The following is a 49203-nucleotide window of genomic DNA, read 5'->3' on the forward strand; positions in this document are numbered from 1 at the left end:
GCCTGTCGGCAGCGCACCGTTTGCCGACAGGCTGGCGCGGGCAGCGGCCGGGGGCTTCGGCGGCCGAGGCGGCGGCAGGACTGTCACGTCCAGGGCACCCTCGTCCCGCAGCGTCTGCAGCCTTGTCAGTTCGCGGGCGACCCAGCTACGCCGCGCGCTGCCGGCGGGCACGAATTTCCAGCCGCCGTGGGCGCGGTATTTGCGCGCCAGGTCGCCGGACAGCTCGTCCAGCCGGTCCAGTTCGATACCGACCGCGTACTCGCCGAAGCTGGCCAGCACGTTCTGGCGCAGCAGGAACAGCGCGCCCGCCGCCACTGCCAGGAGCGCCAGCAGGACGGCTGCAAACAGACGAAGGCCGATCGATATTCTCAAGGTCGCATGTGTGCGTTAAAAACATGCCATTGTAGTTTAGTTAATGACCTGGGACTTCGCCTCGACCAGGCTGGCGCGGTTCAAGCCAGAACAGTGATGCTGAAAAGCAACATCAGCCCATTTGCCAGGCCAGCCGCCTGCTGTTCATTATGTTGATCGGATAAATTCCGAACTTGACATCGGCGGTCCGTGCCATGTTGCGTTACAATACCAAGCGCTTTTTCGGCAGAACTCTGCAAGCTCCGCCCGCAACAGTCCTTCCCCCACAACTTGATGTAGTAAGTGCGATCCGCTAACCGGTCAGGCCGTGTCGCGGAAGGTTAGATTAACCCGCCCCATACTCGCGAAGCGCGAAGAAAGGTGAGCAAAAATGATGCAACAGTATGAAGGCAACTCGTACCTGTTCGGCGGAAATGCGCCGTACGTGGAAGAGTTGTATGAAGCCTACCTGAACAATCCGGGCTCGGTGCCCGACAACTGGCGTGCCTACTTCGACGCCATGCAACACGTGCCGGCCGTGGACGGTTCGTCCCGTCCCGACGTGGACCACTCCTCGGTCATCGCCTCGTTCGCCGAGCGCGCCAAGCAGGGCCCGATCCGCACCGTGTCCGCCGCCGCCGATCCAGAGATGGGCCGCAAGCGCGTCGCCGTCACCCAGCTGATCGCCGCTTACCGCTATCTCGGTTCCCGCTGGGCCAACCTGGACCCGCTGCAGCGCCAGGAGCGTCCGCCCCTGCCGGAGCTCGACCCCGCTTTCTACGGCTTCTCGGAAGCCGACCTCGACACCGTCTTCAACATCAGCAATACCTACTTCGGCCAGGAAAACGCGTCGCTGCGCGACCTGCTGAACATGCTGCGCGACACCTACTGCCGCGCCATCGGTGCTGAATTCATGTACATCAGCGATCCGGCCGAAAAGCGCTGGCTGCAAGAGCGCCTGGAATCGATCCGCTCGACCCCGACCTTCACCGCCGAGAAGAAGCGCCACATCCTCGAGCGCCTGACCGCGGCCGAAGGCCTGGAGCGCTACCTGCACACCAAATACGTGGGCGCCAAGCGCTTCTCGCTGGAAGGCGGCGAGTCGTTCATCGCGTCGATGGACGAAGTAATCCAGCGCGCCGGCGAACAAGGCGTGCAGGAAATCGTGATCGGCATGGCCCACCGCGGCCGCCTGAACGTGCTGGTCAACACGCTGGGCAAATCGCCGGCCGACCTGTTCGAAGAATTCGAAGGCAAGCACGCTGACGACCTGCCGTCGGGCGACGTCAAATACCACCAGGGCTTCTCGAGCGATGTATCGACCGTCGGCGGCCCGGTGCACCTGTCGCTGGCATTCAACCCGTCGCACCTGGAAATCGTCAACCCGGTGGTGGAAGGCTCGGCCAAGGCGCGCATGGACCGCCGCGGCGACCCGCACGGCAAGCAAGTGCTGCCGGTGCTGGTGCACGGCGACGCTGCGTTCGCCGGCCAGGGCGTGGTGATGGAAACCCTGAACCTGGCGCAGACCCGCGGCTACGGCACGGGCGGCACGGTTCACATCGTGATCAACAACCAGATCGGCTTTACCACCTCCGACCCGCGCGACAGCCGTTCGACCATCTACTGCTCGGACGTGGTCAAGATGATCGAGGCGCCGGTGCTGCACGTGAACGGCGACGACCCTGAAGCGGTCGTGCTGGCCACCCAGATCGCGCTGGACTACCGCGTCCAGTTCGGCAAGGACATCGTGGTGGACATCGTCTGCTACCGCAAGCTGGGCCACAACGAGCAGGACACCCCGGCCCTGACCCAGCCGCTGATGTACAAGAAGATCGCCAAGCACCCGGGCACCCGCAAGCTGTACGCCGACAAGCTGGCCACGCAGGGCACCATCTCCGGCGACGAAGCCGACCAGATGGTTGCGGGCTTCCGCAACGCGATGGACGCGGGCAAGCACACGAACGATCCGGTCCTGACCGACTTCAAGAACAAGTACGCGGTCGACTGGGCGCCGTTCCTGAACAAGAAGTGGACCGACGCCGCCGACACCGCGGTGCCGCTGACCGAGCTCAAGCGCCTGGCGCAGCGTGTGACCACCGTGCCGGAAAACTTCAAGCTGCACTCGCTGGTTGAGAAGGTGCTGGCCGACCGCGCCACCATGGGCCGCGGCGAGCTGAACCTGGACTGGGGCATGGGCGAACACCTGGCCTACGCATCGCTGGTGGCTTCCGGCTACGCAGTGCGCCTGTCGGGCCAGGACGCCGGCCGCGGCACCTTCGTGCACCGCCACGCCGTGCTGCACGACCAGAACCGCGAGAAGTGGGATGCAGGCATCTACGTGCCGCTGCAGAACGTGTCGGAAACCCAGGCACCGTTCACCGTCATCGACTCCGTGCTGTCGGAAGAGGCGGTGCTGGGCTTCGAATACGGCTACTCGACCGCCGAGCCGAACACCCTGACTATCTGGGAAGCCCAGTTCGGCGACTTCGCCAACGGCGCCCAGGTCGTGATCGACCAGTTCATCGCATCCGGCGAAGTCAAGTGGGGCCGCGCTTCGGGCCTGGTCATGATGCTGCCGCACGGTTACGAAGGCCAGGGTCCTGAGCACTCGTCCGCCCGCATCGAGCGCTTCTTGCAGCTGTGCGCCGACAACAACATGCAAGTTGTCCAGCCGACCACCGCTGCCCAGATCTTCCACCTGCTGCGCCGCCAGATGGTGCGCCAGTTCCGTAAGCCGCTGGTGATCTTCACGCCGAAGTCGCTGCTGCGTAACAAGGATGCCGGCTCGTCGCTGAACGAACTGGCCAAGGGGGGCTTCCAGACCGTGATCGGCGAGACCGACGACAAGATCGAAGCGTCCAAGGTCAAGCGCGTGATCGCGTGCTCGGGCAAGGTCTACTACGACCTGGTCAACACCCGCAAGACCCGCGGCGTGACCGACGTGGCGATCGTGCGTATCGAGCAGATGTATCCGTTCCCGCACAAGGCCTTTGCCGCCGAGCTGAAGAAGTTCGCCAATGCGACCGAAGTGGTGTGGGCACAGGATGAGCCGCAGAACCAGGGTCCGTGGTTCCAGATCCAGCACAACATCTTCGAGAGCATGGAATCTGGCCAGCGCCTGGCTTACGCCGGTCGTCCGGCGTCGGCGGCCCCGGCGGTCGGCTACAGCGACAAGCACGTGGCCCAGCAGAAGGAATTGCTGGACACCGCGTTCGCGAAGCTCAAGGGTTTCGTCCTGACCAAATAATCCACGAGCCCCGCGTGCCACGAGCGCGCGGGGCGTTCGCACAGAATAAATTACGGAGTTTTTTAAATGGCACAAATCGAAGTCAAGGTCCCACAACTGTCGGAATCGGTTGCTGAAGCGACCCTGCTGACCTGGCACAAGAAAGTCGGCGAGTCCGTCGCGCGTGACGAAAACCTGATCGACATCGAGACCGACAAGGTGGTCCTGGAACTGCCGGCCCCGAGCGCTGGCGTGATCGTCCAGATCATCAAGGGCGACGGCGGCACCGTCGTGTCGGGCGAAACCATCGCAGTGATCGACACCGAGGCATCGGCACAGGCCAGCCCGCAAGCCGCTGCGCCGGCACCGGCAGCTGCTCCAGCCGCCGCTCCGGCTGCCGCTCCGGCCGAAGCCGGTTCGAAGGCAGGCGTGGCCATGCCGGCCGCCGCCAAGATCCTGGCTGACAACGCCATTAACGCAGCACAAGTTGCCGGCACCGGCCGCGACGGCCGCGTGACCAAGGGCGACGCGCTCGCCGCGGTTGCCGCCAAGCCGGCTGTCGCCCCAGCCGCCCCGGCGCCGCTGGCAACGGTTGCACAGAAGCCGTCCCTGCAGCAAGTCGCCGCTCCGGCCCCGGCCGTGAACCTGGGCGACCGTCCGGAAGAGCGCGTGCCGATGAGCCGCCTGCGTGCCCGTATCGCCGAGCGCCTGCTGCAGTCGCAACAGACCAACGCGATCCTGACCACGTTCAACGAAGTGAACATGCAGCCGGTCATCGACCTGCGCAACAAGTACAAGGACAAGTTCGAGAAGGAACACGGCGTCAAGCTGGGCTTCATGTCGTTCTTCGTCAAGGCCGCCGTTGCCGCGCTGAAGAAGTACCCGGTCCTGAACGCTTCGGTCGACGGTAACGACATCGTCTACCACGGCTACTTCGATATCGGTATCGCCGTCGGCTCGCCGCGCGGCCTGGTGGTGCCGATCCTGCGCAACGCCGACCAGCTGTCGATCGCCGAGATCGAGAAGAAGATCGGCGAATTCGGCCAGAAGGCCAAGGAAGGCAAGCTGACCCTGGATGACCTGACCGGCGGTACGTTCTCGATCTCGAACGGCGGCGTGTTCGGCTCGATGCTGTCGACCCCGATCATCAACCCGCCGCAGTCGGCGATCCTGGGCATCCACGCCACCAAGGAGCGCGCCGTGGTCGAGAACGGCCAGATCGTGATCCGCCCGATGAACTACCTGGCGATGTCGTACGACCACCGCATCATCGACGGCCGCGAAGCCGTGCTGGGCCTGGTCGCGATGAAGGAAACGCTGGAAGACCCGTCGCGCCTGCTGCTGGACCTGTAACCGGCCAAGCGCGCCGGCCAAGGAAGCGCGTGCTGTCTGTTTGAACCGAGGATTGAAGATGACGATGTCCGATGAACTCAAGCGTTTGCACGACCTGCACCAAGCCGGCGCCTTGACCGACGCCGAATACGAAACGGCCAAGGCCAGGGTACTGGCGGGTTCGAGCGCGAACCCGTCGCCTGGCACCACCACCGACTTCAGCGCCCAGGTCAACGCCCTGCGCCGCTCGCGCACCGACCGCTGGCTGGGTGGCGTGTGCGGCGGGCTGGCCAAGGCCACTGCGGTCGATTCGTGGGTGTGGCGGCTGATGTTCGTGTTGTTCACCCTGACCTTCGGGTTCGGCGTGGTCCTGTACCTGTTGTTGTGGATTTTTGTACCAGAAGAATAAAACTGGCCATCCCCGCAGCAGCCAAAGAGCGTCGTTCCCGCGAAGGCGCCGCGCCTTGCGCGGCCCCATACTGACTTCGCCGATACGCGGCGTTCGCGACTTCTGATGCTCAGTTTGGGTCCCCGCCTTCGCGGGGACGACGCTGTTTAAGTGTGGGATGCCCCTTACAGAACAAGGAATTTTTTGATGAGCACCGAAAAACAATTCGACGTCGTCGTAATCGGCGGCGGACCGGGCGGCTACATTGCGGCGATCCGCGCCGCGCAGCTGGGCTTCAAGACCGCCTGCATCGACGAGTGGGCCAACGCCAAGGGCGGCCCCGCTCCCGGCGGCACCTGCACCAACGTCGGCTGCATCCCGTCCAAGGCGCTGCTGCAGTCGTCCGAGCACTTCGAGCACGCCGGCCATGCGTTCGCCGAGCACGGCATCAACGTCGCCGGCCTCGAGCTGAACCTGGGCCAGATGCTCAAGCGTAAGGACGGCATCGTCAAGCAGAACAACGATGGCATCCTGTACCTGTTCAAGAAGAACAAGGTCACCTTCTTCCACGGCCGCGGCGCATTCGCCGGCAAGGCTGATGGCGGCTACACCATCAACGTCTCCGGCCCGGCCACCGACACCCTCTCCGCCAAGAACGTCATCGTCGCCACCGGCTCGAACGCGCGTGAACTGCCGGGCGCACCGTTCGACGAGAAGCTGATCCTGTCGAACACCGGCGCACTGGCGATCGACGCCGTTCCGGCACGCCTGGGCGTGATCGGCGCCGGCGTAATCGGCCTGGAGATGGGCAGCGTGTGGCGCCGCCTGGGCGCGCAAGTGACCGTGCTGGAAGGTCTGCCGACTTTCCTGGGCGCGGTCGACGAGCAGATCGCCAAGGAAGCGCACAAGATGTTCACCAAGCAGGGCCTGGCGATCCACCTGGGCTGCAAGATCGGTAACATCACCAAGGGCGAGAACGAAGTCACCGTCGAATACGTCGATTCCACCGGCGTGGCCCAGACCGCGACCTTCGATCGCCTGATCGTATCGATCGGCCGCGTGCCGAACACCACCGGCCTGGGTATCGAGACCGTCGGCCTGCAACTGGACGATCGCGGCTTTGTGGTGGTGGACGACGAGTGCCGCACCAGCCTGCCGGGCGTGTGGGCAGTGGGCGACGTCGTGCGCGGCCCGATGCTGGCGCACAAGGCGGAAGAAGAGGGCGTCGCGGTTGCCGAGCGCATCGCCGGCCAGCATGGCCACGTCAACTTCAACACTGTCCCGTGGGTGATCTACACCTCGCCGGAGATCGCATGGGTCGGCAAGACCGAGCAGACCCTCAAGGCCGAAGGCGTGGCCTACAAGGCAGGCACCTTCCCGTTCCTGGCCAACGGCCGTGCGCGCGCGCTGGGCGACACCTCGGGCATGGTCAAGTTCCTGGCCGACGCCGCGACCGACGAAATCCTGGGCGTGCACATCATCGGCCCGATGGCCTCCGAACTGATTTCGGAAGCCGTGGTGGCAATGGAATTCCGCGCCTCGTCGGAAGACATCGCCCGCATCTGCCACGCACACCCGTCGCTGTCCGAAGCGACCAAGGAAGCAGCACTCGCCGTCGACAAGCGTTCGCTGAATTTCTAATGCAGTAGACCGGCCATCGGCTGGTCCTGTAGGGTGGGCGGGTCTTCCCGCCCACGCGTTCAACAAGGGCAGGTCCCGGCCGTTGCAGCTGGCCGGCCACGCTGCGGTTGAACGCGTGGGCGGAGGATCCGCCCACCCTACATTGAAAGCATCACATTTTTTGCCACCTGATGAACGTCCAAGAGTACTACCAGCACGCGCTGACCGAGCGCGGTTTCAAGTCCGACCCTGCGCAGCAGCGCGCGGTCGACCGTCTGCAGCAGGCTTACGACGAATGGGTGGCCTACAAGGCAAAGCGTTCCACGAGCTTCAAGCGCCTGATCAACCGTCCCGACGTGCCGCGCGGCGTGTACATGTGGGGCGGGGTGGGGCGCGGCAAGTCGTTTTTGATGGACAGCTTCTATTCGGTGGTGCCGGTGGTGCGCAAGACGCGCCTGCACTTCCACGAATTCATGCGCGCGGTGCACCGCCAGCTCGACGAGCTCAAGGGCATGGAAGATCCCCTGATCGAGGTGGCCAGGCGCATCGCCAAGAAGTACCGACTGATCTGCTTCGACGAATTCCACGTCAATGACGTGGCCGATGCGATGATCATGTATAACCTGCTGTCGCACCTGTTCGCCAACGGCGTCTCGTTTGTCATGACCTCCAACTACGAGCCGGACAAGCTGTACCCGGACGGCCTGCACCGCGACCGCATGCTGCCCACCATCGCGCTCTTGAAGAACAAGCTCGACGTCATCAACGTCGACGCAGGCATCGACTACCGCCATCGCACGCTGGAGCAGGTGCAGGCCTACTACATGCCGCTCAATGCCGCGAGCGACGCGGCGCTGCGCTCGGCCTACGCCAGCATTGCCGACACCGCCGACGAAGACCCGCGCGTGCATATCGAGGAGCGCGAAATCCGCGCCCTGCGCCGCGCCGGTGGCGTGATCTGGTTCGACTTCGCGACCCTGTGCGGCGGACCGCGCTCGCAGAACGACTATCTCGAGCTGGCGTCGCGCTTTCATACCGTGATCCTGTCCGGCGTGCCGGCGATGTCGGCGGCGCAGTCGTCCGAGGCGCGCCGCTTCACCTGGCTGGTGGACGTGTTCTACGACCACAAGGTCAAGCTGATCATGTCGGCCGAGGTCGAGCCCGATCAGCTCTACACCAAGGGCATGCTGGCAAACGAGTTCCACCGTACGGTCTCGCGTATCATTGAAATGCAGTCGCGTGAATACATGCTGGCCGAACGCCGGGCCGCGGCCGACGCCCTCGCGTGAGAGGAAGGGATCAAGAATGAAAGCACAGTCAGCACTTAGCAAGACAGCCGGCGCCTGGCTCGCTGCCGTCGCCCTGGCCGCTTGCAGCAGCGCGCCCCAGGTCCCGGCCAAGGTCGCGGTGCCGCCAAGCCAGTCGGTGGCGCAGGCCAATCAGCGGTTAGCAAGGGTAGCAAAGGAGCGTGCCGCGATCGAGGCGCACTATGCCGAGGCCGAACACGCCTGCTACCAAAGATTCTTTGTCAACCACTGCCTCGACAAGATCAAGGAATCGCGCCGCACGGCGCTGGCCGAGCAGCGCGCGATCGAGATCGAAGCTTCGCACTTCCTGCGCCAGGCCCGGGTCGATGAGCGCGACCGCGCGATGGCCGAAGCGGACGCGCGCTACAAGGAAGAAGAAGCCCGCCTCGCCGCCGAGCCGCCGCAGCCGCCCCGCGCGCCAACTGAAGTGCCGCCGCCGCGGCCGTCGCCTGTGGCCGAGCGCGTCGCCAAGCATAACGAGAAGATGCGCGAAGTCGAAGCGCGCGAACGTGCCGAAGCAGGCAAGCGCGCGGAAAACGTCGCCGCCTTCAACAAACGCAAAGCCGAAGCGGAAGCGCGCCAGCGCGAAGTCGCGCGGCGCAAGGCGGAAAAGGCAGCCAAGGAACAGGCGAAGGAAGAAGCGAAGGAACAGAAGGCCGCACCGGCGAACAGCCAGTAGCGCGATAAGAAGGCGTAGGGTGCGCACCAGTGCGCACGCGGTACGGTTGAATGTCGTTGGCTCGGGTATGCACACGTACCGCGTGCGCACGGGGTGCGCACCCTACGAACTCTGATCAACCCGCCCGCAACGTCTTCGCCGCCTCCACCATGTTCCTCAACGCCGGCAGCACCTCCTCCCACCTGCGGGTCTTCAAGCCGCAATCCGGATTGATCCACAGCCGCCCGGACGGAATCCGCTCTGCCGCCTTGCGCATCAACTGCACGATCTGATCCTGTCCGGGCACGTTCGGCGAATGAATGTCATACACTCCCGGCCCGATCTGGTTGGGGTAGTCGAAGCCTTCGAACGCCTCCAGCAACTGCATGTCCGAGCGCGATGTCTCGATCGTGATCACGTCCGCATCCATCTTCGCGATTGCCCCGATGATGTCGTTGAACTCCGAGTAGCACATGTGCGTATGGATCTGCGTCTCGCCACGCACGCCATTGGCCGCGATCCGGAATGCTTCTACCGCCCACTCAAGATACGCGTCCCACTCCGAGCGGCGCAGTGGCAAGCCTTCGCGCAGCGCCGCCTCGTCGATCTGGATCACGCGCACTCCCGCCCGTTCCAGGTCCAGCACCTCGCCGCGAATCGCGAGCGCCAGTTGGCGGCATGTGGAGGAGCGCGGCTGGTCGTCGCGCACAAACGACCAGTTCAGCATCGTCACGGGCCCGGTGAGCATGCCTTTCATCGGCTTGCTTGTTAAGGACTGGGCATAGCTCGCCCATTCGACCGTCATCGGCCTGGGACGGCTGATGTCGCCGAACAGGATCGGCGGCTTGACGCAGCGCGATCCATACGACTGCACCCACCCGAACTGGCTGAACGCAAAGCCTTCGAGCTGCTCCCCGAAATACTCGACCATGTCGTTGCGTTCCGCCTCGCCGTGGACCAGCACGTCCAGCCCGAGCGCTTCCTGCTCGCGCACGCACAGCGCGATCTCGCTTTGCATGTGCGTCTTGTAGCTCGCTTCATCCAGTTCTCCGCGGCGGAACCGGCTGCGCGCCTGACGGATGGCGGCGGTCTGCGGGAACGAGCCGATTGTCGTGGTCGGGTAAGCGGGCAGCTGGAGCAGGGCCGCCTGTCTGGTCGCGCGCTGTTCGTACGGCTCGCTGCGTTCGCCCGCCGACGCATCGATCGCCGCCACGGCTGCCTGCACCGCCTGGTTGTGTACCCGCGGCGAACCACGCCGCCGTTCCACCGCCGCATGGTTGGCAACCAGCGCTTCCTGCACCGCCACGCGTCCCTTGTTCAGCGCCTGCGCGAGCAGCTGCAGCTCGTCCAGTTTTTGCCGAGCGAACGCCAGCCAGGAGCGGATGTCGCGATCGAGCTCCTCTTCGCATTCGAGATCGACCGGCACGTGCAGCAACGAGCAGGAGGGCGCGATCCACAGGCGCTCTTCCAGTTGCCGGTGCAGCGGTTCGAGCCATTCCAGCGTGGCGTGCAGGTCCGTCTTCCAGATGTTGCGGCCGTTGATTACCCCGAGCGACAGCACCTTGTCCGGACCGAGTCGCTCGATGACCTGCCCGATTTCGTCGCGAGCGAGCGTTGCGTCCAGGTGCAGGCCGTGCACCGGCAGCGTGCAGGCCAGATCGAGGTTCTCGCGCAGTTGGCCGAAATAGGTGGTGAGCAGAAGCTTGAGCTGCGCACCCTTGAACGCGTCGTAGGCGGTGACGAAAGCTTCGCGCCATTGTGACGCCAGCTCGGTCACCAGGATCGGTTCGTCGACCTGTACCCATTCGACGCCGTGCCGTGCCAGTTCCTCGAACAGCGCCACGTAGGCAGGCAGCAGGCGTGGCAGCAGTGCGAGCTTGTCCGATCCGTCCTTGGCCTTGCCAAGCCACAGGTAAGTCACCGGGCCGATGATGACAGGCTTGCCGTTCACACCGAGCCGGCGCGCCTCCTCCAGTTGATCGAGCAGGCGCGACGCGTCGAGCGCGAACCCAGTGGCGGCACTGAACTCAGGCACGATGTAGTGGTAGTTGGTATCGAACCACTTCGTCATTTCGGCTGCGTGCACGCAGCCGCAGTCCGAATCGTTGGCCGAGCGGCCGCGCGCGACGCGGAAATAGGCATCGAGCGTATTGTCGGGCTGGTGCTGCGCGCGCACGGGAACGTTCCCGAGCATGAAGCTCATGTCGAGCACCTGGTCGTAGAACGAAAAATCGCCGACCGGTACCAGGTCGAGGAACGACTGGCCCTGCCAGTGGCGATGGCGCAGCGTGGCGCCGACGGCCGCCAGGTCGTCCTGCGACGCTTGTCCGTTCCAGTACGCCTCCAGCGCGAACTTCAGTTCGCGCTGCGCGCCGATGCGGGGAAAGCCAAGATTGTGTGTGGTTACCATGATGTTTGCTCCTGATTGCTAGAGCATCATCTTAGTGGCCGGTATTCATGAGTAAAAGTGGTATTATTTCATTAACCGATTAATTTTATTCATGTAATGACCATGCTTGAACGAATGCACCTGAGTGTGATCCGCGAGGTGGACCGCCAGGGTTCGCTCACGGCCGCCGCCGACGTCCTGTGCCTGACCCAGTCGGCACTCAGCCATACGATCAAGAAAGTGGAGCAGCAGCTGGGCACCGCGATCTGGAAGCGGGAAGGGCGGTCGCTGCGCCTGACGCAGGCGGGCCAGTACCTGCTCGGCCTGGCCAATCGCGTGCTACCCCAGCTGGAGCATGCCGAGCAGCTGATGCGACAGTTCGCGCAGGGCCAGCGCGGGGTGCTGCGTATCGGCATGGAGTGCCATCCGTGTTACCAGTGGCTGCTCAAGGTCGTGGCGCCTTACCTGGAGCGCTGGCCGGATGTGGACGTGGACGTCAAGCAGAAGTTTCAGTTCGGTGGCATCAAGGCTTTGTTCGGCTACGACATCGATCTGCTGGTCACGCCCGATCCGTTGTTCAGCCAGGGCCTGCGATTCGAGCCCGTGTTCGACTATGAGCAGGTGCTGGTCGTCGGCTGCGGGCACCCGCTGGCCGGCCGCCAGCATGTGCTGCCGCACGAACTTGCGGACGAGATCCTGATTACCTATCCGGTGCCGCTCGAACGGCTCGACATCTACAACCAGTTCCTGCTGCCCGCCGGCTGCGCACCGAAGAAGCACAAGACCATCGAGACCACCGACATCATGCTGCAGATGGTGGCCAGCGGCCGCGGCATCGCCGCACTGCCGCGCTGGCTGGCAGACCAGTACGCGGCGACGATGGAGATCGTGCCGGTGCGGCTTGGCGAGCATGGGATCGCCAAGCAAATCTTCCTTGGCGTGCGCGATGCGGACGCCGACATCGACTACCTCAAGGGCTTCGTGGAGCTGGCGCGCGACGCGCGGCTGTAGCGCAATGGTTTCAGCCGGTCGCGCATATTGTTAAATCAATGTTGCATTTGAGGTAATGTGATGGCAAGATGGTCAAGATCAGAGGCAAGGTCGCAATGGCAATGCAGATGACCACTTGCGTCGCTCTTGGGGGCCAAAACAATGAAATTCTCTTCGGTTCGCAAGTATGCCCTGTCGCTGCCAGAGGCAGCAGAGGCGCCGCACTTTAACTATGCGTCTTTTCGCGTGCGAGGCAAGATCTTCGTCACGGTGCCCCCCGGGGATGAGTTCATTCACATCTTCGTGTCGGACGAGTCGCGTGAACAAGCGCTTGCCTTGTATCCGCAATTCGTCGAAAGGCTTATGTGGGGTAACAAGGTGATCGGCGTTCGCATTACTCTTGCAGGGGCGATTCCCTCGGTCGTAAAGGGACTTATCTTTTCTGCTTGGCAGCGCAAGGCGCCAAAGAGTCTCCAGGAGAAAGCCTTTGACACCTTAGGATGAAGCAATTGATAGCCACGTTCGAGAAAGGGAAGAAAATGACCTGTTTCAGACTGATTGCTGCTGTCGCGCTCGGCGCCTGCTCCCTTGCGTCGGCCCAGGATGTGCTGCTCACCGGCCACGTCCAACGAGTGAGCCTGCAACCTCCGGGTGCCGAAAATTGTCCTCCCGTTTGTCCTGCAATTTCGACGGCCCACCCCGATGGCAGTTCGACGGTTTGTGTTTCGAACGCGGGCGGCTGCCAGTCGATGGAGGTCAAGGTTGACCGTGTCTACCTTGGCAAGGTCGATGGCGAGACGCGGCAATTCAATTCGCGCACCGGCGAATGGGGTCCGAGTTTTCCGGCTACGGGGGAACAGATCGTCGTCAGCGAAGAGGCGGGCAAGGTGTCCTGGTCGCCTGCATCAGAACGGGATGGCAAGGTTTTCATCGATCCCAAACGCCTGCGCAGTATCGGAGGCATCCCAACCTCGCCCAAGGGCGATAGCCAGCCAGTAGCACTGGATGTGGTGCTGGCGCGAGTGAGCACTGGCCACTGACCTCGCCCTTATTGCTAACCAGCCTCCTGCACCGGCTGGACGAGCTTGACGATCGCCATCGTGCAGTTGCCGCCCTTGCCTTCCGAACGCTCGCCGGCCTTGCTGATCAGCATTTCCGAGGCCTGGCGCGGCGTAGACCTGGCGATCACCGTCGCGAGCTCGGCATCGGTGAAGAAATGCCACAGCCCGTCTGAACACAGCAGGAAGGCATCGCCGGCCGCAAGTCCCGTGTGATGGCCAATGGTGACGAACGGTTCCTTGCGGCTGTTGCCAAGCAGGTTGAGCAGAAGTTTGGATTTGCGGTGGTTCCTGGCCGCTTCGAGCGGCACCTTGTCGCTTGCCGCCAGGTGCTCGACATAGGCCGCGTCGCTGGTCCGGTCCGCGCAGTGCCCGTTGGAAAAGCGGTACAACCGTGAATCGCCCACGTGGGCCCACACAGCCTGGCCGTGCGGCGACAGGACCATGCCGACAAAGCTCGCCTGTGCCTCCGACTGCGCCGCCACGTTGTTCATCTTGATGATCAGATGGGTCTCGTGGACGATCTCGTGCAGCAACTGTTCCATGCGGGCGATGCTCGCCTGGTCACCCGGCTTGAACTGGTCGAAGACCTGCTTGGCGGTGTGCAATACCTGCTCCGATGCGGCGGAGCCGGCCACGCCGTCGGACAGGACTGCCAGCACATAGCCGGGCGCGCGGGCGCCGGTGAACAGGGCGGTGCGGTCGCATTGCCGCGGCCGGTTCCCGATGTGTTGCGCTGTTCCGGCTTCGATCTTGTAAGAGCTCATAAACTTGTGTGCGTGTCCGTACGCGCCATTCTTTGTTGGCGGCAACCTCGGCGTAGATTAAACTATGCACTTAGCGCAACGGTGTTGCAAGCCGTAACGTTTTTAGAGGCGCCGGCGCAGTGATTGTATGCGTTGGCATTCAAACCATCTGCGTTTTTTGTAACAATCCGTTGGGAACAGCACAACATGGACGTCCAGGAGATCCAGCGCCGCATCATCGAGCTCGACGTGGAACACCGCGACCTCGACGCTGTTATTGAGCTGCTGACGCGCGACGGCCATGCCGACGAGCTGCAGCTACGCCGCCTGAAAAAGCGTAAACTGCAGTTGAAAGACCATATCACCCTGCTGAAAATGCAACTGGTGCCGGACGTTCCGGCCTGACTGCGCCCACCGCCACTTTGACTGATCACCACTCTGAAGCCGACCTGTTAGCCGGCGACCCAGCCTTGGCCGAGCCTGTGCCGCCAGGCAAACACGATGCCGAAGTCGACCGCCTGTTCGGCGCGGGAGGCCCGCTTGCGCCTGCCGTCGGCACCTTCAAACCGCGCCAGTCGCAGACCGAAATGGCCAAGGCGATCGCGCAGGCGATCGGTGAGCAGCAGGTGCTGATGGCCGAGGCGGGAACCGGCACCGGCAAGACCTTCGCCTACCTCGTCCCGGCCCTGCTATGGGGCGGCAAGACCATCATCTCGACCGGCACCAAGAACCTGCAGGACCAGCTGTTTTTGCGCGACATTCCGACCGTGCGAGCCGCGCTCAAGGCGCCGGTGTCGGTCGCGCTGCTCAAGGGCCGTTCCAACTACGTGTGCCACTTTCACCTCGAGCGCACCTTGCAGAACGGCCGCCTGACTTCGCGCGACGACGTCGGCCACCTGCGCGAAATTTCGCGCTTCATCAAGATGACCAACTCGGGCGACAAGGCCGAGCTGACCAAGGTGCCGGAGACGGCATCAGTGTGGAACCTGGTGACCTCGACCCGCGACACCTGCATGGGCCAGGAGTGCCAGTACTACCAGGACTGCTTCGTGATGAAGGCGCGCCGCGAGGCGCAGCAGGCGGACGTGGTGGTCGTCAACCACCACCTGTTCTTTGCCGACGTGGCGCTCAAGGACACCGGCGTGGCCGAACTGTTGCCGTCTGCCAACACCGTAATCTTCGACGAAGCGCACCAGTTGCCGGACACCGCGACCATGTTCTTCGGCCAGACCGTATCGACCTCGCAGGTGCTGGAACTGTGCCGCGACGTGCTGGCCGAGGGCCTGGCGCATGCGCGCGGGCCGGACTGGGCCAAGGTCGTGACCGTGGTCGAGAAGGCGGCGCGCGACCTGCGCCTGACCTTTGGACAGGACACCATGCGGCTGTCGCTGCCGCAGATCATGCCGAACTCGCCGTTCTTTCCGGCGCTCGAAACGCTCAAGGAAGAGCTCGAAGGCATGATCACCGTGCTCGAGGAGCAGGCCGAGCGCGCCGAAACGATCGAGCAGTGCCGGGTGCGCGCGGTCGAGCTCAAGGCTGCGCTCGATGCTTGGAAGCCGGATGCCAAGGGCAAGGTGGTCGAGGGCGACCAGGCCGTGTTGTGGGTCGAGGCGTTTTCGTCCTCGCTGCAACTGCACAAGACGCCGCTGTCGGTGGCGCCGGTGTTCTCCAGCCAGCGCGAAGGCACGCCGCGGGCCTGGATCTTCACCTCCGCCACCTTGGCGGTGAAGAACGACTTCACCCACTTTTCGGACCAGATGGGCCTGACCGGCGAGCCCGCCAAGACCTGGCCGAGCCCGTTCAATTACCAGGATCAAGGCCTCCTGTACGTCCCGACGGGCTTGCCGGAACCGCACGCGTTCGCCTACACGGACGCGGTGGTCGATTGCGCGCTGCCGGTGATCGAGGCGGCGGGCGGACGCACATTTTTCCTGTGCACGACCTTGCGCGCGGTGAATCGCGTGGCCGAACGGCTGCGCCAGGAATTCGCCGACCGCGGCTTGCCGTTTCCGCTGTTTGTGCAGGGCGAGCGCGGACGCACCGAACTGCTCGATTCGTTCCGCAATGCCGGCAACGCCGTGCTGGTTGGCAGCCAGAGCTTTTGGGAAGGCGTGGACGTGCGCGGCGATGCGCTGTCGCTCGTCATCATCGACAAGCTGCCATTCTCGCCGCCGGACGATCCCGTGCTGGCGGCGCGCATCGAGGTGATGGAAAAGCAGGGGCTGAACGGCTTCATGCACCATCAGTTGCCGGAAGCGATCATTACCCTCAAGCAGGGGGCAGGGCGCCTGATTCGCGACGTCGACGACCGTGGGGTGCTGATGATTTGCGATCCGCGCATCATCAGCAAACCGTACGGACGGCGGATCTGGCAGAGCCTGCCGCCGTTCAAGCGCACCCGGGTGCAGGCGGATGTGATCGAGTTCTTCCAGCCGGGCAGCCTGTCGGCTGCGTCATCCGGACCGGACTCTTAATACGTTGGTGCCCGGTTCGACTCCGGTGGGGCCTACCAATGAAATGCCTCCACGTGACATTGTGGATGCAAGTCGGCAATATTGATACAGTTGAAAATTGTTGTATTAACTGACTTCTGAGCATCTATTTAAGGAGGCCGGCAATGGCATACGACGGCGCGATGTCCGATATCTATAAGGCTCACCAAACTGGGCAAGAAAAGTACACCTATTTCCTCCTCGCTGCGGCTGGTGCAGCAATCGGCTTCGCAGTGCAGAAAACAGAGGGGCTCCGATTCAGCTGGTGGCTGCTACCTGTGGGACTGGCAACAATATGCTGGGCAGCGAGCTTTTACGCCGGATGCCAAAATCTCTTATGGGTACAATCCACGATGTTCGGGAACATGGCTTTATTGCAGTTGCAAAACGGAACTCATCCGGAACAACCCCCGGGTGGTGATTATCTCAATGCAGCAATCGAGGGCACGCGCCAGGCACTACATGGCAACGCGGGCACTGCACAAAGTTACGGGAAATGGCAGTTCCGCTATCTCGTCCTCGGCTCAGTGCTCTTCATCGCTTGGCGTGTCGCGGAGATGGCTCGAATTTCCTAGTCAGCAACGGCTGTTGCCGACTGACGCCGATATAGCCGCCAGACGCGAAATGCCCAGCACTTGGCTGGGCTCGGTCTGGCGTATGTCTCGGTCGTTATCCCCCATCCCCAGCGACTAGGCGCATGCACTCCGACCGCGCTGTGGGCTTCTTCCGGGCGCTCATGTTGCACCCGTGCTGTCTTCGGTTAGGGGATATCCTGCCAGGACAACATTGCGGAAAGCCAGATAGGCCTCGTCCTTAAGCGCCTGTTCGACGAGGCGCTTTGGATACTTGTTGCCGTGATAATTGCAAAACTCGATAACGAAAACAAACCTATCGTCACCGTCCGGATAAACAGTGCCTCTCAGTTGGTCCGGATGGAAGTATTTACCGCTGGCTCGTTTGGCAGAAACGCCTTTTGGAAATGACTTTGTTCGTAGGAACTGTTCGGCGGTACCGCGCCAAGTGATGCACGGAGCCTCGTCCTTGTGCTGAGGCCGCGGCGCAATTTCGACTTGAACAGTAAGGCCTGCATTGTGGGCGTCAATCGATGCGTAGCGCGCGGCAAGAGGTTGCATCCACCATGACCTCCCGAACATTCGGCTGTCGATGTTAGTCATGGGAGACCCTCCCGGCAATATGTCCAGTAGCCATGCGGATATCGTCGAACGCGACGCGCGGAGCTGCGGCGCTCATGCCGCATCTCCAGCAACCCGCATCATGCCTTCCATTGTCTCGACGATTTCGTCGGCTATCTGCTGTGCCATCCACAGCATATTGCTCGGACCGTCGTCAGGTTGAATCAGAAGAAGGAGTTCCGCCAATTGGCGCGCGCGCATAAGCACATGGTCACTAGCATCGTCAGGGTCAACATGCATGTGGCCGTACGGCGTGCGAGCGATGATGGTAGGCGCCGGCCGGGCTGGCGCGGCAGTCGTTCGGGCGCTCATGCTGCACCGCCGTCCGCCGAGGGGGCCTGGACGGTGGCCGCCTGCCGACGTAGAAGGCTATCGTCGACGTAATTTGCGCCGACTTCCTCCGCTCTGGAATTGATACAGTTCTCAATGTCATCGGCAATGCTCCAAATAGCTGTCAGAGCGTTGGCAATGTCCTCATCTTTGCGAGGGCGTTTCGGCCCTTCCAGTGCGGCTAGTGCAAGCCTGGCGATGGATGAGATTTTGGAGAACCCACCTTGCGATAACGCATCCATGTCAATGACTGCACTTTTGAATTTCCTGATATCGCCGTGGACTGCGGAAGCGGATACTGCGGGTGTAGTGGTAGACATAGTGCGCTCCTTGTTTGTTTGAGCCGCTACCCTCTAAGATTGGGAGGGGGTAAATGGCAGGGTTGGCGAACCGGCACGAAAGCACACCGGCATACCCGAAGGTATCCCTGCCACCACCGCCCATAGGGAACGAGCGAAGGCAAGCAAACACGTAAAAAAACCGCATTGCGCGGTTCGTGCGCTTTCGTTATTCAGGTCGCCAAACCTGTTCCCCTCTTTTTCGAGGACATATTTAGGATAGATCGCAAACGCCGGACGTCAAGCCGTTTTGCCAAGGAGGGACCTTCGTGCTAGGTCTTCACAAGGTCCACTCGGTCCCCATCGCGGTTGCTGGTGATACTTGCACAAAGGTCACGTATTGCTCTTAACCTAGCGGGACCAATCCCCTTGATAGCTAATAGGGTCTTGTCGGATGCCGCCGCAATACGATTTGGGGTATTTAGACCAGGCGCCAGATTCATAAACGGCGGGAAAAATCTTTCGACAATCCCATCTATTCCACCGTGCTGAACCAAAAACACGTGCCAGTTAGCACGGAAGCGCGTCTCGTAAGCATATTGATGCGATGTTCAATATTGCCGTTGACTTCAAGAATTTCTCGGACGGCAATTAAAAACAGTAATTACTCATCTGCAAATATGGGGCCGATGTCTGAGGCTACGGTGTGAGGCTGGGCTAGGCCAGCATCAAGCCGCTTGAAGAACTGGATTTCTTCATCGGTGCTATTGGGACCAGCCGCGACTTCCTCAAAACTCTTTAGCACTGTTATCCAGATGCCTTCCCAACGTTCTCGCACGACTTGCGGTGCCGCCATGGTTCTGTCAGTATGAATTTCCCCGTGCCGCAACAACACTCGTAGCGGTGTACGCAGCTGCATAGTGGCGCTGAATTGGAGGCCACGAATAATGTCCGAGTTGCCCCACGCGGACAGAGGGAGGTCTTGATTGCGCCCGCCCCCGTGCTTGACGCACGCCAACATCCTCTGATGCTTCCTTGGCAATAATTGCCATACAGTTCACACATCAGGAGGAATCATGGCAAGCGACGTCTATCTGCAAATTGAAGGGATCAAGGGAGAGTCCATGGATGAGAAGCACAAGGACTCGATCGAGGTGATTTCGGTTACGTGGGGGAACGAACAACCGACAGCCGGCCCGGTCTCCACCTCAGGCGGACATACGATCGGAAGGGCGTCATTCGACCCAGTACATTTTACCAAACTGGTTGACCTTGCCTCGCCTAAGTTGATGGAACTGGTGGCTCAGGGCAGGACGATCCCGAAGGCTACCCTGAAATTCATGCGCGCCGACGGCGCCAACCGGATTAAATATTACGAACTGACGTTGTGCAACGTGCTTGTGTCGTCGAACAAAAAGAGCTTTTCCGGATCGGGCCTCTTGGTCGAGCAGTTCACGTTGCACTACTCGAAGATTCTGGAGACGTACACCCAGCAGAAAATCGGTGGCGGCGCTGGCGGGAACACGATGGGCGGCTGGGATCTCGCCTCCAACAAGACGGCGGCGTAGTTATGCGAAACCGAACCTTGATCTTTGGTCTGCTGGTTGTTGTCGGCGGGTATGCGGCCGGGGCTGGCAAGACAATCCTATTCCCCCCACAACTGTCCAGCACCGATTTCGTCCGGCAATGGCGGGGCGCGCCCGGATTCCCCGCCGACTGGCCTCCACGAGTGCAGGGTGATAAGGCGTACGCGGAGGGCTATCTGGCCGCCGTGGTGGATTTGACCCAAGGCACTAAGTGGTGCTCGCCTGCACAAATGGAGCCAGGGGAGCGCGACGACCGCGTGATCTATGCGGTGGAAAAATCGCCAACGAATACCAACGCGGCGAAGGCACTCCTCGACCAGTACGTCGCCCGCTTTCCCTGCCAATAGGAGTCCGCCATGTTGAAACTTCAGTTCAACGTACTCGCGGCCAATTACCCACAACGTGATCTCGTGCCAACCCGTGAACTGTTCCGCGAGATCGGCTGGGACGATCTAATACGCGACCCCAAGTACGAGAACACCTGCGCTACGAGGGTGAGTCTCGCGCTGATCAAGTCGGGCGTCATCATTCCAGATGCACGAATGCCAATTCGCAAGGGGCCGTTCAAAAACCATCGGATCGAGCCCGGGCAGGAAAAGCTATCCCATATCCTCGCGCGCAGCTCGATGCTTGGCCCGCCGGAGAAGCACAAGAACGATAGGGGCCAAGCATTTGGTGAGATTGGCGACCGTCGCGGGGTGGTGTCATTCTTCCACCTGATCCCCGGCTTGTACGAGGGCGGGCACATCGACATCGTGTCGCCGCAGTTTCAGCGAGCAAACAAGCCTTCAGAAAGCCGCTGCGGCACGGCCTGTCACTGGACGTCGGGAGAGGTCTGGTTTTGGCCGTTCCAGTAGCACCGAGCCGAGCAAGCAAAAAGGCGGCAATGCCGCCTTTTCGTCTCGCAAGTGATCACTTTTCGTGTGTTTGCGCTTCGCCCGCTATGGAACGATCACCACCTTGCCGACCACCTTCCGCTCGGCCATGTCATCAAGCGCCTGTGCCGTCTCCGCCAACGGATAGCGCTTCGATACCAGCGGCTTGAGCTTGCCCTTCTCCATCCACTCCAGCATCTGCTGCATCGCCGCCAAATTCGCTTGCGGTTCCTTGCGCACGAAGTCGCCCCAGAACACGCCCACCACCGACGCGCCCTTGAGCAGCATCAGGTTCCATGGCAATTTCGGAATCTCGCCCGCCGCAAAGCCGACCACCAGATGCCGCCCGCGCCACGCGATCGAGCGCAGCGCCGGTTCGCTGTACGGCCCGCCCACTGGGTCGTAAATCACGTCCGGTCCCTTGCCGTCGGTGGCCGCCTTGATCGCCTCCCGCAAATCTTCCTTGTCGTAATTGATCGTCGCGTCGGCGCCATGCGCGCGGCACACCGCCAGCTTTTCATCGCTTGACGCCGCCGCGATCACGCGCGCGCCCAGCAGCTTGCCGATCTCGATTGCGGCCAGTCCCACGCCGCCCGCCGCGCCCAGAACCAGCATGGTTTCGCCGGCCTTGAGCGCGCCACGGTCCACCACCGCGTGGTGCGAGGTGCCGTAGGTGAGGGTGATCGCGGCCGCGGTGTCGAAGTCCATGCCGGGCGGGATCGGCAGCAGCGCATCGGCGGGGGCCAGCGCCTGTTCGGCAAACGCGCCGGTGCGGGTGAACCCGATGACGCGCTGGCCAATGGCCACGCTGGTCACGCCTTCACCCACCGCGCGCACCACGCCGGCAAACTCGTTGCCGGGAGTGAAGGGCAACGCCGGGCGCACCTGGTATTTTCCCTGCACTGTCAGCACGTCCGGGAAATTGACGCCCGCTGCCTTCACGTCGACCAATGCTTGTCCCGGTCCCGGCTGCAGGTCCGGCAGGTCTTCGATTTGCAACGTGCCCGGTGGTCCCCAGGCATGGCATCGTACAGCTTTCATTACTTCTCCTGTTCAATTAATTCACGTCCTTTGGCACAAAAACGTGCACCAAAGAATGGGCATTCTCGCGATATGGCCGAGGTCGCCAATCGTTTTGTGCGACCGCAAAATGGCTGAGGTAGCCCTTGTTAGAGTCATGGATGCGAGAACACGCCAGTTAGCACAATTGTAAATGGGGGGATGGCGATGGCGATTCGTTACGGCTGTTTCTTCAGTTACGCGCATGGCCGGCACGAGCTCATGAACAGGTTCAAGAACACGCTTGCCGATGCGTTGCGCTGCTATCTCGAGCCGTATTTCGACAACGAGGACGAACTGTTCATCGATACTGAACAGCTTGGCGGAGGGGACGACCTGGACCGCAAGATCGCGCGCGCCATGTGCGAGAGCGTGTGCATGATCCTGATCTACACCCCCAAGTACGAGGCCCACGCCTACACCCGGCGTGAGTATGCCGCCATGCGGCTGCTGGAGGAAGAGCGCAGCAAGTGGTACACCCTGCCCAGCCACCTGATCATCCCGGTCGTGATGACCCAGCACCCGCACAAGCTGCCGCCGCAGATCACCGGCGCCAGCCTCTATGTCGACTTCTCGCATTACACCATGGCGACGCCTGACCTGAAGTCGAATCCCGATTTTTTGCCCGACATCGAGAAGATGGTCAAGCGGATCGCGACGCACTACCAGTACCAGAAGATGTACATGCCCTCTGAGCACGATTGCAACCAATTCGTGCTTCCCGCGGTCCCATCGGAATGGCGCGATATCCCGGATATAACTTTCCCAAAAATATGAGGAGCAAAATGGAAATCGATCGCATTACGCTTCCGCCGATTACCGCACCTGGCGAGGTCACGACCTTCTATTCTTTCGAAAGTAGCACCGCGCGCAGCGTCGCGCTGTCAAACATGGCCGTTCTGCTGTCCGGGCGCCAGAACGCCACCGTCCCGGTCCTGATGATCGACTGGGATACCGAATCGCCCGGGCTGCACCATTACTTCGAGGCGCGCCATGACAGGCATGGCGACGGCCAGGACCGTCCGGTCCATGAGGCGCACGATGCCGGCCGTCCGGGCCTGTTGGAATATTTCGAGGCCTGCCGCGACCAGCTGCAAAGCCTGGGGCGCTCGCCGGCTGCCGCCAACGACGACGAACTGGCGCGGCTGGTGCTGGAAGCGATCGATTGGGAAGCCTATGTCGAGCGCGTCGACGAGAGCCGGCCCCTGTACCTGATGCGAGCCGGCCGCTTTGACGACACCTACGGCGAACGCGCGGCGGCGATGGACTGGAACGCGCTGTTCGCCGCCTGTCCGGCGCTGTACCGCTGCTTTGCCGAGCAGATGGCGCGCCATTTCCGCCACGTGCTGATCGATTGCCGCAGCGGGCGCTCGGCGGCGGTCAGCGTCTGCACCGCTTTATTGCCGCGCAAGCTGGTGGCGCTGTTTACGCCCAGCCAGCGCAGCCTGGATGGGCTGGCCGGCGTGGTCAGGCGTGCTATCGAATACCGCGTCAGCCATGAGGACGAGCAGCGCCCGCTGCTGGTGTACCCGCTGCCCTGCGCGATCGACAGCGCGGACTGCGAGCGGCGCCAGCAGTGGCGGCGCGGCGACGCGCACAAGGGCGTGCCCGGCTACCAGGCCGCGCTCGAACGGCTGCTGCGCGCGTGTTACGGCATGTCCCAGCTGTCGCTCGACAGCTATCTGGACGAGGTCCAGCTGCAGCAGGCCAACGCCATGTCCAGCGGCGAGCACCTGGCGATAGCAAGCGAGCGCGATGGCGACCGCTTCTCGCTCACGCGCACCTTCTCGATCCTGCTCGACTGGGTGGCTGGCGGTTATTTTCCGTGGCAGTCGCATGCCGAGATACAGCTGCTCGACGCCATCTCGGCGGCGCGTGCGGCGGCCGGCGACAGCATCTCGACCGCGGTGTCGGTGCCGCTGGCGCGCGACCTTGTGCGGTTGGGCGAGCTGTACCGCAGCCAGGGCCATGCGCGCCAGGCCCAGGCCTGTTTCGAGGAAAGCACGGCCCTGCGCCAGCGCCTGCTGGGCGATGAGCATGCCGACACCCGCGCCAGCCGCAGTGCGCTGGCGGCACTGCTGCGCCAGAGCGACAAGCTGCACGAGGCCAAATTTTTGTACGAACTGCTGGTGGAAGACTGCGAGCGTCTCGCCGGCGCGGACCACCCGGAAACGCTGTCGGCGCGCTCCGGCCTAGCGGCGACGTTGTCGCAATTGGGGGAGTTCGATGGCGCGCTGGCGCTGCACGAACAGGTCACCAGCGCCTGCGAGCGGCGCCTGGGCCCCGGCCACATGGCGACCCTGAACAGCCTGGCCGGGCAGGCCGAGACCCTGACCCGCCAGGGCGAGCGCAGCCGCGCGCGCATGGTCTACGAGCGCGTGCTCGAAGGGCGCCAGCGCCTGCTCGGCACCGAGCACGAGGACACGCTGCGCTGCACCCAGCAACTGGCCGCGCTGTTGTGCGAGATGGGCGACCTGAACAATGCGCGCAAGCTGCAGGAAACGGTGGTGCGCGCCCGCGAACGGCATGCCGGAGTCGACGCCGCGCAAACGCTGCAGGCGCGCGAAACGCTGGCCGAAATCCTGGCCGCACAGGGCGACCTGGCAGCCGTGCGCAGCATGCAGGAGTCGCTGGCGCGTGCGCGCGAGCGGCGTCTTGGCTCGGAACATCCGGAAACCCTCTCCATCCAGTTGCGCCTGGCGTCCACGCTCGGCCAGCAGGGCGAGCTGGAGGCGGCGCGCCGGCTGCAGCAGCACGTGGTCAACCTCCACGAGCGGATCCACGGCCACGAGGACATGGAGACCCTGCGCAGCAAGAAGGCGCTGGCGGCGACCCTGTCGAGCCAGGGCAACAGCCAGGCGGCGCGCAAGCTCGAGGAAAGCGTGCAGCAGGTCAGCAACCGGTTATTGAACATCCGGGCGATGTCGTCCGGGCCGCACGACTCGCTGGCCGCGGTGCCGACGTCCAGGAGTCCGCTGTCCGACCTGCGCGATCCGGCGCTGCAGCCCGATACCCTGGACTTCAAGTTGGCCCAACTGCAAAAGTTGATCGACAACCGCAGCTCGCGTGAGGCGCGGGCATTGGCCGACAGCCTGCGCAAGACGATCCTGCGTCCCAGCGTGGCGCATCCGCTGCGGCGGCGTGGGGTGGCGATGATCAAGCAGGTCTACCAGCAGGATGGTGACCTGGATGCGTTGCTCGCGTTCACCCAGGACGAGGCTTCCCGCCTGAAGGCGTACTGATCCAGGCATCCGGGGCAAGCCATTGACAGTGCGATAACCCTCGGCCAGCCAGGCGCCTCGCCGGCCGGGCTCGGCCCCGCCGCCAAGAATTAATCTGGCGGCAGGTGATCGATGCGACGTTGCTTCGGGTAAAATCGCGTTCATGCGAATCCTTATCAGTAACGACGACGGCTATCTCGCCCCTGGTATCAACGCACTGGCCGACGCGCTTGCCGCAGTCGCCGACATCGTGGTAGTCGCCCCCGACAGCAACCGCTCGGGCGCGTCCAACTCGCTGTCGCTGGACCGGCCACTGTCGGTGCAAAAGGCCACCAACGGTTTCTATTTCGTCAACGGTACGCCCACCGACTGCGTGCACGTGGCCTTGACCGGCATGCTCGACTACCGGCCCGACCTGATCGTGTCCGGCATCAACAATGGCCAGAACATGGGTGACGACACGCTGTACTCTGGCACCGTGGCGGCCGCGACCGAAGGTTATTTGTTCGGTATCCCGGCGATCGCGTTTTCCCAGGTTGCACACGGCTGGGAGCACCTCGACTCGGCTGCCAGGGTGGCGCGCGACATCGTGCTGCGCCGCTTCGACATGCCCAGTCCGTACCTGTTGAACGTAAATATTCCGAACCTGCCGTATGAGCAGCTCGGCAACATCACCGCAACCCGCCTCGGCCGGCGGCACCATGCCGAGCCGGTGATCCGCTCGCTCGATCCGCGCGGGCGCGAAATCTTCTGGATCGGAGCGCCCGGCGGCTGCATGGACGCCGGCGAGGGCACAGACTTCTACGCGACAAGCCACAGCCAGGTGTCGGTCACCCCGTTGCAGATCGACCTGACCAACAAGGAGCAGCTTGCCAGACTGACGCGGGGGCTCGCATGAAAGAGCAGCGCAGCAACTTTCCCCTACCGCTGTCGTCCGTGACGGGCGGCGCCCGGAAATCTGCTGCGCCGCCGGCGCCGGTCGCCACGCCCCAGACCGCGACCCAGAACGCGGCACTGTCGGCGCTGCATGGTGGCGCGGCCAGGATGCCGACGGCGCCCGGGCCTGCTCCCAAAGCGCCCAGTTACGCCCAGCCGGCGTTGCCAGTGGCGCCCGCCGCCCAGCGCTCCGAGCTGGCCGCGACCCAGAACATCCGGCGCGCCATGGTCGAGCGGGTCGCGCGCCAAGGCGTGAAAGACCAGATGGTCCTGAGCGCACTGGAAAGCGTGCCGCGCCACCTGTTCATCGAGCCGGCGCTGTCGGCGCAGGCCTACATCGATGCGTCGCTGCCGATCGGCCACAACCAGACGATTTCCCAGCCCTACATCGTGGCGCGCATGATCGAGGCGCTGCGCGAGGGCGTCACGCGCGGCCAGGGCAAGCTCGGGCGCGTGCTCGAGATCGGCACCGGCTGCGGCTACCAGGCCGCGGTGCTGGCCTGCGTGGCTCAGGACGTGTATTCGATCGAACGCATCAAAGGCCTGCACGAGCTCGCCAAAGCAAACCTGCGCCCGTTGCGCATTTCTAACCTGCGGTTGCAATACGGAGATGGTATGCTTGGGCTGCCGCAGGTCGCGCCGTTTGACGGCATCATCCTGGCGGCGGCTGGGCTCGAGGTGCCGCAAGCGCTGCTGGAGCAATTGGCCATCGGCGGACGCCTGGTCGCACCCGTGGGTGCCCAGGTGCAGCAATTGCAACGAATCACCCGCATCGGCAAGACGGAATGGACCAGCGCCACGCTGGAAGCCTGCCATTTCGTGCCCTTGCGCCCTGGCACCGCTTAGAGGTCGTTTCAAAATGAGAAGGGCAGGCGTGGCGACGAAGACAGTGCACGCACGGCAACAAGTCGCAGCGCAGTCATGCTCATTTCGAAACTACCTCTCAGTCGTGCCAAGAAAGTCGAACCTAATCAAATGAGAATGAAACAGAATTACCGCCTAGCCCTGTTGACCATGACGCTCGGTCTGCTTGGCGCCTGCACCTCCACAGGCCGCCAGGCTCCGGTGGCCGAGCGCCCTGTGACCACCGCCAAGCCAAGTCCGCGCCCGGTCACCCCGCCGCCGGTCGTGACCGAGGCGCCGAAGCAGGAAGCGCCCGGCACCTACACCGTGAAGAAGGGCGACACCTTGCTGCGCATCGCGCTCGACCACGGCCAGAGCTACCGCGACCTGGTGACCTGGAACAACCTGTCCGATCCGGACGACATCAAGGTTGGCCAGGCGCTGCGCGTCGTCCCGCCGGACCGCGCGGCCGGTGTCCAGACCATGCCGGTGCCCATGCCCGATCGCGGCGCCGCTCCGGTGCCGCGCAAGGTCGTGCCGAAGGGCGAAAAGCGTCCGTACACCGAAGGCAACGTGGCCGAGACGTCGACACCGGTCAAGCCGGAAACGTCGGTGACCCCGGTCGCACCGAGCGTCACCCCGGTCGCCCCGGTGACGCCAGGCGCCGCGGTGAGCGCGCCCGACGAGGAAAAGCTGTCCTGGATGTGGCCGTCGGACGGCAAGATCATCGCTACTTTCGACGAAGGCAAGAACAAGGGCATCGACATTGCAGGCAAGCTCGGCCAGCAAGTGCTGGCGGCCGGCGCCGGAAAAGTCATGTACGCTGGCAGCGGCATCCGCGGTTATGGTAACCTCGTCATCGTCAAACACAACAACAGCTTGCTGTCGGCTTATGCCCACAACCGCACCATCCTGGTCAAGGAGGGGCAGACCGTGAGCAAGGGCCAAGCCATCGCCGAAATGGGCGATTCGGACGCCGATTCGGTCAAACTGCATTTCGAGATTCGCCAGCAGGGCAAACCTGTCGACCCGTCGAGGTTCCTGCCCAGCCGTTAGAGAGGTCCAATGACGCAGCCGCAGCATCCTGAGCAGCACGACCCGCCGGACGATCCGCCCGACGAGACCGATGGCGAGGGCGTGCTTGCGGCCGACGGCGTGGCGCAGGGCGAGGCCGTTGCCGAGGGCGGCATCGAACTGGAGAGCGTCGACGAGCTCAAGAAGGTGCTGCAGGCCGAGCTGTCGACCGATACCACCCAGCACTACCTGAACCAGATCGGCGCGCGAGCGCTGTTGACGGCCGCACAGGAATCGCATTTTGCGACCCTGGCCAAGGCCGGCGACTTCTGCGCGCGCCAGACAATGATCGAACACAACCTGCGGCTGGTGGTATCGATCGCCAAGCACTACATCAACCGCGGTGTCGTGCTGCTCGACATGATCGAAGAAGGCAACATCGGCCTGATGCGCGCGATCGACAAGTTCGAACCCGAGCGCGGCTTCCGCTTTTCCACCTACGCTACCTGGTGGATCCGGCAGAGCATCGAGCGCGCGATCATGAACCAGGCGCGCACGGTGCGCCTGCCGGTGCACATGGTGCGCGAGCTGAACCAGATCCTGCGCGCCAAGTACCACCTGGAAGCCCAGCGCCACGACGGCAAGGACGCCACCGCCGAAGACATTTCCAGCCTGGTCGGGCGGCCGGTGGAAGAGGTGCAGGACATCCTGGCGCTGTCCGAGCACGCCACCTCGCTCGATGCGCCGCTGGACAACGATCCCCACTCGAGCCTGATGGACATGCTGCCGGGCGAAGCCGACGACTGTCCCGACACGCGCGCCGAACACCACGAAATGACGGTGCTGGTGCGCGACTGGCTCAAGCGCCTGCCGGACAAGCAGCGGCTGGTCATCATGCGCCGCTTTGGCCTGGACAATGACGACCCGGCCACGCTCGAGACCCTGGCCGAGGAGATGGGAGTGACGCGCGAGCGGGTGCGCCAGATCCAGCAGGAAGCGCTGGTCAAGCTCAAACGGGCAATGACCGCCCGTGGCGTCGTGCGCGATTCCTTGCTATGATGCGCCCGGGCCGATACGGCCCGTTTTTATTGACTCGCTGATTGATGCCGGCATCGCGCGTGCCGGCGATGGTTGGCTTGTCCTCAGCCCGCCGTTCCCACTTCTTCACGCTCATGCAAGACACTTTCATCGACATCAAAGCTTTAGACATGGACGCCCGTGGCGTCGGCCACCTGCCTGACAACGAGGACGGCACGCCGGGCAAGGTGATCTTCGTCGAAGGCGCGCTGCCGGGCGAACGGGTCAGCTTTGAAACCCTGCGCAAGAAGAAAAACTGGGAATCTGGCCGCATGGTGACCCTGGCGCGCGCCTCGTCGATGCGGGTCGAGCCCAAATGCCCCGAATTTGCGCACTGCGGCGGCTGCTCGATGCAGCACCTCGAGCCCTCGGCCCAGGTCGCGATCAAGCAGCGCGTGCTCGAAGATAACTTGTGGCACATCGGCAAGGTCAAGCCCGAGACCGTCATGCGGCCGATGTACGGCCCGACCTGGGGCTACCGCTACCGCGCGCGTCTGTCGGTGCGCTATGTGGCCAAGAAGGAAACGGTGCTGGTCGGCTTTCACGAGCGCAGCTCGTCCTATGTCGCCGACATGAAGGACTGCAAAATCCTGCCGCCGCACGTGGCGCAGATGCTCATGCCGCTGCGCGAACTGGTGCGTTCGCTGTCGATCTACACCCGGATGCCGCAGATCGAAGTCGCGGTCGGCGAGGACGTGACCGCCCTGGTGCTGCGCATCATGGAACCGCTCACGGCTGCCGACGAAGAACTGATCAAGGCATTTGCCGACCAGTGGAACATCCAGTGGTGGCTGCAGCCCAAGGGCCCGGACACCGCCGCGCCGTATTACCCGCTGGGCAAGGAACTGTATTACACGCTGCCCGAGTTCGGCATCCGGATGCCGTTCAAGCCGACCGATTTTACCCAGGTGAACCACCAGATCAACCGCCTGCTGGTGCACAAGGCGCTTGGCCTGCTCGAAGTGCAAAAGACCGACCGCGTGGCGGACCTGTTCTGCGGCCTGGGCAACTTTACGCTGCCGCTGGCGACGCAGGCGCGCGAAGTGGTCGGCATCGAAGGCAGCACTGCGCTGACTATCCGCGCGTTGGAAAACGCCAAGGCCAACGGCCTGTCGGAAAAGACATCGTTCTCGACTCGCAACCTGTTCGAAGTGACCAAGGATGATCTGATCGCGCTGGGCAAGTTCGACCGCATGCTGGTTGATCCGCCGCGCGATGGCGCAGTGGCGCTGGCGCTGGCGCTGGCCGAGCTGCGCGAGACGCATCCGGAAATGATGCCGCGCCGGATCGTGTATGTGTCGTGCAGCCCGTCGACGCTGGCGCGCGACGCCGGCATCCTGGTGCACCGCGCGGGTTATGTGCTCAAGAAGGCGGGAGTGGTGAACATGTTCCCGCACACCTCGCACGTCGAGTCGGTGGGCGTGTTCGAGTTGCCGGAATAAGCCAGCGCCCGATGCGGGATTCCGTAGGGGGCGCGGGACCGCCGAGGGCCTGTGCGCACGCGGTACGGTTGCGCATAGTTTGCGTCTGATTCAGCCTGTGGTTGAACGCGTGGGCGGGGGGACCCGCCCACCCTACATGAGCCGCATGTGCCCGAGGCACAAAAAAGCCGGCCCGCAGGCCGGCTTCTCTAATCCACTAAAACCCGCTCAGTCGCGGCTGCCGCCGGCAATGCCCAGCAGGCTCAGCAGGTGGGTGAAGATGTTGTACACGTCCAGGTAGATCGACAGCGTGGCGCTGATGTAGTTGGTCTCGCCGCCGTTGACGATGCGCTGCACGTCAAACAGGATGAACGCCGAGAAAATGCCGACGGCCATGATCGAGATCACGATTTGCAGCACGGCCATGTGCAGGAAGATGTTGGCCACCATCGCCAGCAGCAGTACGATCACGCCGGCAAACAGCCAGCTGCCCAGGCCCGAAAAGTCGCGCTTGGATACGGTCGCGATGCTGGCCATGACGGCGAATACGCAGGCGGTGCCGCCGAACGCGGTCATGATCAGGCTGCCGCCGTTCGAATAGCCCAGCGTGTGGCGCAGCAGCGGCGTGAGCATCAGCCCCATGAAGAAGGTAAAGCCCAGCAGCACCGCGACGCCGATGCCCGATTCCTTGGTCTTTTCGATCGCAAACATGAAGCCGAAGGCGATTGCCAGGAACAGCAGGAAGCCCATGCCGCCGTGCAGCATCGGCAACTGCATCGTCACCCCGATGAAGGCGCCGAGCACCGTCGGAATCATGGACAGCGCCAGCAGCCAATACGTGTTGCGCAGCACCTTGTGCCGCGTGGCCTGGACTGACGCCAGGTCGTAACTGTGTTGCATGCTAGGGATCATAATGCCTCCGGTTAGTGTTCAAATTCGAGTGCGTACAGCCGGTGCAGTCAGCTCAAGGATAGCACCTGGCGCGGCGGGCGTGCAGGGCAGAGCCCGGGTTACCCGCGCAACTGTAACACTTTGCTTGCTGCTGGTGCAATATCCGTCAGATGGGGGGATGTATGGTAAAATCAAAGGTTGATTGAGTTCTCAATATCTCGATTTAAACCTTTCATTTTATTGGAGTTTTTACATGGCAATCGAACGCACCCTGTCGATCATCAAACCCGATGCAGTTGCAAAAAACGTCATCGGCCAAATTTACAGCCGCTTTGAAGGCGCTGGCCTGAAGATCGTCGCCGCCCGTATGGCGCAGCTGTCGCGTGCCGAAGCCGAAGGCTTCTACGCTGTCCACAAGGAGCGTCCGTTCTTCAACGACCTGGTCAACTTCATGGTGTCCGGTCCGGTCATGATCCAGGTGCTGGAAGGCGAAGGCGCGATTGCCAAGAACCGCGACCTGATGGGCGCAACCGATCCGAAGAAGGCAGACAAGGGCACCATCCGCGCCGATTTCGCTGACTCGATCGACGCTAACGCCGTCCATGGTTCGGACGCCGCTGAAACTGCTGCCGTGGAAATCGCTTACTTCTTCCCGGCGCTGAACGTCTACTCGCGTTAATTCGCCGGTAGGTTCTTAAGCTGTGACCCGCTCGCTCATGCCTTTGAGGGCCCGGCGGGCGGACGTTTTTTTGAAGATTCAGGAATAAATATGGCAACTCTCACCAATCTGCTGGACTTCGATCCCGCGCAACTCGTCGCCTATTGCGCCGAATTGGGGGAGAAGCCATTTCGCGCCAAGCAGCTGCAACGCTGGATCCACCAGTTCGGGGCGTTTGACTTCGACCAGATGACCGACCTGGCCAAGTCGCTGCGCGAAAAACTCAAGACGCGCGCCGAAGTGCGCGCACCTGGCATCATCAGCGACCACATCTCGGCCGACGGCACCCGCAAGTGGCTGGTCGACGTGGGCAACGGCAATGCGGTCGAGACCGTGTATATTCCGGAAGAGACGCGTGGCACCCTGTGCATCTCGACCCAGGCCGGCTGCGCCGTCAACTGCCGCTTCTGCTCGACGGGCAAGCAGGGCTTTTCCCGCAACCTGACGGTGGCGGAAATCATCGGCCAGCTGTGGATGGCCGAGTTTGAGCTGCGCAAGAGCAAAGGCATCGAGCCCGGCCCGAAGGGCGAGCGCCAGATCACCAACGTGGTGATGATGGGCATGGGCGAGCCGCTGCTGAACTTCGAGCCGACCGTCACCGCGCTCAAGATGATGCTCGATGATAACGCCTACGGCCTGTCGCGCCGCCGCGTGACCCTGTCGACCTCAGGCGTGGTGCCCAACATGGACAAGCTGTCGCAGGAATGCCCGGTGGCGCTGGCGGTGTCGCTGCACGCGTCGAACGATCCGCTGCGGGACATGCTGGTGCCGCTCAACAAGAAATACCCGCTGCGCGAGCTGCTGGCGGCCTGCAAGCGTTACCTCGAATTCGCGCCGCGCGACTTCATCACGTTCGAGTACTGCATGCTGGACGGCGTGAACGACACCGACGAGCACGCGCGCGAGCTGGTGGCACTGGTCAATGATCCGGAGGTCGGCGTGTCCTGCAAGTTCAACCTGATTCCGTTCAACCCGTTCCCGGAATCCGGCCTGGTGCGCTCGAAGAACCCGCGCATCAAGGCTTTTGCTCAGGTCCTGATGGACGCGGGCATCGTGACCACCATCCGCAAGACCCGCGGCGACGACATCGACGCCGCCTGCGGCCAACTGGCCGGCGAAGTGCAGGACCGCACCCGCGTCGCCCAGCGCATGGAGAAGATGGCCGAGTACAAGAACAAGTTCGGCGCCAACTTCGGCCGCATTGTGGAGATACCTTCTTGAGCGCCGCCCTGGCAGGACGCGTTGCCTGGATCCTGGCGCTGGCGCTGCTGGCCGCCTGCGCGGCGCTTGACGGCGCCGGTCAGCGGGAACTGAAGACCGCGTCCGACCAGACTGCGGCCGAGCGGCGCGCGTCGATCCGGCTGCAATTGGCGATCGGCTATTACCAGGACCAGAAGTACGAGATCGCGCTCGACGAAGTCAAGCAGGCGATCGCGTCCGATCCAAACTACGCCGACGCCTATGGCATGCGCGCGTTGGTCTACACCGCGATGGGCGAGGCCCAGCTGGCGGAAGATAATTATCGCCAGGCCATGCGTCTGGCACCGGGCAACCCGGAGCTGGCCAACAACTATGGCAGCTTTTTGTGCCAGGTCGCCGGCAAGCCGGTTGATGCCATGCGCTATTTTGAGGCGGCGCTGAAGAACCCGCGCTACGCCACGCCGGTGAGCGCGCTGGTCAATGCCGGCAACTGTAGTCTCAAGACCAAACAATTCGAGGTGGCCGAGCGTTACTTCCTCGACGCCTTGCGTTACGATCCCGACCTGCTGGCCAGCAACGTGGGTCTGGCACGGGTTTACCACGAACGGCGCGATTACACGCGCGCCGGTTTTTTCATTAACCGGCTGACGGCGGTCTCGAAACTCGATACGCTGTCTGCCGATGTGCTGTGGCTCGCACTGCGGGTCCAGCACAAGCTGGGCGATCGCACGACGGAGGCGAGCCTTGCCGCGCAATTGCGGCGGCGCTTCCCCGGCTCGCCCGAATTTGCGGCCTTTGAGCGCGGTGCATTTGATGAGTGAGACGACGATAATGACTTCAGAGCGGGCAGATCAGCCGGTGGCGCCGGAGCAGCAGCATCACGGCATCCCTGGCCAGGCACTGGCCGCCCAGCGCGAGGCGATGGGTTGGACCGTGGAACAGGTTGCTGACCAACTCAAACTAGCAGTACGCCAGGTGGTGGCGCTGGAGGCGGGTGATTATGCCTCGCTGCCCAGCCCGGCGGTAACGCGCGGCTTCGTGCGTGCCTACGCCAAGATTCTCAAGATGGACGCGGCCCCGCTGGTTGCCATGATCGAGATGGAGGCGCCGGAAGCGGCGGCCACTAGCCCGGTGCGGCGCGAAGCCAAGCCGACCACGTTTTCGGAAGTGCGCTTTTCGCCGGGCGGCAAGCGGACCTCATTGCCGTTCGGCTGGATCGCCGGCGCGGCCGTGGTGGTGATCGTCGCTGCTGCCGCATGGCATTTCGGCGTGGAGAAGGTAGGCCACCCGGCCGAACCGGCGGATAACGGCGCCTCGGCGTCTACCGCCTTGCCGGCTCCGGTGAGCGAGTCACCCGCCAGCGCCCATGGCGGCTCCAGCCCCGAGCCCCTGCAGAACACCTCGGTGCCGCTGATCTCGGTGCCGTCGGCTTCGGCCACGGCGCCAGAGGCCCCCGCTACGACGGCGCCGGCGGCCGCACCCGCAGCCGCACCGGCAGTCGCCGCCGCCACCGTGACCGCGGTCCCGGCTGCCGCGCCCGCTGCCGCTGCCGGCGACAACGAGCTGGTGTTCACCGTGCGCGAAGATTCCTGGATTTCCGTTGCGCCGGTCGCCGGCGGCAAGCCGCTGCTCTCGCAGCTGATCAAGGCAGGCAGCACCGAAAAGGTGAACGTAACCGAACCGGTCAAGGTCGTAGTTGGAAACGCGCCTGGCGTTTCCGCCACCCTGCGCGGCGCCGCCGTCGATCTGCCGGGCAAGACCGCGCGTATCAGCCTGAAGTAACAAAGGTAAGGAACATGACTTCTTCGCATCTGCCCATCCCCTCCGGCCCGCTTGCGCGCCGCGCCAGCCGCAAGGTGCTGGTCGCGCATGGAAAGCGCCAGGTCTGGGTCGGCGGCGACGCGCCGGTAGTGGTGCAGTCGATGACCAATACCGACACCGCCGACGTGATCGGCACCGCGATCCAGGTCAAGGAACTGGCGCGCGCCGGTTCCGAGATCGTGCGCATCACGGTCAACACGCCGGAAGCCGCGGCCGCCGTGCCGGCGATCCGTGAACAGCTCGACAAAATGGACGTGGACGTACCGCTGGTCGGCGATTTCCACTACAACGGCCACCTGCTGCTGCGCGACTATCCGGAATGTGCGCAGGCGCTGTCGAAATACCGGATCAACCCGGGCAACGTGGGGCAGGGCGCCAAGCGCGACACCCAGTTTGCCCAGATGATCGAGATCGCGATCAAGCACGACAAGCCGGTGCGTATCGGCGTGAACTGGGGCAGCCTGGACCAGTCGCTGCTGGCGCGCATCATGGACGAGAACGCCGCGCGCGCCGAGCCGTGGAGCGCGCAGGCCGTGATGTACGAGGCCTTGATCACGTCCGCCATCGAGAACGCGGTGCGCGCCGAAGAAATTGGCCTGCCCCGCGACAAGATCATCCTGTCGTGCAAGGTATCCGGCGTACAAGACCTGATCGCCGTGTACCGCGAACTGGCCAAGCGCTGCGACTACCCGCTGCACCTTGGCCTGACCGAGGCCGGCATGGGCAGCAAGGGTATCGTGGCCTCGACCGCCGCGCTGTCGGTGCTGCTGCAGGAGGGCATCGGCGACACGATCCGCATCTCGCTCACGCCTGAACCGGGTGGCGATCGCACCAAGGAAGTCGTGGTCGCGCAGGAAATCCTGCAGACGATGGGCCTGCGCAAGTTCACGCCGATGGTGATCGCCTGCCCCGGTTGCGGTCGCACCACCTCGACCGTGTTCCAGGAACTGGCCGACAACATCCAGAGCTACCTGCGCGAGCAAATGCCCGAGTGGAAGAAGGCCTATCCGGGCGTGGAAGCGATGAACGTGGCGGTGATGGGCTGCATCGTCAACGGCCCGGGCGAGTCCAAGCACGCCAACATCGGCATCAGCCTGCCGGGCACCGGCGAATCGCCGGCCGCGCCGGTGTTCGTCGACGGCCAGAAATTCGCCACGCTGCGCGGCGAGCGCATCGTGGAAGAGTTCCAGTCGATCGTGTTCGATTACGTGAAAAAGAACTACGGCAGCGAGAACGTTGCACCATTGAGTTAGCGCGTGAACCGTCGTTCCCGGCCTCGGCGGCAGCCCGGCGGGTACGATGAGCGAGCGCTGCAGGAAAGCAGAAAGCACATGTCCAAATCAGAAAAAATCGTCGCCATCAAAGGCATGAACGACATCCTCCCAAGCGATGCGCCGCTGTGGGAGCTGTTCGAAAACACCGTTGAAACGATCCTGAAAAGCTACGGCTACCAGAAGATCGTCACCCCGATCGTCGAGGAAACCCGCCTGTTCGCGCGCGCCATCGGCGCCGTGACCGACATCGTCGAGAAGGAAATGTATTCCTTCACCGATTCGATGAACGGCGACCAGTTGACCCTGCGTCCGGAAGGTACCGCCGGCGCCGTGCGCGCGGTGATCGAGCACAACCTGGCCTACGACGGCCCCAAGCGCCTGTGGTACAAGGGCCCGATGTTCCGCCACGAGCGTCCGCAGCGCGGCCGCTACCGCCAGTTCTTCCAGGTCGGCGCGGAAGCGGTCGGCTTCACCGGTCCGGATATCGACGCCGAGCTGATCATGCTGTGCCGCCGCCTGTGGGACGACCTGGGGCTGGAGAACGTGCGCCTGGAACTGAATTCGATCGGCAATGCCGAAGAGCGCCTGCGCCACCGCGCCGACCTGATCGCCTATTTCGAAGCGCACATCGACCAGCTTGACGCGGACGCCAAGCGCCGCCTGCACAGCAACCCGCTGCGCATTCTCGATACCAAGAACCCGGCCATGCAGGAACTGGTCGACCAGGCGCCCAAGCTGCTCGACTACCTGGAAGGCGAGTCGCTCGCGCACTTCGAGGGCGTCAAGGCGATCCTCGACCGCAACGCGGTGCAATTCACCGTCAACCCGCGCCTGGTGCGCGGCATCGACTACTACAACCGTACCGTGTTCGAGTGGGTGACCGAGGAACTGGGCGCGCAGGGCACGATCTGCGCCGGCGGCCGCTACGACCCGCTGATCGAAATGTTCGGCGGCAAACCGACCCCGGCCGTGGGCTTTGCGATGGGCATGGAGCGCATCATCGAGCTGATGAAGAGCGCCGGCGAGCCGGTCCAGCCCGCCCAGTGCGACGTCTACCTGGTGCACCAGGGCGACGAGGCGCAGATGCAGGCCTTCATCCTGGGCGAGCGCCTGCGCGATGCCGGCCTGGATGTTGTGTTACATTGCGCCACGCCAAGCGGCGCGGGCAGCTTCAAGAGCCAGATGAAAAAGGCCGACGCATCCGGCGCGGCGTTCGCGGTCATCCTCGGCGAAGACGAGATCAAGAGCGGCATGGCCGCGGTCAAGTCGCTGCGCGGCGAAGCCGGCGAGCAGCAGCAGGCCAGCGTGCCGTTCGAAGGCGTGGTCGACTACGTGGTCGACCAGATCGTCGGCGACGACCACGATCACGACCACGTGCACTACCACGCATAAACCCTTGCAGTTCCGATCCACCTAACGATAACGATATAGACAATGGCATACGATCTCGAAGAACAGGAACAGATAGCGAACTTCAAGGCCTTCTGGAACCAGTACGGCAACCTCATCACCTGGGTGCTGATCCTCGCCCTGGGCTCCTACGCCGGCTACAACTTCTGGAACTCGCACAAGCGTACGTCCGCTTTGGTCGCGTCGGGGCTGTACGGCGAACTGCAAAATTCGCTGGAAGCGAAAGACAACGCCAAGGTCCAGCGCGTGGCCGCGGACATCGAGTCGAAGTATGAAGGCACCGCCTACGCCCAGATGGCGGCGCTTGGCGCGGCCAAGTCCGCGTTCGACGCCAACGACCTGAAGACCGCCAAGGCCCAGCTGCAGTGGGTGCTTGACCACGGCAACGAGGAATACCAGTCGATCGCCAGGTTGCGCCTGGCCGGCGTGCAGCTGGATGAGAAAGCGTATGGCGACGCGCTCAAGACGCTGTCGGGCAAGATCCTGCCGCAGTTCAACGCCGAAGTGCAGGAGCGCAAGGGCGACGTACTGACCGCACAGAACAAGCTGGCCGAAGCGCGTACCGCCTACACCGCGGCACTGGCCGCCATGGACAAGAGGAACCCGGGCCGCCAGGTCGTCACGGTCAAGCTCGAATCGATCGGCGGCACCGTCCCGGTTGAGCAGAAAGAAGCCGCATAAGTTCGTAGGGTGCGCACCTGTGCGCACGCGGTACGGTCGCCCATTGTTGGCGTTTCGTGCGCGCAGCGCCCCGCAGAACCTGGCAATTGATTTCGATTTGGCGCTAGCGATGTCCCCGCATTTTGAATTCGCCCCACAGTCAAAGAACAAGGTATAAAAACATGCGTATTACCCGGAAGCTTGTTGGTGTCGGTGTGCTGGCCGTGTTGACGGGCTGCTCGACCTTAAGTTCGATCAATCCGTTCGCATCCAAACCGAAGGGCGGCCAGCCGGCACCGCTGGTGGAGCTGAAGGCTGCGATGGCCGTGCGCACGGCATGGAAGCTAAATGTCGGCAAGGCCGAGTCGTACACCTTCTCGCCCGCCCTGGCGGGCAACACCGTGGTGGTCGCCGGCGCCGACGGCAACATCGTGCGCGTGGACGCCGCCACCGGCAAGGAACTGTGGCGCATCAAGGCCGGCATGCCGCTGACGGCTGGCGTAGGCACCGACGGCAACCAGATCGTGGTCGGCGGCGCCAAGGGCGTGCTGCTTGCCTTCGACATGGACGGCAAGGCGCTGTGGAAGCAGCAGCTGTCCAGCGAAATCCTGTCTTCGCCGGTGGTGGGGCAGGGCGTCGTGGTGGCACGTTCGATCGACAACCGCATCGTCGGCTTCGACGCCACCAACGGCAACAAGAAGTGGACCGTGCAGCGCACTGCGCCGCCGCTCACCTTGCGCATGGCGCCGGGCATGGTCGTCTCGAACAAGGACGTGATCATCGCCCAGCCCGGCGGCCGCCTGACCTCGCTGGTGCTGGCCACCGGCGCGCCGCGCTGGGAGATCGAAGTGGGCGTGGCCAAGGGCGCGACTGAACTTGAGCGCGTGACCGACATCGGCGGCACCCCGGTGGTGTTCGAGAACGACGTGTGCGCCGTGTCCTACCAGGGCCGCGTCGGCTGCTTCGACCTGGCCACCGGCAGCGCACGCTGGACGCGCGACCTGTCCTCGGAAGTGGGCGTGGCGGTCGACCAGCGGTTCGTGTTCGTCCCGGACGACAAGGGTGCGCTGTACGCATTTAACCGCGACGGCGGCGCCAGCGCCTGGAAGAACGACAAGCTGGAGTACCGCCGCCTGTCGACCCCGCTGTCCTACGGCCGCGCGGTAGCGGTCGGCGACTACCAGGGCATGGTCCACTTCCTGTCGCGCGAGGACGGCACGTTCCTGGCGCGCGCGGCGACCGACGGCAGCGCGATTGTCGGCACGCCGCTGGTCGCTGGCGAACACCTGATTTTTCAAACACAAAACGGAACCGTGGCCGCGATCGCGGTCGAATAAAACATTAAATGAAGCCGGTAATTGCATTAGTGGGCCGACCCAATGTCGGGAAATCGACCCTGTTCAACCGCCTGACCCGCTCGCGCGACGCGCTGGTGGCAGACCTGCCCGGCCTGACCCGCGACCGTCACTACGGCGAAGGGCGGGTGGGCGAACGCCCGTTCCTGGTCATCGATACCGGCGGCTTTGAACCGGTGGCCAAGGAAGGCATCATGCACGAGATGGCGCTGCAGACGCGCCAGGCCGTGGCCGAGGCCGACGTGGTGGTGTTCATCGTGGACGGCCGCCAGGGCCTGACTCCGCACGACAAGACCATCACCGACTTCCTGCGCAAGTCCGGCCGCAAGGTCATGCTGGTCGTGAACAAGAGCGAGGGCATGAAGTACACCTCGGTCACCGCCGAGTTCTACGAGCTCGGCCTGGGCGATCCGTACGTGATCTCGGCCGCGCACGGCGACGGCGTGGCGGACCTGGTCAACGAGGCGCTGGACCAGGCCTTTGCCCAACGTCCCGCGGACGCGGAGGAACTGGAACCGCAAGAGCGCGGCGTGAAGATCGCGATCGTCGGCCGCCCAAACGTGGGCAAGTCGACCCTGATCAACACCCTGGTCGGCGAACAGCGCGTGATCGCGTTCGACATGCCGGGCACCACGCGCGATTCGATCGAGGTGCCTTTCGAGCGCGGCAACAAGCACTACACCCTGATCGACACGGCCGGCATCCGCCGCCGCGGCAAGGTGTTCGAGGCGATCGAGAAGTTCTCGGTGGTCAAGACCCTGCAGTCGATCTCGGAAGCGAACGTGGTGATCCTGCTGCTCGACGCGCAGCAGGACATTTCGGAACAGGATGCCCACATCGCCGGCTTCATCCTGGAGTCCGGCCGCGCGCTGGTGGTGGGCGTGAACAAGTGGGACGGCCTGGAGTCGAGCGACCGCGACCAGGTCAAGACCGACATCGACCGCAAGATGGATTTCCTCTCGTTCGCCCGTCACATCTACCTGTCGGCGCTCAAGGGCACCGGCATCGGGCCCTTGATGCGGGCGGTCGACGAGGCCTACGCCGCCGCCACCGCCAAACTGTCCACGCCGCGCCTGACGCGCGCGCTGGAGGAGGCGGTCGAGAAGCAGGAACCCAAGCGCAAGGGCGGCACCCGCCCGAAGATGCGCTACGCACACCAGGGCGGCCAGAACCCGCCCGTCATCGTTATCCACGGCAATGCTTTGGAAGGCGTCACCGAGCCGTACAAGCGCTACCTGGAGAAGCATTTCCGCGACACCTTTGACCTGATTGGTACGCCGCTCCGGATTGAATTGCGTACTGGAAAGAATCCGTTTGCCAAGGCGCAGAATTAAACGGTGGCAGTACGACAAAAAGCGGCAAAACCGGTTACAGTAGCTTAGGGCCATCATTCGCGCATTGCCGCTGAATTCTGGCCCAGGCACTTGAAATTTGGATAGTCGCCTCAACTTTTGAACTACAACAACATACGGAGCTGTCATGAGCAATAAAGGGCAACTGTTACAAGACCCATTCCTCAACGCCTTGCGCAAAGAGCACGTCCCGGTTTCGATCTATCTGGTCAACGGGATCAAGCTCCAGGGGCATATCGAGTCCTTCGACCAATACGTGGTGCTGCTGCGTAACACGGTCACCCAGATGGTCTACAAGCATGCGATTTCCACCGTCGTACCCGCACGTGCCGTCAACCTCAATCTCGAATCTCAGGAAGCTGAGTAAGGCCGATGGCTGAAGGCTCCGGCACCACCTCCACGCGCGCAGCGCTGGTCGGCATCGATTTTGGCGCTGGCGATTTTTCCGCCAGCCTCGACGAACTGTCGCTGCTGGCGCGCTCCGCCGGAGCCGAACCGGTCGACACCATCACCGCGCGCCGAGCGGCGCCCGATCCCGCTTACTTTGTCGGCAGCGGCAAGGCGGACGAGATCGCGCAGACCGTGGCGGCAGAGAAGGTCGACATCGTCATCTTCAACCATGCGCTCTCGCCCGCGCAGCAGCGCAACCTGGAGCGGCGCCTTTCCGTGCGCGTGGTCGACCGCACCAGCCTGATCCTCGACATCTTCGCCCAGCGTGCCAAGACCAACGAGGGCAAGCTGCAGGTCGAACTGGCCCAGCTGCAGCACCTGGCCACGCGCCTGATCCGCGGCTGGACCCACCTTGAGCGCCAGAAGGGCGGTATCGGCCTGCGCGGTCCTGGCGAAACCCAGCTCGAAACCGACCGCCGCCTGATCGGCGAGCGCGTCAAGATGCTGCGCACCCGCCTGACCAAGCTGCGCAAGCAGCACGAAACCCAGCGCCGCGCACGCGGGCGCAACCAGACATTCTCGGTGTCGCTGGTCGGCTATACCAACGCCGGCAAGTCGACCCTGTTCAACACGCTGACCAAGGCCGGCGTGTACGTCGCGAACCAGCTGTTCGCGACCCTGGACACCACCAGCCGCCGCCTGTACCTGGGCGGCGCAGTCGGCAACGTGGTCGTGTCCGACACGGTCGGCTTCGTGCGCGAGCTGCCGCACCAGCTGGTGGCGGCGTTTCGCGCAACGCTCGAAGAAACCATCCATGCTGACCTGCTTCTCCACGTGGTCGATGCTTCGTCGCCGGTGCGCGCCGAGCAAGTCGAACAGGTCAACGAAGTGCTGCGCGAAATCGGCGCCGACCACGTCCCCCAAATTCTTGTGTGGAACAAGATCGATGCCGCAGGGCTAGAGCCGGGGGTGGAACGTGATGAATATGATAAAATCAGCCGCGTTTTTATCAGCGCCCAAAGTGGCGCCGGCCTGGATCTGCTGCGCGACGCGATCGCCGAGGCAGCCGCATCCGCGCCTGGTCTGACCCGGTTTCACGATGAGCAGGACGATGCCGAGGCACACTACGACTATGTAGAAGCGCCAGCTGAGAGTATTCCCACCTCCACCCCTGTCGGACCACATTAGGATATGCGCGGTTCAATATTTAAACGATTCGGCATCAAATTAACTCTGAACGATCCCCGCTGGGGGCACAATCCCAAGGGTGACCACAAGGCCCAGGAAGGCCGCCGCCCCGGCGAGGGCGGCGGTCCGCCCGACCTCGACCAGCTCTGGCGCGACTTCAACGCGCGCCTGAACCGCCTGTTCGGCAGCCGCGGCGGCGACGGCGGCGGTCCGCTGCGTCCCGACGCGCGCGGCGCCGGCATCACCGTCTCGATCGTGGTCGCCATCGCCATCCTGATCTGGCTCGCCAGCGGCGCCTTCATTGTCCAGGAAGGCCAGGTGGGCGTGGTCAGCACCTTCGGCAAGTACAGCCATACCACCGGCCCCGGCTTCAACTGGCGCTGGCCGTACCCGTTCCAGTCGGCTGAAATCGTCAACGTTTCCCAGGTGCGCACCGCCGAAATCGGCTACCGCGCCAACGTGCGCAACAAGCAGCCGCAGGAAGCGCTGATGCTCACCGATGACGAGAACATCATCGACATCCAGTTCGCGGTCCAGTACAAGCTGAAGGACCCGGTCGCATGGGTATTCAACAACCGCGACCAGGACGAGGCGGTGCGCCAGATCGCCGAGACCGCGGTGCGCGCGGTGGTGGGCAAGAGCAAGATGGACTACGTGCTATACGAAGGCCGCGACAAGGTCGCGGTGGACGTGCACAACATGATGCAGCAGCTTGCCGACCGCTACAAGCTTGGCGTCCAGATCGCCAACGTCACCATGCTCGCGGTGCAGCCCCCGGAACAGGTGCAGGCCGCGTTCGACGACGCCGTCAAGGCCGGCCAGGACCGCGTCCGCCTGCGCAACGAGGGCGAAGCCTACGCCAATGACGTGATCCCGAATGCGCGCGGCAAGGCCTTCCGCCTGATCCAGGACGCCGAAGCCTACCGCTCGATGGTAGTGGAAAACGCGACCGGCAACGCGGCGCGCTTTAGCCAGGTGGTGACGGAATACGCCAAGGCCCCGGCCGTCACGCGCGACCGCATGTACCTGGACACGATGCAGGAGATCTTCACCAGCACCAGCAAGGTCATGATCGACACCAAGACCAACAACAACATGCTGTACCTGCCGCTCGACAAGCTGATGGCGCAAGCCGCCGGCGAGGGCGCCAAATCGGGACCGGTGCAGCCGCATCCGCAGCCGCCAGTGCAGTCCCAGTCGGCCGTGCCGGCGCAGGACGCGATGCAAACGATGGAGTCGGTCCGCAGCCGCGACCTGCGCAGCCGCGACGCGACCCGCGAACGTGAAAGGGAGAGCCGCTGATGAGCCGCCTGGTTAGCATTCTCGTGGCGCTGTTCATCGCGCTGATGCTGCTGTCATCAAGCATGTTCGTGGTCGACCAGCGCAAGTACGCGATCGTGTTCACGCTGGGCCAGCTGCGCGAAGTGATCAGCGAGCCCGGCCTGCACTTCAAGGTGCCGCTGATCCAGAACGTGGTCTTCCTCGACAAGCGCATCCTGACCCTGGACACGCCCGACGCCGAGCGCTTCATCACGGCCGAGAAGAAGAACATCCTGGTCGACGCCTTCGTCAAATGGCGCATCGTCGACCCGCGCCTGTACTACGTCAGCTTTGGCGGCGACGAGGCGCGCGCGCGCGACCGCATGTCGCAGATCATCAAGGCCGCGCTCAACGACGAAATCACCCGCCACACGGTGCGCGACGTGATCTCCGGCGCGCGCGGCGCCGTGATGGATGCGGTGCGCGAACGCGTGACCGACGAAGCCAAGGAGATCGGCGTGGCGATCGTCGACGTGCGCTTGAAGCGCGTGGACTACATCGACCAGATCAACAACTCGGTGTACGAGCGCATGAAGGCCGAGCGCGGGCGCGTGGCCAACGAACTGCGTGCGACCGGCGCGGCCGAAGGCGAGAAGATCCGCGCCGACGCCGACCGCCAGCGGACCGTGATCATCGCCGAAGCGTTCCGCGACGCCGAGAAGATCAAGGGCGAGGGCGATGCCAAGGCCTCGCAGATCTACGCCCAGGCGTTTGGCAAGAACCCCGAGTTCTACCGGTTCTACCGCTCGCTCGAAGCGTACCGCGCGAGCTTCAAGAGCCGCAACGACGTGATCGTGGTCGACCCGAACTCCGAGTTCTTCAAGTACTTCCGCGGTCCGGGGCAGAGCAAGTAATCGTAGGGTGGGCGGGTCTCCCGCCCACGCGTTCAAACAGAGCGTGAATCGCCTCGTAGGGTGCGCACCTGTGCGCACGCGGTCACCATATGCTGACTTGCGGCGGCGGCTGCACTGCGCTGCGTTCGCGAACCGCGTGCGCACAGGTCCTCGGCAGCCCCGCGCCCCCTACGAACTCCGCTGGGTGATCGTGATCGGGGCACCTAATCGTGGGACTTTGACAACGCCAACCGCCCCCGACCGTCACCAACCCTCTCTCCCCAACCTTGTTTTCGGCTAAAATAGCCGATTCGGCGTTAGAACCGCGCGCATCGCCGCGCTGTTTTTGCCCGATGTTTAACAACTCCCATCGCTTTTTCCATGCCAAACTGGCTTTTGCCCGAGAGTATCGCGGACGTCCTGCCTTCCGAAGCGCGCAAGATCGAAGAACTGCGCCGGCTGATGCTCGACACCTTCCGCCTGTACGGCTACGAGCTGGTAATGCCGCCGCTGCTCGAATACGTCGAATCGCTGCTGGCCGGGGGCGGGCAGGACACCGATCTGAAAACCTTCAAGGTCGTCGACCAGCTCTCCGGCCGCCTGCTCGGCCTGCGCCCGGACATGACCACCCAGGTCGCGCGCATCGACGCCCACCTGCTCAACCGCGACAGCGTCACCCGCCTGTGCTACGCCGGCAGCGTGCTGCACACCCGCCCGTCGGGCCTGCACGCGACCCGTGAGCCGCTGCAGATCGGCGCCGAAATCTACGGCCACGCGGGGCTGGAGGCCGACGCCGAAATCCAGGAACTGGCGCTGGCCACGCTCGCGCTGGCCGGCTTTGCCGAACCGCGCCTGGACCTGTCGCACGTTGGCGTGCTGCGCGCGCTCCTGGCCGAGGACCCGGCAGCCAAGCGCGATGAAGCGCAGCTCTACGACCTGCTGCGCGCAAAAGACATCCCGGGACTGGAAGTGATCACCCAGTCCTACGCACCCGTCACGCGTAACGCGCTGCTCGCGCTGCCGAACCTGTACGGCGATTGTGACATGCTCGCGCACGCACGCGAGGTGCTGCCGCCGCTGCCGGGCATCACGCGTGCGCTGGCCGAACTGGCGGCGCTGTGCGGCAGCGCGCTTGGCCGCGCCCAGGTCGCGATCGACCTGGCCGACCTGCGCGGCTATCAGTACGAAAGCGGCGCCATGTTCGCGCTGTACGTGCCGGGCCTGCCGAACGCGGTGGCGCGCGGCGGCCGTTACGACCATGTGGGCGAAGCCTTCGGCCGGGCGCGACCCGCGACCGGCTTTTCGCTCGACTTGCGCGAACTGGCGCGGCTGCTGCCGACCGCCGGGCGCAAGCACTCGATCCGCGCCCCCTGGGGCAACGCGCCGGAACTGCGCGCAAAAATCGCCGAGCTGCGCAAGGCCGGCGAAGTGGTGATCCAGAGCTTCCCGGGTCACGATAATGTTCAGGACGAGTTCGAGTGCGACCGCGTGCTCGTCCTCGAAGACGGAAATTGGATTCTCAAAAACTTAGGTTAAGTGTGATGTCAAATAAAAACGTGGCAAAGAACGTCGTTGTCATTGGCACCCAGTGGGGCGATGAAGGCAAAGGTAAGATCGTCGACTGGCTGACCGACCACGCCGCTGGCGTGGTGCGCTTCCAGGGCGGCCACAATGCCGGCCATACCCTGGTCATCAAGGGCCAGAAAACCGCACTGCAGCTGATCCCGTCGGGCATCATGCGCGAAGGCGTGGCCTGCTACATCGGCAACGGCGTGGTGGTCTCGGTACCGGACGTGATGCGCGAAATCGACAAGCTGCAGGCAGCCGGCGTGGAAGTCGTGTCGCGCCTGATGATCTCGGAAGCGTCGCCGGCCATCCTGCCGTACCACGTCGCCATCGACGTCGCCCGCGAAGCCGCGCGCGGCGCCAACAAGATCGGCACCACCGGCAAGGGCATCGGCCCGGCATACGAAGACAAGGTCGCACGCCGCGCGATCCGCATCGCGGACATGCTCAACGAAACCCGCTTCGCCGAAAAGCTGAAAGAGAACCTCGATTACCACAACTTCGTGCTGGCCAACTACCTGGGCGGCCAGGCGCTGGACTTCCAGAAGGTGTTCGATGACGCGATGGCCCTCGTGCCGCGCCTCTCCCCGATGGTCGGCGACGTCTCGTCGGCCCTGCACGCGACCTACAAGGCGGGCGGCAACCTGCTGTTCGAAGGCGCGCAAGGCTCGCTGCTGGACGTCGACCACGGCACCTACCCGTACGTGACCTCGTCGAACTGCGTGGCCGGCAATGCCGCCGCCGGTGCCGGCGTCGGCCCGAACATGCTGCACTACATCATGGGCATCACCAAGGCCTACACCACCCGCGTGGGCTCGGGCCCGTTCCCGTCGGAGCTGCCGACCGACCAGGGCATCGGCGAGCACCTCTCGCGCGTCGGCCACGAGTTCGGCACCGTCACCGGCCGTGCGCGCCGCTGCGGCTGGTTCGACGCCGCGCTGCTGCGCCGCTCGGTCCAGATCAACGGCGTCTCGGGCATGTGCCTGACCAAGCTGGACGTGCTGGACGGCCTGGAGTCGCTCAAGATCTGCACCGGCTACACCATTGACGGCCGCGCGGTCGACATCTTCCCGGTCGGCGCGGAAGAAGCGGCCTTGTGCAAGCCGGTGTACGAAGAAATGCCGGGCTGGAAGGACAGCACCGTCGGCGCCAAGTCGATGGACGACCTGCCGGCCACTGCACGCGCTTACATCAAGCGCATCGAAGAGCTGGTCGGTGTTCCGGTCGACATGGTGTCGACTGGCCCGGACCGCGAAGAAACCATCGTCCTGCGTCATCCGTTCGCGGCCGAATAAAACAAAAGAAACGTTAGGAGTTCTCAAGCATGACCACCCCACCATCGACCGACAAGGACCTCTGGGTATCCTGGGACGAATACCACCGCCTGATCGAGCGCCTGGCGCTCATGGTGTATGAATCGAACTGGCAGTTTGACATGGTGCTGTGCCTCGCGCGCGGCGGCGTGCGCCCGGGCGACGTCTTCTCGCGCATCTTCGACGTGCCGCTGGCGATCCTGTCGACCAGCTCGTACCGCGAAGAAGCGGGCACCAAGCAGGGCGACCTGGACATCGCCAAGTACATGACGATGACCAAGGGACCGCTGAAAGGCCGCATCCTGCTGGTCGACGACCTGGCCGATTCGGGTGTCACGCTGCAGAAGGTGCGCACGCACCTGAAGGAGAACTTCCCCGAGGTGACTGAAGTGCGTTCGGCCGTCATCTGGGTCAAGGGCACCTCGTCGATCCAGCCGGACTACCATCTGGTCGACCTGCCGCACAACCCATGGATCCATCAGCCGTTCGAAGACTACGACGGCCTGCGCCCGCACCAGCTGACGGCGTGGATGAAGAAGTTCGAGAAATAATCATTCCGCTGTCGGGTGTGCCTCTCTGCGCCACCCCGGCATGAATCAGGAAACGTCGTTCCGGCGCAGGCGGGAACGACGTTTTCCTTTATCACTTCGTGACATGCCTATTCGTTACTGCGCCATCTCGATTGCGCATCGTTTAATATTGCCGAATTACCTTTGCCTGCCGAAGGGCCTCGGCGTACCAAACTCCCCATGACCCAAAGCTTCTTCCAGACCTTTATCCTGCTCCTGCTGGTCACCGACCCGTTCGGCAACGTGCCCTTGTTTGTCGCCGGACTCAAGGATGTACCCGTACCGCGACGCCCGCGGATCGTGGTGCGCGAATGCGCGATCGCTTTCCTGCTGCTGCTGATCTTCATGTTCTTCGGCCGTCACTTCCTGTCGGCGCTGCAGCTTTCCGAAGTTGCGCTACGCATCGGCGGCGCCGTGATCCTGCTCCTGATCGCGATTCGCATGGTGTTCCCGCATCCAGACGGCGTGCTGGGCCGAACCGAAGGTGGCGAGCCTTTCATCGTGCCGCTGGCGATTCCCGCGCTGGCCGGTCCTTCTGCGCTGGCCACCGTGCTGCTGTTCACATCGCGCAGCATGGAAGAAGTGGCGGTGCACGTCGCCGCGCTGGGCGCGGTTGCCGTGGTCTGGCTGGCGGTGTTCCTCTCCGCCGAACGGCTGCAGAAACGGCTTGGCCCACAGGTGATGACGGCGTTCGAGCGCCTGATGGGCCTGATCCTGGCCGCGATGTCAATCGAGATGCTGCTGGGTGGGGTACGCGAGTTCGTCAAGACGCTGTGATGTAGCCAGCGGAGAGGGGGCGTCGTAGGGTGCGCACCTGTGCGCACGCGGTCCGCGAACGTCGCGTAACGAAGCGGCAGCCGCAAGTCAGTATGCGGTGACCGCGTGGGCACAGGGTGCCCACCCTACGAGGGTGTGAATAAATGCCGGCGCCCGGTACAATTCGTGTTGTCGAA

At 63.5% G+C, this 49203-nt stretch carries 47 protein-coding genes; 39 read left to right on the plus strand and 8 right to left on the minus strand.

Annotation, left to right across the window (positions count from 1 at the left end; all coding sequences use genetic code 11):
• A partial coding sequence (locus E4O92_RS20805) for a hypothetical protein (protein ID WP_206076918.1) occupies positions 1 to 372 on the minus strand: 372 nt, incomplete at its 3' end.
• Between the two features lie 370 nt (positions 373 to 742).
• Between E4O92_RS20805 and E4O92_RS20810 the strand changes: the two genes are divergently transcribed.
• The 6 genes from E4O92_RS20810 (at position 743) to E4O92_RS20835 (ending at position 8903) form a co-directional block, all read left to right on the plus strand.
• Positions 743 to 3598: a 2-oxoglutarate dehydrogenase E1 component gene (locus E4O92_RS20810; RefSeq protein ID WP_135191579.1), complete on the plus strand. Its 2856-nt coding sequence runs from the start codon at positions 743 to 745 to the stop codon at positions 3596 to 3598.
• Positions 3599 to 3664: 66 nt separating this feature from the next.
• Entirely contained in the window at positions 3665 to 4930 is a 1266-nt protein-coding gene (gene odhB, locus E4O92_RS20815) for a 2-oxoglutarate dehydrogenase complex dihydrolipoyllysine-residue succinyltransferase (RefSeq protein WP_135191580.1), read from the plus strand.
• A gap of 58 nt (positions 4931 to 4988) precedes the next feature.
• On the plus strand, positions 4989 to 5318 hold the full coding sequence (locus E4O92_RS20820; RefSeq protein ID WP_135191581.1) for a PspC domain-containing protein: 330 nt from the start codon (positions 4989 to 4991) through the stop codon (positions 5316 to 5318).
• A gap of 186 nt (positions 5319 to 5504) precedes the next feature.
• Positions 5505 to 6938: a dihydrolipoyl dehydrogenase gene (lpdA, locus tag E4O92_RS20825; RefSeq protein WP_135191582.1), complete on the plus strand. Its 1434-nt coding sequence runs from the start codon at positions 5505 to 5507 to the stop codon at positions 6936 to 6938.
• Positions 6939 to 7108: 170 nt separating this feature from the next.
• Entirely contained in the window at positions 7109 to 8206 is a 1098-nt protein-coding gene (gene zapE / locus E4O92_RS20830) for a cell division protein ZapE (RefSeq protein ID WP_135191583.1), read from the plus strand.
• A 16-nt stretch (positions 8207 to 8222) separates the two neighbouring features.
• Positions 8223 to 8903, plus strand: coding sequence for a hypothetical protein (locus E4O92_RS20835; protein ID WP_135191584.1), 681 nt, complete (start codon positions 8223 to 8225; stop codon positions 8901 to 8903).
• Between the two features lie 115 nt (positions 8904 to 9018).
• On the opposite strand, the gene metE is transcribed toward E4O92_RS20835, so the two are convergent.
• On the minus strand, positions 9019 to 11292 hold the full coding sequence (gene metE / locus E4O92_RS20840; protein ID WP_135191585.1) for a 5-methyltetrahydropteroyltriglutamate--homocysteine S-methyltransferase: 2274 nt from the start codon (positions 11290 to 11292) through the stop codon (positions 9019 to 9021).
• A 102-nt stretch (positions 11293 to 11394) separates the two neighbouring features.
• Between metE and E4O92_RS20845 the strand changes: the two genes are divergently transcribed.
• The 3 genes from E4O92_RS20845 to E4O92_RS20855 all read left to right on the plus strand — a co-directional run bounded on the left by E4O92_RS20845 (position 11395) and on the right by E4O92_RS20855 (position 13301).
• Positions 11395 to 12282, plus strand: coding sequence for a LysR family transcriptional regulator (locus E4O92_RS20845; RefSeq protein WP_135191586.1), 888 nt, complete (start codon positions 11395 to 11397; stop codon positions 12280 to 12282).
• A 141-nt stretch (positions 12283 to 12423) separates the two neighbouring features.
• Positions 12424 to 12765, plus strand: a complete 342-nt coding sequence (locus E4O92_RS20850; RefSeq protein ID WP_135191587.1) for an MmcQ/YjbR family DNA-binding protein — start codon at positions 12424 to 12426, stop codon at positions 12763 to 12765.
• Positions 12762 to 13301 carry a hypothetical protein gene (locus E4O92_RS20855; RefSeq protein ID WP_135191588.1) on the plus strand — a complete coding sequence of 180 codons (540 nt, stop codon included), beginning with the start codon at positions 12762 to 12764 and terminating at the stop codon, positions 13299 to 13301. Before E4O92_RS20850 ends, E4O92_RS20855 begins: the two co-directional genes overlap by 4 nt.
• Positions 13302 to 13315: 14 nt before the next feature.
• Here the strand turns inward: E4O92_RS20855 and E4O92_RS20860 are convergent, their stop codons facing one another.
• A complete protein-coding gene (locus tag E4O92_RS20860; protein WP_135191589.1) occupies positions 13316 to 14086 on the minus strand; it encodes a PP2C family protein-serine/threonine phosphatase in 771 nt (256 codons plus the stop codon).
• Positions 14087 to 14272: 186 nt separating this feature from the next.
• On the opposite strand from E4O92_RS20860, the gene E4O92_RS20865 reads away from it, so the two are divergent.
• The 3 genes from E4O92_RS20865 to E4O92_RS20875 all read left to right on the plus strand — a co-directional run bounded on the left by E4O92_RS20865 (position 14273) and on the right by E4O92_RS20875 (position 17132).
• The gene (locus E4O92_RS20865) at positions 14273 to 14470 is read left to right on the plus strand and encodes a YdcH family protein (protein WP_135191590.1); all 198 of its coding nucleotides are present in this window, start codon (positions 14273 to 14275) and stop codon (positions 14468 to 14470) included.
• A 44-nt stretch (positions 14471 to 14514) separates the two neighbouring features.
• On the plus strand, positions 14515 to 16539 hold the full coding sequence (gene yoaA / locus E4O92_RS20870; RefSeq protein WP_370660020.1) for a DNA repair helicase YoaA: 2025 nt from the start codon (positions 14515 to 14517) through the stop codon (positions 16537 to 16539).
• A 143-nt stretch (positions 16540 to 16682) separates the two neighbouring features.
• Complete coding sequence (locus E4O92_RS20875; protein ID WP_135191592.1) at positions 16683 to 17132, plus strand: hypothetical protein; 450 nt, start codon at positions 16683 to 16685, stop codon at positions 17130 to 17132.
• A gap of 159 nt (positions 17133 to 17291) precedes the next feature.
• On the opposite strand, the gene E4O92_RS20880 is transcribed toward E4O92_RS20875, so the two are convergent.
• From E4O92_RS20880 to E4O92_RS20890, 3 genes are all read right to left on the minus strand, one after another.
• Positions 17292 to 17732, minus strand: coding sequence for a hypothetical protein (locus E4O92_RS20880; RefSeq protein ID WP_135191593.1), 441 nt, complete (start codon positions 17730 to 17732; stop codon positions 17292 to 17294).
• A 72-nt stretch (positions 17733 to 17804) separates the two neighbouring features.
• Entirely contained in the window at positions 17805 to 18062 is a 258-nt protein-coding gene (locus tag E4O92_RS20885) for a hypothetical protein (protein ID WP_135191594.1), read from the minus strand.
• Positions 18059 to 18400, minus strand: coding sequence for a hypothetical protein (locus E4O92_RS20890; RefSeq protein WP_135191595.1), 342 nt, complete (start codon positions 18398 to 18400; stop codon positions 18059 to 18061). The genes E4O92_RS20885 and E4O92_RS20890 overlap by 4 nt, the downstream gene beginning before the upstream one ends.
• Positions 18401 to 19434: 1034 nt before the next feature.
• Between E4O92_RS20890 and E4O92_RS20895 the strand changes: the two genes are divergently transcribed.
• The 3 genes from E4O92_RS20895 to E4O92_RS20905 are packed head-to-tail and all read left to right on the plus strand — an operon-like array spanning position 19435 to position 20801.
• Positions 19435 to 19926, plus strand: a complete 492-nt coding sequence (locus E4O92_RS20895; protein ID WP_135191596.1) for an Hcp family type VI secretion system effector — start codon at positions 19435 to 19437, stop codon at positions 19924 to 19926.
• Positions 19927 to 19928: 2 nt separating this feature from the next.
• Positions 19929 to 20291: a Rap1a/Tai family immunity protein gene (locus E4O92_RS20900; RefSeq protein WP_167759849.1), complete on the plus strand. Its 363-nt coding sequence runs from the start codon at positions 19929 to 19931 to the stop codon at positions 20289 to 20291.
• A 9-nt stretch (positions 20292 to 20300) separates the two neighbouring features.
• Entirely contained in the window at positions 20301 to 20801 is a 501-nt protein-coding gene (locus E4O92_RS20905; RefSeq protein ID WP_135191598.1) for a T6SS effector amidase Tae4 family protein, read from the plus strand.
• Between the two features lie 84 nt (positions 20802 to 20885).
• Here the strand turns inward: E4O92_RS20905 and E4O92_RS20910 are convergent, their stop codons facing one another.
• Positions 20886 to 21860, minus strand: a complete 975-nt coding sequence (locus E4O92_RS20910; RefSeq protein ID WP_135191599.1) for an NADPH:quinone oxidoreductase family protein — start codon at positions 21858 to 21860, stop codon at positions 20886 to 20888.
• 186 nt (positions 21861 to 22046) lie between these two features.
• On the opposite strand from E4O92_RS20910, the gene E4O92_RS20915 reads away from it, so the two are divergent.
• The 7 genes from E4O92_RS20915 (at position 22047) to rlmD (ending at position 30411) form a co-directional block, all read left to right on the plus strand.
• Positions 22047 to 22655: a toll/interleukin-1 receptor domain-containing protein gene (locus E4O92_RS20915; RefSeq protein ID WP_135191600.1), complete on the plus strand. Its 609-nt coding sequence runs from the start codon at positions 22047 to 22049 to the stop codon at positions 22653 to 22655.
• An 8-nt stretch (positions 22656 to 22663) separates the two neighbouring features.
• Complete coding sequence (locus E4O92_RS20920) at positions 22664 to 25120, plus strand: tetratricopeptide repeat protein (protein WP_135191601.1); 2457 nt, start codon at positions 22664 to 22666, stop codon at positions 25118 to 25120.
• A gap of 142 nt (positions 25121 to 25262) precedes the next feature.
• Positions 25263 to 25997, plus strand: a complete 735-nt coding sequence (surE, locus tag E4O92_RS20925) for a 5'/3'-nucleotidase SurE (protein WP_135191602.1) — start codon at positions 25263 to 25265, stop codon at positions 25995 to 25997.
• Positions 25994 to 26881 (plus strand): protein-L-isoaspartate(D-aspartate) O-methyltransferase, encoded by an 888-nt coding sequence (locus E4O92_RS20930; RefSeq protein WP_135191603.1) that lies wholly within the window; start codon positions 25994 to 25996, stop codon positions 26879 to 26881. Before surE ends, E4O92_RS20930 begins: the two co-directional genes overlap by 4 nt.
• A 135-nt stretch (positions 26882 to 27016) precedes the next feature.
• Complete coding sequence (locus E4O92_RS20935) at positions 27017 to 27934, plus strand: peptidoglycan DD-metalloendopeptidase family protein (RefSeq protein ID WP_135191604.1); 918 nt, start codon at positions 27017 to 27019, stop codon at positions 27932 to 27934.
• A gap of 9 nt (positions 27935 to 27943) precedes the next feature.
• Positions 27944 to 28951 (plus strand): RNA polymerase sigma factor RpoS, encoded by a 1008-nt coding sequence (gene rpoS / locus E4O92_RS20940; protein WP_135191605.1) that lies wholly within the window; start codon positions 27944 to 27946, stop codon positions 28949 to 28951.
• Between the two features lie 113 nt (positions 28952 to 29064).
• On the plus strand, positions 29065 to 30411 hold the full coding sequence (gene rlmD / locus E4O92_RS20945; RefSeq protein ID WP_135191606.1) for a 23S rRNA (uracil(1939)-C(5))-methyltransferase RlmD: 1347 nt from the start codon (positions 29065 to 29067) through the stop codon (positions 30409 to 30411).
• 207 nt (positions 30412 to 30618) lie between these two features.
• Here rlmD and E4O92_RS20950 read toward each other — a convergent pair whose 3' ends face one another.
• The gene (locus tag E4O92_RS20950) at positions 30619 to 31290 is read right to left on the minus strand and encodes a Bax inhibitor-1/YccA family protein (RefSeq protein ID WP_229483634.1); all 672 of its coding nucleotides are present in this window, start codon (positions 31288 to 31290) and stop codon (positions 30619 to 30621) included.
• 244 nt (positions 31291 to 31534) lie between these two features.
• Here E4O92_RS20950 and ndk point away from each other — a divergent pair, with 244 nt between their 5' ends.
• The 17 genes from ndk to E4O92_RS21035 all read left to right on the plus strand — a co-directional run bounded on the left by ndk (position 31535) and on the right by E4O92_RS21035 (position 49027).
• On the plus strand, positions 31535 to 31960 hold the full coding sequence (ndk, locus tag E4O92_RS20955) for a nucleoside-diphosphate kinase (protein WP_135191608.1): 426 nt from the start codon (positions 31535 to 31537) through the stop codon (positions 31958 to 31960).
• Positions 31961 to 32050: 90 nt separating this feature from the next.
• Positions 32051 to 33220: a dual-specificity RNA methyltransferase RlmN gene (gene rlmN / locus E4O92_RS20960; RefSeq protein WP_135191609.1), complete on the plus strand. Its 1170-nt coding sequence runs from the start codon at positions 32051 to 32053 to the stop codon at positions 33218 to 33220.
• Positions 33217 to 34020, plus strand: a complete 804-nt coding sequence (pilW, locus tag E4O92_RS20965; RefSeq protein WP_135191610.1) for a type IV pilus biogenesis/stability protein PilW — start codon at positions 33217 to 33219, stop codon at positions 34018 to 34020. Before rlmN ends, pilW begins: the two co-directional genes overlap by 4 nt.
• A gap of 10 nt (positions 34021 to 34030) precedes the next feature.
• A complete protein-coding gene (locus tag E4O92_RS20970; protein ID WP_135191611.1) occupies positions 34031 to 34981 on the plus strand; it encodes a helix-turn-helix domain-containing protein in 951 nt (316 codons plus the stop codon).
• 14 nt (positions 34982 to 34995) lie between these two features.
• Positions 34996 to 36273 (plus strand): flavodoxin-dependent (E)-4-hydroxy-3-methylbut-2-enyl-diphosphate synthase, encoded by a 1278-nt coding sequence (ispG, locus tag E4O92_RS20975; RefSeq protein WP_135191612.1) that lies wholly within the window; start codon positions 34996 to 34998, stop codon positions 36271 to 36273.
• Between the two features lie 78 nt (positions 36274 to 36351).
• A complete protein-coding gene (gene hisS, locus E4O92_RS20980; RefSeq protein WP_135191613.1) occupies positions 36352 to 37686 on the plus strand; it encodes a histidine--tRNA ligase in 1335 nt (444 codons plus the stop codon).
• A 42-nt stretch (positions 37687 to 37728) separates the two neighbouring features.
• Positions 37729 to 38385, plus strand: a complete 657-nt coding sequence (locus E4O92_RS20985) for a YfgM family protein (RefSeq protein ID WP_135191614.1) — start codon at positions 37729 to 37731, stop codon at positions 38383 to 38385.
• A 161-nt stretch (positions 38386 to 38546) separates the two neighbouring features.
• Positions 38547 to 39701 (plus strand): outer membrane protein assembly factor BamB, encoded by a 1155-nt coding sequence (gene bamB / locus E4O92_RS20990; protein WP_135191615.1) that lies wholly within the window; start codon positions 38547 to 38549, stop codon positions 39699 to 39701.
• 8 nt (positions 39702 to 39709) lie between these two features.
• A complete protein-coding gene (gene der, locus E4O92_RS20995; protein ID WP_135191616.1) occupies positions 39710 to 41053 on the plus strand; it encodes a ribosome biogenesis GTPase Der in 1344 nt (447 codons plus the stop codon).
• 145 nt (positions 41054 to 41198) lie between these two features.
• Positions 41199 to 41438, plus strand: a complete 240-nt coding sequence (gene hfq, locus E4O92_RS21000; RefSeq protein ID WP_135191617.1) for an RNA chaperone Hfq — start codon at positions 41199 to 41201, stop codon at positions 41436 to 41438.
• 5 nt (positions 41439 to 41443) lie between these two features.
• Positions 41444 to 42649, plus strand: a complete 1206-nt coding sequence (gene hflX / locus E4O92_RS21005; RefSeq protein ID WP_135191618.1) for a GTPase HflX — start codon at positions 41444 to 41446, stop codon at positions 42647 to 42649.
• A 3-nt stretch (positions 42650 to 42652) separates the two neighbouring features.
• Complete coding sequence (hflK, locus tag E4O92_RS21010) at positions 42653 to 43951, plus strand: FtsH protease activity modulator HflK (RefSeq protein WP_135191619.1); 1299 nt, start codon at positions 42653 to 42655, stop codon at positions 43949 to 43951.
• Positions 43951 to 44823, plus strand: coding sequence for a protease modulator HflC (gene hflC, locus E4O92_RS21015; RefSeq protein ID WP_135191620.1), 873 nt, complete (start codon positions 43951 to 43953; stop codon positions 44821 to 44823). The genes hflK and hflC overlap by 1 nt, the downstream gene beginning before the upstream one ends.
• A 360-nt stretch (positions 44824 to 45183) precedes the next feature.
• Entirely contained in the window at positions 45184 to 46338 is a 1155-nt protein-coding gene (locus E4O92_RS21020) for an ATP phosphoribosyltransferase regulatory subunit (RefSeq protein WP_135191621.1), read from the plus strand.
• 5 nt (positions 46339 to 46343) lie between these two features.
• On the plus strand, positions 46344 to 47663 hold the full coding sequence (locus E4O92_RS21025; protein ID WP_135191622.1) for an adenylosuccinate synthase: 1320 nt from the start codon (positions 46344 to 46346) through the stop codon (positions 47661 to 47663).
• 29 nt (positions 47664 to 47692) lie between these two features.
• Positions 47693 to 48232, plus strand: coding sequence for a phosphoribosyltransferase (locus E4O92_RS21030; protein ID WP_135191623.1), 540 nt, complete (start codon positions 47693 to 47695; stop codon positions 48230 to 48232).
• A 198-nt stretch (positions 48233 to 48430) separates the two neighbouring features.
• Positions 48431 to 49027: a MarC family protein gene (locus E4O92_RS21035; RefSeq protein ID WP_135191624.1), complete on the plus strand. Its 597-nt coding sequence runs from the start codon at positions 48431 to 48433 to the stop codon at positions 49025 to 49027.
• The last annotated feature ends 176 nt before the right edge of the window (positions 49028 to 49203 follow it).

Origin of the sequence: Massilia horti (assembly GCF_004614195.1) — a bacterium.
In the GTDB taxonomy this organism is placed as follows: domain Bacteria; phylum Pseudomonadota; class Gammaproteobacteria; order Burkholderiales; family Burkholderiaceae_D; genus Telluria; species Telluria horti.

Excerpts from the sequence above, each read along its gene's own strand:
- hisS (WP_135191613.1), top strand. The coding sequence starts at position 36,352 with ATGTCCAAATCAGAAAAAATCGTCGCCATCAAAGGCATGAACGACATC.
- zapE (WP_135191583.1), top strand. The coding sequence starts at position 7,109 with ATGAACGTCCAAGAGTACTACCAGCACGCGCTGACCGAGCGCGGTTTC.
- rpoS (WP_135191605.1), top strand. The coding sequence starts at position 27,944 with ATGACGCAGCCGCAGCATCCTGAGCAGCACGACCCGCCGGACGATCCG.
- E4O92_RS20850 (WP_135191587.1), top strand. The coding sequence starts at position 12,424 with ATGAAATTCTCTTCGGTTCGCAAGTATGCCCTGTCGCTGCCAGAGGCA.
- ndk (WP_135191608.1), top strand. The coding sequence starts at position 31,535 with ATGGCAATCGAACGCACCCTGTCGATCATCAAACCCGATGCAGTTGCA.
- E4O92_RS20950 (WP_229483634.1), bottom strand. The coding sequence starts at position 31,290 with ATGCAACACAGTTACGACCTGGCGTCAGTCCAGGCCACGCGGCACAAG.
- E4O92_RS21025 (WP_135191622.1), top strand. The coding sequence starts at position 46,344 with ATGTCAAATAAAAACGTGGCAAAGAACGTCGTTGTCATTGGCACCCAG.
- lpdA (WP_135191582.1), top strand. The coding sequence starts at position 5,505 with ATGAGCACCGAAAAACAATTCGACGTCGTCGTAATCGGCGGCGGACCG.
- der (WP_135191616.1), top strand. The coding sequence starts at position 39,710 with ATGAAGCCGGTAATTGCATTAGTGGGCCGACCCAATGTCGGGAAATCG.
- hfq (WP_135191617.1), top strand. The coding sequence starts at position 41,199 with ATGAGCAATAAAGGGCAACTGTTACAAGACCCATTCCTCAACGCCTTG.
- E4O92_RS20895 (WP_135191596.1), top strand. The coding sequence starts at position 19,435 with ATGGCAAGCGACGTCTATCTGCAAATTGAAGGGATCAAGGGAGAGTCC.
- E4O92_RS20810 (WP_135191579.1), top strand. The coding sequence starts at position 743 with ATGATGCAACAGTATGAAGGCAACTCGTACCTGTTCGGCGGAAATGCG.
- E4O92_RS20820 (WP_135191581.1), top strand. The coding sequence starts at position 4,989 with ATGACGATGTCCGATGAACTCAAGCGTTTGCACGACCTGCACCAAGCC.
- E4O92_RS20920 (WP_135191601.1), top strand. The coding sequence starts at position 22,664 with ATGGAAATCGATCGCATTACGCTTCCGCCGATTACCGCACCTGGCGAG.
- E4O92_RS20900 (WP_167759849.1), top strand. The coding sequence starts at position 19,929 with ATGCGAAACCGAACCTTGATCTTTGGTCTGCTGGTTGTTGTCGGCGGG.
- E4O92_RS20890 (WP_135191595.1), bottom strand. The coding sequence starts at position 18,400 with ATGTCTACCACTACACCCGCAGTATCCGCTTCCGCAGTCCACGGCGAT.
- E4O92_RS20880 (WP_135191593.1), bottom strand. The coding sequence starts at position 17,732 with ATGACTAACATCGACAGCCGAATGTTCGGGAGGTCATGGTGGATGCAA.
- bamB (WP_135191615.1), top strand. The coding sequence starts at position 38,547 with ATGCGTATTACCCGGAAGCTTGTTGGTGTCGGTGTGCTGGCCGTGTTG.
- E4O92_RS20845 (WP_135191586.1), top strand. The coding sequence starts at position 11,395 with ATGCTTGAACGAATGCACCTGAGTGTGATCCGCGAGGTGGACCGCCAG.
- E4O92_RS20930 (WP_135191603.1), top strand. The coding sequence starts at position 25,994 with ATGAAAGAGCAGCGCAGCAACTTTCCCCTACCGCTGTCGTCCGTGACG.
- E4O92_RS20875 (WP_135191592.1), top strand. The coding sequence starts at position 16,683 with ATGGCATACGACGGCGCGATGTCCGATATCTATAAGGCTCACCAAACT.
- E4O92_RS20935 (WP_135191604.1), top strand. The coding sequence starts at position 27,017 with ATGAAACAGAATTACCGCCTAGCCCTGTTGACCATGACGCTCGGTCTG.
- E4O92_RS20860 (WP_135191589.1), bottom strand. The coding sequence starts at position 14,086 with ATGAGCTCTTACAAGATCGAAGCCGGAACAGCGCAACACATCGGGAAC.
- odhB (WP_135191580.1), top strand. The coding sequence starts at position 3,665 with ATGGCACAAATCGAAGTCAAGGTCCCACAACTGTCGGAATCGGTTGCT.
- E4O92_RS20865 (WP_135191590.1), top strand. The coding sequence starts at position 14,273 with ATGGACGTCCAGGAGATCCAGCGCCGCATCATCGAGCTCGACGTGGAA.
- E4O92_RS20915 (WP_135191600.1), top strand. The coding sequence starts at position 22,047 with ATGGCGATTCGTTACGGCTGTTTCTTCAGTTACGCGCATGGCCGGCAC.
- rlmD (WP_135191606.1), top strand. The coding sequence starts at position 29,065 with ATGCAAGACACTTTCATCGACATCAAAGCTTTAGACATGGACGCCCGT.
- hflC (WP_135191620.1), top strand. The coding sequence starts at position 43,951 with ATGAGCCGCCTGGTTAGCATTCTCGTGGCGCTGTTCATCGCGCTGATG.
- E4O92_RS21020 (WP_135191621.1), top strand. The coding sequence starts at position 45,184 with ATGCCAAACTGGCTTTTGCCCGAGAGTATCGCGGACGTCCTGCCTTCC.
- ispG (WP_135191612.1), top strand. The coding sequence starts at position 34,996 with ATGACTTCTTCGCATCTGCCCATCCCCTCCGGCCCGCTTGCGCGCCGC.
- hflX (WP_135191618.1), top strand. The coding sequence starts at position 41,444 with ATGGCTGAAGGCTCCGGCACCACCTCCACGCGCGCAGCGCTGGTCGGC.
- E4O92_RS21035 (WP_135191624.1), top strand. The coding sequence starts at position 48,431 with ATGACCCAAAGCTTCTTCCAGACCTTTATCCTGCTCCTGCTGGTCACC.
- hflK (WP_135191619.1), top strand. The coding sequence starts at position 42,653 with ATGCGCGGTTCAATATTTAAACGATTCGGCATCAAATTAACTCTGAAC.
- surE (WP_135191602.1), top strand. The coding sequence starts at position 25,263 with ATGCGAATCCTTATCAGTAACGACGACGGCTATCTCGCCCCTGGTATC.
- E4O92_RS20910 (WP_135191599.1), bottom strand. The coding sequence starts at position 21,860 with ATGAAAGCTGTACGATGCCATGCCTGGGGACCACCGGGCACGTTGCAA.
- rlmN (WP_135191609.1), top strand. The coding sequence starts at position 32,051 with ATGGCAACTCTCACCAATCTGCTGGACTTCGATCCCGCGCAACTCGTC.
- E4O92_RS20970 (WP_135191611.1), top strand. The coding sequence starts at position 34,031 with ATGACTTCAGAGCGGGCAGATCAGCCGGTGGCGCCGGAGCAGCAGCAT.
- E4O92_RS20855 (WP_135191588.1), top strand. The coding sequence starts at position 12,762 with ATGAAGCAATTGATAGCCACGTTCGAGAAAGGGAAGAAAATGACCTGT.
- E4O92_RS20905 (WP_135191598.1), top strand. The coding sequence starts at position 20,301 with ATGTTGAAACTTCAGTTCAACGTACTCGCGGCCAATTACCCACAACGT.
- E4O92_RS20885 (WP_135191594.1), bottom strand. The coding sequence starts at position 18,062 with ATGAGCGCCCGAACGACTGCCGCGCCAGCCCGGCCGGCGCCTACCATC.
- E4O92_RS20835 (WP_135191584.1), top strand. The coding sequence starts at position 8,223 with ATGAAAGCACAGTCAGCACTTAGCAAGACAGCCGGCGCCTGGCTCGCT.
- E4O92_RS21030 (WP_135191623.1), top strand. The coding sequence starts at position 47,693 with ATGACCACCCCACCATCGACCGACAAGGACCTCTGGGTATCCTGGGAC.
- E4O92_RS20985 (WP_135191614.1), top strand. The coding sequence starts at position 37,729 with ATGGCATACGATCTCGAAGAACAGGAACAGATAGCGAACTTCAAGGCC.
- metE (WP_135191585.1), bottom strand. The coding sequence starts at position 11,292 with ATGGTAACCACACACAATCTTGGCTTTCCCCGCATCGGCGCGCAGCGC.